General features: G+C 61.6%; 51 protein-coding genes and 1 pseudogene (2 of these 52 running past the window's edge). 25 read left to right on the top strand and 27 right to left on the bottom strand.

The genetic code is table 11. From position 1 onward, the window contains the following. On the bottom strand, positions 1–178 hold the start of the coding sequence (locus tag M2400_RS10920; protein WP_177047126.1) for a response regulator. It extends 533 nt beyond the left edge of the window; the window shows 178 of its 711 coding nt (coding positions 1–178); the start codon lies at positions 176–178; its stop codon lies beyond the left edge, outside the window. Between the two features lie 162 nt (positions 179–340). On the opposite strand from M2400_RS10920, the gene M2400_RS10925 reads away from it, so the two are divergent. The 6 genes and pseudogenes from M2400_RS10925 (at position 341) to M2400_RS10950 (ending at position 5,184) form a co-directional block, all read left to right on the top strand. Beyond that, complete coding sequence (locus tag M2400_RS10925; protein ID WP_259196261.1) at positions 341–1,129, top strand: VacJ family lipoprotein; 789 nt, start codon at positions 341–343, stop codon at positions 1,127–1,129. Continuing rightward, positions 1,119–1,397 carry a hypothetical protein gene (locus M2400_RS10930; protein ID WP_177047130.1) on the top strand — a complete coding sequence of 93 codons (279 nt, stop codon included), beginning with the start codon at positions 1,119–1,121 and terminating at the stop codon, positions 1,395–1,397. Before M2400_RS10925 ends, M2400_RS10930 begins: the two co-directional genes overlap by 11 nt. A 121-nt stretch (positions 1,398–1,518) precedes the next feature. Then, positions 1,519–1,725, top strand: coding sequence for a hypothetical protein (locus M2400_RS10935; protein ID WP_259196257.1), 207 nt, complete (start codon positions 1,519–1,521; stop codon positions 1,723–1,725). 105 nt (positions 1,726–1,830) lie between these two features. Beyond that, positions 1,831–3,729, top strand: coding sequence for an alkaline phosphatase D family protein (locus tag M2400_RS10940; RefSeq protein ID WP_259196256.1), 1,899 nt, complete (start codon positions 1,831–1,833; stop codon positions 3,727–3,729). Between the two features lie 159 nt (positions 3,730–3,888). After that, a pseudogene (locus tag M2400_RS10945) lies at positions 3,889–3,990 on the top strand (Fis family transcriptional regulator); the annotation flags it as partial. A gap of 180 nt (positions 3,991–4,170) precedes the next feature. Beyond that, complete coding sequence (locus tag M2400_RS10950) at positions 4,171–5,184, top strand: diguanylate cyclase domain-containing protein (RefSeq protein ID WP_177121245.1); 1,014 nt, start codon at positions 4,171–4,173, stop codon at positions 5,182–5,184. Between the two features lie 3 nt (positions 5,185–5,187). Here M2400_RS10950 and M2400_RS10955 read toward each other — a convergent pair whose 3' ends face one another. Next, a complete protein-coding gene (locus M2400_RS10955) occupies positions 5,188–6,216 on the bottom strand; it encodes an amino acid ABC transporter substrate-binding protein (RefSeq protein WP_177121246.1) in 1,029 nt (342 codons plus the stop codon). A 145-nt stretch (positions 6,217–6,361) separates the two neighbouring features. On the opposite strand from M2400_RS10955, the gene M2400_RS10960 reads away from it, so the two are divergent. The 6 genes from M2400_RS10960 (at position 6,362) to M2400_RS10985 (ending at position 14,540) form a co-directional block, all read left to right on the top strand. Continuing rightward, a complete protein-coding gene (locus tag M2400_RS10960) occupies positions 6,362–7,255 on the top strand; it encodes a LysR substrate-binding domain-containing protein (RefSeq protein WP_259196255.1) in 894 nt (297 codons plus the stop codon). An 89-nt stretch (positions 7,256–7,344) separates the two neighbouring features. Beyond that, entirely contained in the window at positions 7,345–8,607 is a 1,263-nt protein-coding gene (locus M2400_RS10965) for an aspartate aminotransferase family protein (protein WP_259196254.1), read from the top strand. Positions 8,608–8,733: 126 nt separating this feature from the next. After that, positions 8,734–9,183, top strand: a complete 450-nt coding sequence (locus M2400_RS10970) for a helix-turn-helix domain-containing protein (RefSeq protein ID WP_259196253.1) — start codon at positions 8,734–8,736, stop codon at positions 9,181–9,183. Then, complete coding sequence (locus tag M2400_RS10975) at positions 9,180–10,457, top strand: type II toxin-antitoxin system HipA family toxin (RefSeq protein ID WP_259196252.1); 1,278 nt, start codon at positions 9,180–9,182, stop codon at positions 10,455–10,457. Before M2400_RS10970 ends, M2400_RS10975 begins: the two co-directional genes overlap by 4 nt. 214 nt (positions 10,458–10,671) lie before the next feature. Continuing rightward, entirely contained in the window at positions 10,672–12,009 is a 1,338-nt protein-coding gene (locus M2400_RS10980) for a carbohydrate porin (protein ID WP_259196251.1), read from the top strand. Positions 12,010–12,122: 113 nt separating this feature from the next. Next, positions 12,123–14,540, top strand: coding sequence for a glucose/quinate/shikimate family membrane-bound PQQ-dependent dehydrogenase (locus tag M2400_RS10985; protein ID WP_177047155.1), 2,418 nt, complete (start codon positions 12,123–12,125; stop codon positions 14,538–14,540). A 61-nt stretch (positions 14,541–14,601) separates the two neighbouring features. Here M2400_RS10985 and M2400_RS10990 read toward each other — a convergent pair whose 3' ends face one another. From M2400_RS10990 to M2400_RS11030, 9 genes are all read right to left on the bottom strand, one after another. Next, positions 14,602–16,938 carry a bifunctional diguanylate cyclase/phosphodiesterase gene (locus M2400_RS10990; RefSeq protein ID WP_259196247.1) on the bottom strand — a complete coding sequence of 779 codons (2,337 nt, stop codon included), beginning with the start codon at positions 16,936–16,938 and terminating at the stop codon, positions 14,602–14,604. Positions 16,939–17,135: 197 nt separating this feature from the next. Next, positions 17,136–18,308, bottom strand: coding sequence for a PotD/PotF family extracellular solute-binding protein (locus tag M2400_RS10995; protein WP_177129182.1), 1,173 nt, complete (start codon positions 18,306–18,308; stop codon positions 17,136–17,138). Beyond that, positions 18,305–19,279, bottom strand: coding sequence for a GTP-binding protein (locus M2400_RS11000; protein ID WP_259196244.1), 975 nt, complete (start codon positions 19,277–19,279; stop codon positions 18,305–18,307). The genes M2400_RS10995 and M2400_RS11000 overlap by 4 nt, the downstream gene beginning before the upstream one ends. An 85-nt stretch (positions 19,280–19,364) precedes the next feature. Continuing rightward, the gene (locus M2400_RS11005) at positions 19,365–19,658 is read right to left on the bottom strand and encodes a hypothetical protein (RefSeq protein ID WP_177121254.1); all 294 of its coding nucleotides are present in this window, start codon (positions 19,656–19,658) and stop codon (positions 19,365–19,367) included. A 13-nt stretch (positions 19,659–19,671) separates the two neighbouring features. Next, positions 19,672–20,421: an SDR family NAD(P)-dependent oxidoreductase gene (locus M2400_RS11010; RefSeq protein ID WP_177114849.1), complete on the bottom strand. Its 750-nt coding sequence runs from the start codon at positions 20,419–20,421 to the stop codon at positions 19,672–19,674. A 143-nt stretch (positions 20,422–20,564) separates the two neighbouring features. Beyond that, positions 20,565–21,326 (bottom strand): SDR family NAD(P)-dependent oxidoreductase, encoded by a 762-nt coding sequence (locus M2400_RS11015; protein WP_088424088.1) that lies wholly within the window; start codon positions 21,324–21,326, stop codon positions 20,565–20,567. A 12-nt stretch (positions 21,327–21,338) separates the two neighbouring features. Then, positions 21,339–22,679, bottom strand: a complete 1,341-nt coding sequence (locus M2400_RS11020) for an MFS transporter (protein WP_177047167.1) — start codon at positions 22,677–22,679, stop codon at positions 21,339–21,341. Between the two features lie 42 nt (positions 22,680–22,721). Then, on the bottom strand, positions 22,722–23,600 hold the full coding sequence (locus tag M2400_RS11025) for a polysaccharide deacetylase (protein WP_003210406.1): 879 nt from the start codon (positions 23,598–23,600) through the stop codon (positions 22,722–22,724). Positions 23,601–23,611: 11 nt separating this feature from the next. Continuing rightward, positions 23,612–24,955 (bottom strand): amidase, encoded by a 1,344-nt coding sequence (locus M2400_RS11030; protein WP_259196239.1) that lies wholly within the window; start codon positions 24,953–24,955, stop codon positions 23,612–23,614. 335 nt (positions 24,956–25,290) lie between these two features. On the opposite strand from M2400_RS11030, the gene M2400_RS11035 reads away from it, so the two are divergent. The 6 genes from M2400_RS11035 to cmoB all read left to right on the top strand — a co-directional run bounded on the left by M2400_RS11035 (position 25,291) and on the right by cmoB (position 31,779). Further along, positions 25,291–26,280, top strand: a complete 990-nt coding sequence (locus M2400_RS11035) for a GntR family transcriptional regulator (protein WP_177047273.1) — start codon at positions 25,291–25,293, stop codon at positions 26,278–26,280. 92 nt (positions 26,281–26,372) lie between these two features. After that, entirely contained in the window at positions 26,373–28,793 is a 2,421-nt protein-coding gene (lon, locus tag M2400_RS11040) for an endopeptidase La (protein WP_010176923.1), read from the top strand. A 202-nt stretch (positions 28,794–28,995) separates the two neighbouring features. Beyond that, on the top strand, positions 28,996–29,388 hold the full coding sequence (locus M2400_RS11045; protein ID WP_177047170.1) for a protease inhibitor I42 family protein: 393 nt from the start codon (positions 28,996–28,998) through the stop codon (positions 29,386–29,388). 1 nt (position 29,389) lies between these two features. Beyond that, positions 29,390–30,046: a lysoplasmalogenase gene (locus tag M2400_RS11050; RefSeq protein WP_177075390.1), complete on the top strand. Its 657-nt coding sequence runs from the start codon at positions 29,390–29,392 to the stop codon at positions 30,044–30,046. Between the two features lie 36 nt (positions 30,047–30,082). Further along, a complete protein-coding gene (gene cmoA, locus M2400_RS11055; protein ID WP_259196236.1) occupies positions 30,083–30,826 on the top strand; it encodes a carboxy-S-adenosyl-L-methionine synthase CmoA in 744 nt (247 codons plus the stop codon). Continuing rightward, positions 30,823–31,779, top strand: a complete 957-nt coding sequence (gene cmoB / locus M2400_RS11060; RefSeq protein ID WP_177129192.1) for a tRNA 5-methoxyuridine(34)/uridine 5-oxyacetic acid(34) synthase CmoB — start codon at positions 30,823–30,825, stop codon at positions 31,777–31,779. The genes cmoA and cmoB overlap by 4 nt, the downstream gene beginning before the upstream one ends. 155 nt (positions 31,780–31,934) lie before the next feature. Here the strand turns inward: cmoB and tadA are convergent, their stop codons facing one another. From tadA to lptF, 10 genes are all read right to left on the bottom strand, one after another. Beyond that, on the bottom strand, positions 31,935–32,432 hold the full coding sequence (tadA, locus tag M2400_RS11065; protein WP_177121259.1) for a tRNA adenosine(34) deaminase TadA: 498 nt from the start codon (positions 32,430–32,432) through the stop codon (positions 31,935–31,937). Further along, positions 32,432–33,811 carry a multicopper oxidase family protein gene (locus M2400_RS11070; RefSeq protein WP_259196229.1) on the bottom strand — a complete coding sequence of 460 codons (1,380 nt, stop codon included), beginning with the start codon at positions 33,809–33,811 and terminating at the stop codon, positions 32,432–32,434. The genes tadA and M2400_RS11070 overlap by 1 nt, the downstream gene beginning before the upstream one ends. A 226-nt stretch (positions 33,812–34,037) precedes the next feature. Then, positions 34,038–34,781 carry a pyridoxine 5'-phosphate synthase gene (gene pdxJ, locus M2400_RS11075; RefSeq protein ID WP_177047182.1) on the bottom strand — a complete coding sequence of 248 codons (744 nt, stop codon included), beginning with the start codon at positions 34,779–34,781 and terminating at the stop codon, positions 34,038–34,040. Positions 34,782–34,833: 52 nt separating this feature from the next. Further along, positions 34,834–35,523, bottom strand: a complete 690-nt coding sequence (gene recO / locus M2400_RS11080; RefSeq protein ID WP_093201548.1) for a DNA repair protein RecO — start codon at positions 35,521–35,523, stop codon at positions 34,834–34,836. 227 nt (positions 35,524–35,750) lie between these two features. Next, the gene (era, locus tag M2400_RS11085) at positions 35,751–36,653 is read right to left on the bottom strand and encodes a GTPase Era (RefSeq protein ID WP_003210432.1); all 903 of its coding nucleotides are present in this window, start codon (positions 36,651–36,653) and stop codon (positions 35,751–35,753) included. Then, complete coding sequence (gene rnc, locus M2400_RS11090; RefSeq protein WP_003210434.1) at positions 36,646–37,335, bottom strand: ribonuclease III; 690 nt, start codon at positions 37,333–37,335, stop codon at positions 36,646–36,648. Before rnc ends, era begins: the two co-directional genes overlap by 8 nt. 147 nt (positions 37,336–37,482) lie before the next feature. After that, positions 37,483–38,337, bottom strand: coding sequence for a signal peptidase I (gene lepB / locus M2400_RS11095; RefSeq protein WP_177047184.1), 855 nt, complete (start codon positions 38,335–38,337; stop codon positions 37,483–37,485). Between the two features lie 5 nt (positions 38,338–38,342). Continuing rightward, positions 38,343–40,142 (bottom strand): translation elongation factor 4, encoded by a 1,800-nt coding sequence (gene lepA / locus M2400_RS11100; protein ID WP_169378422.1) that lies wholly within the window; start codon positions 40,140–40,142, stop codon positions 38,343–38,345. A gap of 152 nt (positions 40,143–40,294) precedes the next feature. Then, positions 40,295–41,374 (bottom strand): LPS export ABC transporter permease LptG, encoded by a 1,080-nt coding sequence (gene lptG / locus M2400_RS11105; RefSeq protein WP_177047186.1) that lies wholly within the window; start codon positions 41,372–41,374, stop codon positions 40,295–40,297. Further along, positions 41,367–42,485: an LPS export ABC transporter permease LptF gene (gene lptF, locus M2400_RS11110; protein ID WP_177047188.1), complete on the bottom strand. Its 1,119-nt coding sequence runs from the start codon at positions 42,483–42,485 to the stop codon at positions 41,367–41,369. Before lptF ends, lptG begins: the two co-directional genes overlap by 8 nt. A 282-nt stretch (positions 42,486–42,767) precedes the next feature. Between lptF and M2400_RS11115 the strand changes: the two genes are divergently transcribed. From M2400_RS11115 to rlmF, 5 genes are all read left to right on the top strand, one after another. Further along, positions 42,768–44,258 (top strand): leucyl aminopeptidase, encoded by a 1,491-nt coding sequence (locus tag M2400_RS11115; RefSeq protein WP_259196222.1) that lies wholly within the window; start codon positions 42,768–42,770, stop codon positions 44,256–44,258. 182 nt (positions 44,259–44,440) lie between these two features. After that, positions 44,441–44,869, top strand: a complete 429-nt coding sequence (locus M2400_RS11120) for a DNA polymerase III subunit chi (RefSeq protein WP_177047192.1) — start codon at positions 44,441–44,443, stop codon at positions 44,867–44,869. 7 nt (positions 44,870–44,876) lie between these two features. Further along, positions 44,877–45,281 carry a DNA polymerase III subunit chi gene (locus M2400_RS11125; RefSeq protein ID WP_177047275.1) on the top strand — a complete coding sequence of 135 codons (405 nt, stop codon included), beginning with the start codon at positions 44,877–44,879 and terminating at the stop codon, positions 45,279–45,281. A 173-nt stretch (positions 45,282–45,454) separates the two neighbouring features. After that, on the top strand, positions 45,455–48,301 hold the full coding sequence (locus M2400_RS11130) for a valine--tRNA ligase (protein WP_259196218.1): 2,847 nt from the start codon (positions 45,455–45,457) through the stop codon (positions 48,299–48,301). Positions 48,302–48,549: 248 nt separating this feature from the next. Further along, a complete protein-coding gene (gene rlmF / locus M2400_RS11135) occupies positions 48,550–49,569 on the top strand; it encodes a 23S rRNA (adenine(1618)-N(6))-methyltransferase RlmF (RefSeq protein ID WP_177047203.1) in 1,020 nt (339 codons plus the stop codon). A gap of 173 nt (positions 49,570–49,742) precedes the next feature. Here the strand turns inward: rlmF and M2400_RS11140 are convergent, their stop codons facing one another. Further along, a complete protein-coding gene (locus M2400_RS11140) occupies positions 49,743–50,024 on the bottom strand; it encodes an HU family DNA-binding protein (RefSeq protein WP_003212743.1) in 282 nt (93 codons plus the stop codon). Positions 50,025–50,421: 397 nt separating this feature from the next. On the opposite strand from M2400_RS11140, the gene yejK reads away from it, so the two are divergent. Continuing rightward, complete coding sequence (yejK, locus tag M2400_RS11145) at positions 50,422–51,426, top strand: nucleoid-associated protein YejK (RefSeq protein WP_010176940.1); 1,005 nt, start codon at positions 50,422–50,424, stop codon at positions 51,424–51,426. Then, entirely contained in the window at positions 51,426–51,776 is a 351-nt protein-coding gene (locus M2400_RS11150) for a glutaredoxin family protein (RefSeq protein WP_003212747.1), read from the top strand. Before yejK ends, M2400_RS11150 begins: the two co-directional genes overlap by 1 nt. A 197-nt stretch (positions 51,777–51,973) precedes the next feature. Here the strand turns inward: M2400_RS11150 and M2400_RS11155 are convergent, their stop codons facing one another. From M2400_RS11155 to M2400_RS11175, 5 genes are all read right to left on the bottom strand, one after another. Further along, on the bottom strand, positions 51,974–54,214 hold the full coding sequence (locus tag M2400_RS11155; RefSeq protein WP_177129198.1) for a TonB-dependent receptor: 2,241 nt from the start codon (positions 54,212–54,214) through the stop codon (positions 51,974–51,976). A 272-nt stretch (positions 54,215–54,486) separates the two neighbouring features. Continuing rightward, positions 54,487–55,476 (bottom strand): FecR family protein, encoded by a 990-nt coding sequence (locus M2400_RS11160; RefSeq protein WP_259196216.1) that lies wholly within the window; start codon positions 55,474–55,476, stop codon positions 54,487–54,489. Beyond that, positions 55,473–56,033 carry an RNA polymerase sigma factor gene (locus M2400_RS11165; RefSeq protein ID WP_177075376.1) on the bottom strand — a complete coding sequence of 187 codons (561 nt, stop codon included), beginning with the start codon at positions 56,031–56,033 and terminating at the stop codon, positions 55,473–55,475. Before M2400_RS11165 ends, M2400_RS11160 begins: the two co-directional genes overlap by 4 nt. Before the next feature lie 10 nt (positions 56,034–56,043). After that, the gene (locus M2400_RS11170) at positions 56,044–56,370 is read right to left on the bottom strand and encodes a DUF3325 domain-containing protein (RefSeq protein ID WP_259196214.1); all 327 of its coding nucleotides are present in this window, start codon (positions 56,368–56,370) and stop codon (positions 56,044–56,046) included. After that, positions 56,371–57,671, bottom strand: the 3' portion of a protein-coding gene (locus M2400_RS11175; RefSeq protein WP_259196212.1) for a PepSY domain-containing protein. The gene runs 274 nt beyond the window's last position; the window shows 1,301 of its 1,575 coding nt (coding positions 275–1,575); the start codon falls outside the window, past its right edge; the stop codon is at positions 56,371–56,373. It abuts the gene before it with no gap.

Raw genomic sequence — 57,671 nt, forward strand, 5'->3', positions numbered from 1 at the left:
CGTTATCCCCGGGCAACATCAGGTCAAGAATGATCAGGTCGGCGGGCTGTCGCTCCATGGCCGCCCACAGGTCGGCGCCATGGGCGGCGGTTTCGACCGTGTAGCCATGTTGCACAAAAAATTTCTTCAGCAGCACGAGGACTTCGAGGTCATCGTCCACGATTAAAAGAGTACTCACCGGCGGGTATCACTAGGGCTTGTCGACACGCCATCTAAAACCATTCGGCGCGGCCCGTCATATATTTCAATCGTGCAACAAAGCGTCATCCCCGCAATAAAGCAGACATCTTTGCGCAAGCGGCGAATGCCAGCATCCGTCTCCCTTTTCCGGAGACTGCTTATGCGCTCGCTGACGTATCCCCAGCACCTGGCTCGCCAGGCCGTGCTGCTGTTGACCGTGTCTTACCTGACAGGCTGCGCGACACCGGCCGCCGAAGGGCCCGTCACCCGTTGTGCACAGGTGACTTATCCGGTGTACGACCCGGCCGAGCCGGTCAACCGCGGGGTATTCGCTTTCAACCGCGCCGTGGATGAATACGCCCTCACACCGGTAGCGCGTGGCTATAAACACCTGCCGGATTTTTTCCAGCAGGCTGTACATAACTTCGCCAGCAACTTCAGCGAACCCAAGGTGTTTATCAACGACCTGTTGCAGGGTAACCCTCGGCGCTCGGTCAATACCCTGGGGCGTTTTGCGGTGAATACCACCGTGGGGCTGGTGGGCCTGATCGATGTCTCGGACCCGCTGGGCATCCCCCGGCATACCGCCGATTTCGGGCAGACCTTCGGGGTGTGGGGGATCGGCAACGGACCGATTGTGGAATTGCCCCTGCTGGGCACGGGCAACAGCCGCGATGCCGTGGGCAAAGTGCTGAACTTTGTGGTCGCACCACTGGGGGACAGCGACACGGTACAAACCCTCGGCACCGTGAGCCTGGTGGGAGGCACCATCGATACCCGCGCTTCCCTGCTGCCGCTGACCGACACCTTGCAGCGACTGCCGGATTACTACAGCGCATTACGTAACGTGGTGGCCGAACATCGCGCCGCGTACGTAGAGGAAGGCAACGAAGGCGCCACCACGCCCGGGCCGGACCGTTGCGCGACGGGGGCCGCTGATGACTTCTGAGGGCGGCTCACTGCTGCTGCGCCATCACGTCCGAAAGCGCGGGGTCGGTACGTTGCTCTGTCGGGAAACACGCCTGCATCTTTCCAGCGACCAGGGTCGGCTGGTGCTCAGTCGCTATGTCGAACATTACAGCCCCCACGGTGTGCGCTGGGTCGAGCGCCAGCACAGTGTGGCCCTGGCCGATGTAATGCGCTGGCTGATTACCCAAGGGGAAACCTGCGACGCAGCCTGGGAACCCCATCAGGCGGCGGGCCGAACAACGTCATAATTTGACGCGAGACGTTTATAGCCGTGAAAACCGGCCCTGGATATCGTCCCGATCGCCGTGATGCCCCAGGCTTATCAAGGGGCACACTGATATCTTTCGTGCGATAAAAGGAAAATATTCAATGATTAACGCTCTGAGCAGCTCTATCGGGCAATGGCGCAGTTTCCCTTCCGAGCAGGATGAACCGGCACAGGTCCGTAAAAAACGTAGCCTCGAACATACCCTTGCCGAACAGCACGCTACCGACCCCAACGGTGTGCAATCCAGCAACCGCTCAAGGAACAACTCGGGCGGCCTGGACAACCTGGGCGGTGGCCGACTGCCTTAACCTTGAAAACAAGTGCAACGCCTGGCGTTGCACTTCGCCCTTAACAAAACGCTGACATCCACTGCGTTACCCTTTCCCCCCCTTGTCCAGAAAGCCGCTGCCCTGATGCCTGAATCTGCTCCCCTGCCCGCTGTCATCGCTGGCCCGCTGCTGCGACGCCTGGAACCTCAGCGTCTGGTGCTGTGGCTGGTGGCAAGCCGGGAGCTGGCGTTGACCCTTCGGCTCATGCCTTCTACGCAGGAGGCACTCGACATCGACCTGGACGCGACGCGTTGCCAGGTTATCCCCGTGGGCCGCAACGCGTTTATTCATCTGATTGACGTCGCACTCGACAGCGCCTTGCCCCAGGACATCACCATCGGCTATGACCTGCTGATCGACAACGCCGGCATTGCCCAGTGGGCACCTCACCTGGTGTATGGTCGCGGGCAAACCCCGAACTTCGTCCTGCACAGCCGGATCCACCAGTTGGTACACGGCTCCTGCCGCAAACCCCACCACAGCGCCGACGAAGGTTTGCTGTGCGTCGATCGGCTGCTGGCGGAGTCGAGCACCATCGCCGAGCGCCCGGCCCTGTTGATGATGAGTGGCGACCAGGTCTACGCCGATGACGTAGCGGGCCCCATGCTGCGGGCCATTCACGCGCTGATTGCCCGTCTGGGCCTGTTCGATGAACAGCTGGAGGGTGCCGTCGTCGACAACAGCGCCGCGCTCTATGAGCATGCCGCCAGCTACTACCATCGCGCCGACCTGCTGCCCGCACTGGAAAGCAACGAGACCTTGCGCGAGCGGTTTTTCGGTGGTGTGAAGAAGCCGATTTTTACCAGCAGCAGTGCCGACAACCACCTGGTGACCTTCGCGGAAGTCATGGCAATGTACCTGCTGGCCTGGTCGCCCACGCCGTGGACGCTGATCAGCCCGCAACCGCCGCGATTGAGCACCGAAGAACAGGCACGCTACGCACGCGAGCAAGTGCAGATCGACAAGTTTCGTAACGGCCTGGACGGCGTGGCGAGGGTATTCGCCCACCTTTCCTGCCTGATGATCTTCGATGATCACGACATCACCGACGACTGGAACCTCAGCGCCCAATGGGAAGAGACCGCCTACGGCCACTCGTTCTCCAAGCGCATCATCGGCAACGCATTGCTGGCCTACATGCTGTGCCAGGGCTGGGGCAACAACCCGGATGCGTTTGGTGCCCTGCTGGACAAAACCCTGGCGCTCACCACACAGGCCCGCGACAACCCTCTGGATGCCTGCGCCCAGGATGCACTGGTGAACGAGCTGCTGCAGTTCCAGCAATGGCATTACGTGCTGCCCACCACCCCCGCGCTGGTGGTGATCGACACCCGCACCCGGCGCTGGCGCAGTGAGTTCAACCTCAAGCAACCGTCCGGCCTGCTGGACTGGGAAGCCTTGAGCGAACTGCAACAGGAACTGCTGGACCACCCCAGCGCGATCATCGTTTCCCCCGCGCCTATCTTTGGCGTCAAGCTGATCGAGACCGTGCAGAAAGCCTTCAGTTGGTGTGGCTACCCGCTGCTGGTGGACGCGGAAAACTGGATGGCCCATCGCGGTGCGGCGCAGGTGATCCTCAACATCTTTCGCCACTCCCGTACCCCGGGCAACTACGTGATCCTGTCGGGGGACGTGCACTACTCGTTCGTCTACGAAGTGCTGATCCGCCACCGCAACGCGGGCCCGAAAATCTGGCAGATCACCAGCAGCGGTATCAAGAACGAATTCCCCCCGCGCCTGCTGGAATGGTTCGACCGCCTCAATCGCTGGCTCTACTCGCCCCGCTCACCGCTGAACTGGCTCACCCGTCGCCGGCCCATGCAGGTGGTGCCACATATTCCGGAACACGCAGAAGCGGGTGAACGGTTGTGGAACTCCGCGGGGATTGGGCAGGTGTTTTTTAACCGGCAAGGGCAGCCTGAGGCGATTTATCAGCACAATGCCGATGGGGCGCCAAAGACGAGGATGGTGGCGCCGAAGTAAGCCTTCCTACTCAAGCCAAACAACCTTCCCATGTGATTTCCAGAAGCTGCTTAACACGCAGTTTCTCATGCCATTTTTGGCAATATTTCAGCCTCCACCGTTTACAGAACAACGTGCGACGCTCTGACCGGTTTTTGCAAAAAAGCCCCTTTAATCGCAGGCATGACACTCGCCACCCTTGCAAGCGCTGCACGAGCATTGGGGCAGCGGGTTGAGGTGCGCCTTGTGCCGGATCCGGATGCAACGCCGGCAATGATTTAAAGCTGGCCAGGCGTAGAACCAAAGGCTAAACCACACAAAATTAGTGGCTATCTGCCACGCACCACCTAGACCAAAGCCCCCCTTCTAAGCGCCAAAGCGCCGTTGTAAAGTAATGTCAGCCACGGAGTATCGGCGTCAACTTTGACTGGCCTAAAAGCCAGTCCACGCAGGGAGTGCGCAATGGACGATACATCCGCCAGCGGGCCGTCAAGGAACGAGTTTTGCGACCTTAACGCTGACATGCTGCATGCCGTCATGGAGCTGGTCAGCGACGGGATCTGGGACTGGAACGCCAACACCGGGTTCGTCTATCGCAACCCCGGCTGGTACGAAATGCTCGGTTACGCCCATCATTCCCTCGAAAACAGCGTATTCACCTGGGAAAGCGTGATTCACCCCGAGGACTATCCGAATGTGATGGTGCTGTTTGATAACTACATCAACCGTCGCTCCACTCACTATCAGGCCGAGTATCGCTGCCGCAAGAAAGATGGCTCCTACCTGTGGATCGAAGACCGTGGCTACGTGATCGCACGTAACGACGACGGCTCAGTGGCACGCATGATCGGTGCCCACCGCAGCATCCAGGCGCGCAAACAGTCCATCGAACAGCTGGAACGACGCAATCAATCCCTAGAAGCCCTGGTGGCCGAGCGCACGCGCGAGCTGTCGCGGGTCAATCAACAACTGCAGTTGCAACTGGAGGAAAACCGCTCCCTGGCCGAACGCGATACTTTGACCTGCGTGGCCAATCGTTACCGCCTGGAGCGCGCCCTGCTGGAAGAGTGCGATCGAGCCCAACGGTTTCGCCTGCCGCTGTCGCTGATTGCCATGGATATTGACGACTTCAAGCCCATCAACGACCAGCTCGGCCACGCCGTAGGCGATGAAACCCTGGTGCGGGTGGTGGAATGCCTGGAAGCCTGCCTGAGCCCCGGCGACTTGCTGGCTCGCTGGGGCGGCGATGAGTTCATGGTGATCGCCCCAAAAAGCACGTTGGAAACCGCCCGGGCACTGGCCGAACGGATGCGCACCGCGCTCAAGGAACTGCCCGCCGTGGGCAGCTTCAAGGTGACGTTGAGCCTGGGTGTGGTAGAGCGGCGCAACGATGAGTCACCCACAAGCCTGATGGCCAGGGCCGATCAGGCGTTGTATCGCTCCAAGGCGGCAGGTAAAGACACCGTGTCGTCGTGAGCCTCAGCGCACCGGCGGCGCGTACTGGATCCCGCCGTTGCTCCACAGGGCATTCAGCCCGCGCTTGATCTTCAGCACACTGCCCTGGCCGATGTTGCGCTCGAACACTTCGCTGTAGTTGCCCACTTGCTTGACGATCTGCACCACCCAGTCCTTGCGCAGCTTCAGGTCCTTGCCGTAGTCACCGTCAGCCCCGAGCAGGCGGGCGACGTCCGGGTTTTTGCTGGACTTGGCCTGCTCTTCGACGTTCTGCGAGGTGATGCCCATTTCTTCGGCGTTGAGCATGGCGAACAGGGTCCATTTGACGATGCTGAACCACTCGTCATCGCCCTTGCGTACCAGCGGGCCCAGGGGCTCCTTGGAAATCACTTCCGGCAACACCACGAACTCATCCGGATGCGCCATCTTGATTCGCTGGGCATAAAGGCCCGACTGGTCGGTGGTGAGCACGTCGCAGCGGCCGGCTTCGAGGCCCTTGGCACTTTCGTCGGCGGTGTCGAAGGTGATCGGTGTGTACTTCAGGCCGTTGGAGCGGAAGTAGTCAGAGACGTTCAGCTCGGTGGTGGTACCGGCCTGGATGCAGATGGTCGCACCGTCCAGGTCCTTGGCGCTTTTGACGCCGAGTTTGGTGTTCACCAGAAAACCGATGCCGTCGTAGTAGGTCACGCCGGTGAACACCATGCCCATGCCGGCGTCGCGGGAACTGGTCCAGGTGGTGTTGCGGGAAATCAGGTCGATCTCGCCGGACTGCAGGGCGGTGAAACGCTCCTTGGCGGTCAACTGGCTGAACTTCACTTTCGATGCATCACCGAACAGTGCCGCCGCGACGGCGTGGCACACGTCCACATCGATGCCAGTCATCTTGCCATTGGCGTCCGGCACGCCAAAACCCGGCAAGCCGTCGCTGACTCCACACTGGATAAAACCTTTCTTCTGGATCGCGTCCAGGGTCGCCCCTGCGTGTGCGCTCCCGGCCAGCCCCAATACGGCGGCGGCAGTGAATGCCGCCAACGTGGATTTCATGTTCTTCATGCAAGGCGCTCCCTGTCGGTCTTTATTATTCGGCGCCAAAAACCCGCGCCGGTTTATAGTGTTGCCGGTCAGTATCAACGGCTTTACACCTTGGCCACAAACGACGTTTAGGCAAAGGCTCCTTCCGATTTGGAATGAACTCATCATGATTTCAAAACGCTTGACCCCTTCGATGACTGCCTTGCAGTGCTTCGAAGCCGCCGCTCGCCACCTGAGTTTCACCCGCGCCGCCGAAGAGCTGCACCTGACCCAGAGTGCGGTGAGCAAGCAGGTGGCGCAGCTGGAAGAAATGCTCTGCCACCCGTTGTTCCAGCGGGTTCGCCAGCGTCTGTACCTGTCGCCAGCGGGCTCGCTGTACCTGGAAGAAGTGCGCAAGATCCTCAATCAGGTGGATATTTCCAGCCGCTACATCCTGACCTACGGTGGCGAAACCGAAGTGCTGCGCATCGCCACCCAGCCGACCTTCGGTGACCGCTGGCTGGTGCCCAAGCTCAAGGATTTTGCCGCGCGCCATCCCAACATCCACCTGGACGTGCGCAACGAACTGGAACCGTTCGACGTGCTGCAGGCCAAGGCGGATATCGCGTTTTTCTTCGGCCAGGGATCGTGGCCGGGGGCAGCCTGCATCGAGTTGTTTCGCGAAGCCGTGGTGCCGGTGTGCGCCCCGGGGTTTGTCGCCGCTGGCAGCGACGCCTCGTCCCGCCACACCTTGCTGCAATGCACCTCCCGCCCCGAAGCCTGGCACGAGTGGTTTCTGGAACAGGGCCTGCACTCGCAAAACAGCTACCACGGCCCGCGCTTCGACACGTTCTACATGTGCATTCGCGCAGCCCAATCGGGGTATGGCGTGGCGTTGGTGCCCAAATACCTGGTGGCTGAGGAACTGGCGAACGGCAGCCTGATGATCCCCTGGGACTACACGATGCCCAGCGCCGGCGCGCACTTTATCGCCCATGCCGAACATGCCGGAGATATCCCGAAAGTGAAGGCATTCTTGAGCTGGATGGTGGAGTACACAACAACACATCCCGACTTTTAATAATGACCCGGCGACTTTATTTCGTTTGCGGGACAGGGCGGCTCACGGCTTAGATAAAAGGACGCACCCTATTCTAGAGTCCCGGATTTATGAGCCGCGAAACCATCAGCCAGTCGATTTCCACCGTCCATCCCATCAGCCTCAGCCATGGCAAAAACGCAGAAGTCTGGGACACCACCGGCAAACGCTACATCGACTTCATCGGCGGCATCGGCGTGCTCAACCTGGGCCACTGCAACCCTCGTGTGGTCGAGGCGATTCGCGAACAGGCGACCAAACTCACCCACTACGCCTTCAACGCGGTGCCTCATGCGCCCTACATCGAACTGATGGACCGTCTCACCGCGTTCATTCCGGTGGATTACCCGGTCAGCGGCATGCTCACCAACAGCGGGGCGGAAGCCGCGGAAAACGCCTTGAAAATCGTCCGGGGTGCCACTGGCCGCACAGCGGTCATTGCCTTTGACGGCGGGTTTCACGGCCGCACGCTGGCCACCTTGAACCTCAATGGCAAGGTCGCGCCCTACAAGCAAAAAGTCGGCGTACTGCCGGGTCCGGTGTTCCACCTGCCGTTCCCCAGCCGCGACAACGGCGTTACCTGCGGCGAAGCGCTGAAGGCGATGGACCGCCTGTTCAGCGTGGAAATCGACGTCAACGACGTGGCTTGTTTCATCATCGAACCGGTGCAGGGCGAAGGTGGTTTTCTGACCCTGGACGTGGAGTTCGCCCAGGCCCTGCGCCGCTTCTGCGACGAGAAGAACATCCTGCTGATTGCCGATGAAATCCAGTCCGGCTTCGGTCGTACCGGCCAGCGGTTTGCCTTCTCGCGCCTGGGCATCGAGCCGGACCTGATCCTGCTGGGCAAAAGCATCGCTGGCGGCGTACCGCTGGGCGCGGTGGTCGGGCGCAAATCGCTGCTCGACAACCTGCCCAAAGGCGGCTTGGGCGGCACGTACTCCGGCAACCCGATTGCCTGCGCGGCGGCGCTCGCCACCCTGGATGAAATGACTGACGAACACCTGCACAGTTGGGGCGCGCAGCAGGAAGAAGCCATCGTCAGCCGTTATGAATCGTGGCGTTCGAAAAAGCTCTCGCCGTATCTCGGCCGCTTGACCGGCGTGGGCGCCATGCGCGGCATCGAACTGGCCAACGCTGACGGCAGCCCGGCGCCACAACAACTCACTCAACTGCTGGCCCTGGCCCGCGACGCGGGTTTGCTGCTGATGCCCAGTGGCAAATCGCGGCACATCATCCGCCTGCTGGCACCGTTGACCATTGAGGCAGTGGTGCTGGAGGAAGGGCTGGATATTCTTGAGGGGTGTTTGGTGAAGCTGGGCCAGGTTAGCCACTAGCATCATAAGTGCAATTATTCTGGCCATATACCGACCAAAGAGCCAAAATAATTGCACACCAATCACTCATACGAAGTGCTATTATTCCTGCATCTTTTATTTTAAAACGCCGGAATAATTGCACTAATGGCTAAAAAAACCGCTCCCCTGCTCCCCATGACCCAGCAATTACTGGCGGACTTGGGCGAGCGCCTGCGATTGGCGCGCTTGCGGCGCAAGCTCACTGCCAAGCAAGTGGCAGAGCGTGCCGGTATGTCATTGATGACTCTGCGCGCGCTGGAACGAGGTTCTACGGGCGTGACCATCGGTGCCTACCTGTCTGTACTGCAAGTGCTCGGACTCGAGCAGGACATAGCCTCAATCGCCGACACCGATACAGTAGGACGCCAGCTGCAAGACTCCGCGCTCACAAACAAAAAGCGCGAAGCCACCAAGCCTCGCATGAAGAAAGCGGCTCAAATTGCCTCTGCCAGCACCGCCCCGCCGGCCTCGTTTCAAACGCAACCGGCCTCGAAACTTTCGGCCCTGATCATTAATCCCCTCAGCCCGTCCCGTGATGAGTTATCCAAGCCATGAGCAGGATTTTCGTTTATGCCGACTGGGATGGGCTCAATCACTCCCGGCGCCTTGGCGTACTGCATGCGCGCCAAGGCGGTGCCAGTGAGTTGTTTGAGTTTGAATACGACCCTGAGGCGCTGGCTGATCCGCAGTTGGGCCTGACTCAACTTGACCCGCGCATAGCCTTGTTCGAAGGCCCGCAGTTCCCCCCGCAAGGTCGCGACACCTTCGGCGTATTCGCCGACTCCAGCCCCGACCGATGGGGACGCATGCTGATGAAGCGTCGGCTGGAACGCGATAAACGAGCCGCAAGAGTTGCGCCCCACACGCGGCTTCTGGAGTCAGACTTCCTGTTGGGTGTACACGATACCTTCCGCGTCGGCGCACTGCGTTTCAAGCGGGATGAAAACGGGCCCTTTCTGGACAATCAGGACAGTCTGGCGGCGCCACCGCTGATCAAACTGCGGGAGTTGGAGGCCGCCAGCCGCGCCCTGGAAAACGATACCGACAATACCGCTGCCGAAGGCAGCGACTGGCTGCGGATGTTGATTGCTCCCGGCGGCTCACTGGGTGGCGCACGCCCTAAAGCCAGCGTGGTGGACACCGACGGGCATCTCTGGATTGCCAAGTTTCCGAGCCTGCGCGATGAGCACGATGTAGGCGCCTGGGAATACATCACAGGGTCCCTCGCCGAGGGCTGCGGACTGCGCGTCGCCCCCATGGATGCAGAACGCTACGCCAGCGAACATCACTGCTTCAGGGTAAAACGCTTTGATCGGAGCGCTCTGGGGCGACGTGTACATTTTGCCTCTGCCATGACCTTGACTGGCCATACCGACGGTGACGATGCCTCAACGGGTGTCAGCTATCTGGAGCTGGCACGGGTGTTGATGACCCAAGGCGCCGAGACGCAAGCGGACTTACGCGAGCTGTGGTGTCGAATCCTGTTTAACGTATTGGTCTCCAACACCGATGATCACTTGCGCAACCACGGTTTCCTGCTGGAGCCTGGCCGCGGGTGGCGACTCTCTCCTGCCTACGATATGAATCCAGACCGTTATGGCCATGGCCTGAAACTCAACATCAGCGAACATGACAACGCTCTGGATCTGGATTTGGTGCGATCGGTCGCCGGATTCTTCAGGGTGCCGCTCCGGGAGGCCGATACGCTTATCGAACGTTTCAAGGGTGTCGTCAATCAGTGGTCAACGCTGGCCAATGCAGTGGGCATCTCAAGACGTGAGCAGGAGGAAATGAGCCCCGCCTTCAAGTTGTCCACAGGCACGCAATGACCCCGCGACGCCACTATTACCAAATCCGAAAGAATCCATCTTCCGTTTAGCCCTTTCTCTCCCCGCGCCGGGGCATTATCCTTGTCAGCAACAAACTGAAACGTTTCATCACTCCATCAAACCACCGACCGCCCGTGTTCAACGCCTTTGTGCGAACGCGCCAGGCCGCTGTTTGCGTTTCAAAACCATAAAATATTAAGACCCCATTTTGCCTATGCCTGCTTTCCCAAACCTGCGCTTGTGCGCTGCGCTGCTGCCTTTCGGTCTGGCCACCTGTGCCCAGGCCGCCCCTGCCTTTGACGCTGAATCACCGTGGATGCTGGGTGATTTCGGCGGCACCCGGACAGCGCTGTCTCAACAAGGCTACGACTTCAAGTTCGACTACACCGGCGAGATGGGCAGCAACCTGCATGGCGGCTCAGACCACGACCGCACGGCGCGCTACAGCGACCAATTCGGCCTGGGCACGCACCTGGATCTGCAGAAGATCCTCGGCTGGCACGACGCAGAGTTCCAACTGACGGTGACCGAGCGCAGCGGCAATAACATCACCAATGACCGGATCAACGATCCGCGCGTGGGTGGGTTCACTTCGTCCCAGGAAGTCTGGGGCCGTGGCCAGACCTGGCGCCTGACGCAGATGTGGTACCAACAGAAATTCTTTGACCAGAAGCTCGACATCAAGGCCGGGCGTTTCGGCGAAGGCGAAGACTTCAACAGCTTCCCCTGCGACTTCCAGAACCTGGCGTTCTGCGGTTCGCAGGTCGGCAACTGGGTGGGCAGCATCTGGTACAACTGGCCGGTGAGCCAGTGGGCGTTGCGAGTCAAATACCACCTCACACCCGAGCTTTACGCTCAGATCGGGGCTTATGAACAGAACCCGTCCAACCTGGATCGCGGCAATGGTTTCAAGCTCAGTGGCAGCGGCACCCAAGGCACCCTGCTCCCGGTCGAACTGGTGTGGACGCCCACCCTCAACGGCCTGCCTGGCGAATACCGCGCCGGTTACTACTACAGCAGCGCCAAGGCCAGCGATGTCTACAAAGACCGCAACGACCAGCCTGCAGCGCTCAGCGGCGAGGCCTATCGCAGCGCCTCCAGCAAACACGGGGTGTGGCTAGGCGTGCAACAGCAAGTCACCAGCCTGGCCAGCGACCACTCCCGCGGCTTGAGCCTGTTCGCCAACGGCACGATGCACGACAAGAAAACCAACGCTGTGGATAACTACGTGCAGGCCGGCATGGTCTACAAGGGCCTGTTCGACGCCCGCGCCAAAGACGACATCGGCTTTGCCGTGGCCCGGGTGCACGTCAACCCGGCCTACCGCAAGAACGCCGAGGCGAGCAACCAGGCCCGCGCCGTGTACGACTTCGACGACCCGTCCTACACGCCGATTCAACACACCGAATACAGCGCCGAACTCTATTACGGCGTGCACGTCACCAACTGGCTGACGGTGCGCCCGAACCTGCAATACATCCGTCATCCCGGGGCCGTGGCCCAGGTGGATGACGCGCTGATCGGCGGGATCAAGCTGCAAAGTTCGTTCTGACGCCACAACTAATTTCTGTAGGAAACGAATTACCCCTGAACCATGCCTGCGCCGGAACGTCATCTACAGTGAACTGTGCGCAATCAATTCAAAACGTAACGGAGAACCACACTATGAGCACTGATGGTGCTTCAAGTCCAAGTCGCCTGCTGCCCAGGCTACTGGGGATCTTGCTGCTGATAATGGGCCTGGCCTTGTTGGCCGGGGGGATCAAGCTGAGCATGCTCGGCGGGTCGCTGTATTACCTGCTGGCCGGTCTCGGCATCACCGTCACAGGCCTGTTGCTGCTGGCGACACGCCGCGCGGCGCTGGGCTTGTACGCACTGGTGCTGTTTGCCAGCACCGTCTGGGCGCTGTGGGAAGTCGGCCTGGACTGGTGGCAGTTGGTGCCGCGCCTGGCCCTGCTGTTCGCCCTCGGCATTGTCATGCTGCTCCCGTGGTTCCGCCGTCCGTTGCTGCGTGGCCAAGCCGCGCCGCTGGGCACTGGCGCCCTGAGCGTCGCTGTGGTGCTGGCCGGTGCTGCTGCGCTGGCCAGCCAGTTCACCGACCCGGGTGCACTGGTCAAGAAAGGCCAACTGGACCGCGATGCGGTGCCGGGCATGGCCAGCGCCGCGCCGGCCCAGGCCGATGGTGACTGGAACTCCTACGGCCGTTCGGCCTTCGGTGATCGCTACTCGCCATTGGCGCAGATCACCCCGGAAAACGCCCACAAGCTGGTGCCAGCCTGGACGTACCGTACCGGCGACATCCCTGGCCCAGGCGATCCCGGTGAAACCACCGCGGAAAACACCCCGCTGAAGGTCAACGGCATGCTCTACGTGTGCACGCCCCACAGCCAGGTGATTGCCCTGGACCCGGACACCGGCAAGGAAATCTGGCGTTTCGACCCGAAGATCAGCAGCGAAGGGGCTGCCAACTTCAAGGGTTGGGCCCACATGACCTGCCGTGGCGTGTCGTATCACGATGACGCCGTGTATGCCTCCGAGCAGAGCCCGACTGGCAGCGCCAGCCCGGCCGCCGCGCCGAATGCCTGCCCGAAACGCATCTTCGTACCGACCGCCGACACCCGTCTGATCGCCCTGAACGCCGACACCGGCAAGATGTGCGAAGACTTCGGTGACAAAGGCCAGATCGACCTGCGTGCCAACATCGGCACCTTCGCCCCAGGCGGCTACTACTCCACCTCGCCACCGGCCGTCACCAAGAACCTGGTGGTGATCGGCGGTCACGTGACCGACAACGTCTCCACCGACGAGCCTAGCGGCGTGATCCGCGCGTTCGACGTGCACACCGGCAAGCTGGTGTGGAACTGGGACAGCGGCAACCCGGACGACACCACCCCGTTGGCCGAGGGCAAGACCTACACCCGCAACTCGCCAAACATGTGGTCGATGTTCGCGGTGGACGAAAAACTCGGCATGCTCTACCTGCCGATGGGTAACCAGATGCCCGACCAGTACGGCGGCGACCGGACTCCGGACTCCGAGAAGTACAGCGCCGGCCTCACCGCCCTGGACATCGACAGTGGCCACGTGAAGTGGACCTTCCAGTTCACTCACCATGACCTGTGGGACATGGACGTGGGCGGCCAGCCTTCGCTGATCGACATCAAGACCGCTGACGGCGTGAAGCAAGCGGTAATGGCGTCGACCAAGCAGGGCAGCATCTACACTCTGGACCGCACCAACGGTCAGCCAGTGGTGCCGATCAACGAAATCCCTGTACCGCAAGGCGCAGTGGCCGGCGATCACACCGCACCGACCCAACCGAAATCCGATCTGAACTTCATGCCACCGCCCCTCAAGGAGCGTGACATGTGGGGCGTGACGCCGTTCGACCAGATGCTGTGCCGGATCGATTTCAAATCCATGCGCTACGACGGTCCGTTCACCCCGCCATCGCTGCAAGGCTCGATCGTTTACCCGGGTAACTTCGGCGTGTTCGACTGGGGTGGCATTTCCGTCGACCCGGTGCGCCAGATTGCCTTCGTGAACCCGAGCTACATGGCGTTCAAATCGAAACTGATCCCGGCCGCCGACATCGCCAAGCAAGGCCCACGGGTCAGCGAAACCGAAGGCGTGCAGCCGAACAAAGGCGCGCCGTACGGGGTGATCCTCGAAGCCATGCTGTCGCCACTGGGCCTGCCGTGCCAGGCGCCGGCGTGGGGTTATGTGGCCGCGGTCGACCTGACCAACCACCAGACCATCTGGATGCACAAAAACGGCACCGTGCGTGACAGCTCGCCGGTTCCGATTCCACTGACCATGGGCGTGCCAAGCCTGGGCGGCACGTTCACCACCGCCGGTGGCGTGTCCTTCCTCAGCGGTACGCTCGACCAGTACCTGCGTGCCTATGACGTGAAAAACGGCAAGCAGTTGTGGGAAGGCCGCCTGCCAGCAGGCGCGCAGACCACACCGATGACCTACACCGGCAAGGACGGCAAGCAGTACGTGCTGGTCATGGCCGGCGGTCATGGTTCCCTGGGCACCAAGCAGGGTGACTATGTGATGGCGTTCAAACTGCCGGATTAAGTCATACCGGCGGCAAGAAAAAGGCGGCTACCTCATGGGTAGCCGCCTTTTTTTGTGCCGCCTACACCGGCAGGCGTTCGCGGCGCATCCACATTTCGAAGGCCATGGCATTCAACGGCCGGCTGATCAGGTAGCCCTGGGCCGTGTCGCACTTCCAGAGCTTGAGCAGCTTGAGGCTCGGCTCGAACTCCACCCCTTCGGCCACCACCTTGAGCCCCAGGTTGTGGCTCATCTCAATGGTGGAGCGCACGATCACCCCGTCGCCGGAGGTGCTGTCGAGGTTGCGCACAAACGACTGGTCGATCTTCAGTTCCTGCACCGGCAGGCGTTGCAGTTGCGCCAGGGATGAATAGCCGGTACCGAAGTCGTCCACCGACAGGCTGATGCCACAGCCGCGCAGTTGCTCCAGCACGCTGAGGGCCTGGGCCGGGTTGTGCATGATCGCGCTTTCGGTGATTTCGAAAATCAGTTGCCGAGCCGATACGCGGTAATGCGCCAGCAACTCGGTCACCCGCAGGGCCAGGCCGTCATCGGCCAGGTCGTCCACCGAGATGTTCACCGACAACTGCACCTGCAGTCCGCGCACTTCCCATTCGGCCAATTGCCGGATGGCTTCTTCGATCACCCACTGGGTCAGGCTGCCCATGCTGCCGGTGCGCTCGGCCAGGGGAATGAACTCGGCGGGCGATACCAGCCCGAGGGTCGGATGCTGCCAACGCAACAGCGCTTCGGCCTGGCGTACATGGCCGTGGGTCAGGTCGAGCTTGGGTTGATAACACAGGTACAGCTCGCCCTCTGCCGCCGCCCGGCGCAGGTCGCGGATCAGGCTGATCTGGCGTTGGTGGGCAAGGTCGCGGTCCTGTTGGTAGATCTGCAAATAGCCCGGCAGCGCCGCCGCATCGTGACGGGCAATCGCGGCGCGGCTGATCAGCTCTTCAACCTGCTGGCCGTCGGCCGGGTAAGCGGCGATGCCGATGCTCACTTCGTGGCGCAGTTCATCGCCGCCAATGCGCTGGGGTTCGGTCAGCAGCCCATACAAACGGTCGGCCAGGGCCACCACGCGGTCGATCTCGGTGTTTTCCAGCAGCAGCAGGAACTCACTGCCGGTGATACGTGCGGCGGTGTCGCTGGCTGACAGGCTCGACAGCAGGCAGCGGCTGGCTTCGCGGAGCATTTCTTCCACGCCTTCCGGGCCATAACCCTCGTTGATCACCCGGTAGTTTTCAATGCCCAGGTACAGCAACACCACGGGGCGGCCAGCACTGATGGCGCTGCCCAGACGCTCCATGGCCAGCGCGCGGTTGGGCAAGCCGGTGAGCGGGTCATGCAGCGCGTTGTGGGCCAGTTGCCGCTCGCGCACGGCGATCCCGGTTTGCATGGCGTTGAAGGCCTGTGCCAGCAGGCCGAATTCATCGTGGCTGCGAACCCGCACCGGCGTGCGGTAGTCACCGGCACCGATACGTTCGGCCGCCTGCACCAGCGCGTTGAGCGGGCGCGATACCCGCCGTGCCAAAAACAATGCGCCCGCCAGGGACACCAGCAGCACCACCAGGGCGATCGCGAGAAACTGCCGGTCCAGCGGCGCGAAGGATTCAAGGGCGTGGTCCAGCGGGCTTTGCAGCAGCACCCGCACTTCACCGCCGTCTGCGGTGTTGCCCAGGGGCAGCACCTGGCTGAGATAACGCTGGCCGTGAAACAGGTTCAGTTGTGCCACGGGGTTGATATACGGGGCCTGCAAGTCACTGGCAATCGAGGCCTGGAAGGCCTCGGGCTGGGTGCTGAACAATTCGCCGGGCTGACCGCGCTGCACGCTGATGAACGACACCTCAAGGTTGCTCATGGAGCGCAATTCACTGGCAAACACTTCATCCATGGGAAAGCCCATGGCGACGCGGGCAATCGGTGCGGGGTCGACAACCTCCTGCTGCACCAGCAGAAACGGCCGGCCATCGAGGGCCACGATCAACATTTGCAGGCCACTGCGCCGGGCCTGGCGCAGGGCATCGTTGTAGGGAAAGGCCTGGCCGGGGGTCAGCGCCTGTAACGTGCTGACCATCACCTGGCCGTCGAGGCCCAGCACAAACACTTCACTGGACGTCAGGCCGGTGCCGTGCCTGCGCAAGGCGGCGAGAATCACGGCGGGCTCGCCCTCGGCGACGGCCTGGCGAAACGGCAAGTCCGCCGTCAGCCAGTTCAGGCCGTATTGCAGGCGCCGGCCACGCAGGTCGAGCAAACGCTCGAACACCTGGCTGCCGGTTTCCAGTTGCACCTGGGCCTGGTTTTCCACGGCGCGATTGGTGGCGGTCTTCACCGCGAAATACACCGCGGCCACCACCACCAGCAACAGCAGCGCCAGCACCCCGGCGATCCGGGTTTGAAACGTATGGCGCCACCTCATTTTGGTGCCCTCTGGCAGCGCTCGCCTCCTCCAGCCGAAACGTTCCTTCGTCATACGCGTCCCTCGCGACAGCTGACCTGGCGTCAAATAAATGTCTTTTCAACAAGGACATTCGAATTATCCAGATTAGCTGTGCAAGAGAAGAAGTGCACCCAATAAATACGGGAACCTGCCCGTCATTAATTTGGCGACGAGCCTCAACTCCGTGCCCGCATGAAGTCCCCCCAACGCCGCACGAGGTAGTTGTGCTCGTCCATCACCGAGTTCCACACCGCGATATGCCCCATGCGTTGCTCATAGGACCCACCGTCACGCACTTCGCCCACATCGATCAGCGGCAAGCCATCGCTGCCCAGCAGCTCTTCCCGGGCGGGCAGGCCGGCGTACCAGTAATCCCATTCGGCGCTGCTCAGGTGATCGCGGCTGCGGGCCGGGTTGCCGATGTAATAACCCTGGCGCGCCATCACCGCGCCGGGCCAGCCGGACAGCCACCAGTTGAGGTAGGCATAGGCCGCGTCCAGCACCGGGCCCTTGGCATGGCGCGACAACGACAACCCGCCAAACCAGGCGCGATAGCCTTCACGGGGCACCGCCAGGCGGTATTTGACCCCGGCCCGATGCAGGCGCATCAGGGTCGGTGACCACAAACTCTGGATGTCGATGCTCGGGCTGAGCATCAGTTGCGCCGCTTCTTCGTCATCGGACCAGAACGCCGCGAAATGCCCTTCCTTCTGCTTGCGCACCAGGATATCCGCCAGCACATCGATCTCTTCGATGCTCATGTTGCCGATGTCCTTGAAGCTCGCCAGCCCCGCGCCCTGCACCGCCAGCGCCGCGTCGAGGGCACCGATGGCGGCGTCGCTTTGCAGCGCGGTACGCGCGCCCCAGGCCGGGTCCAGCAGCCAGCCCCAGCTCTCGTTGGCGCGGTTGAACCCTTCAGGCAAGCGCTCCGGGCGGTAGGCAAAACTGTCGGCGTTGTGAGTCAGAGGCAGCATGCTGATGCGTTCGGTGACGGTGCTGCCCAGGCTGCCGTCGTGCTGCACGAACAAGCGCTCGCTGGGCACACTGCCGCTGCCCAGGCGGTCGTTGGCCGACAGGCGTCCACGCTTGGGCAGGTCGTTGATCTCGTGCCACAACGCAATGCGCCGGGTGTCGATCGGCTGGATCGCCCGCGCCGGCCACACGAAGTCGACGTTGTGAAACCACTGGTCGTAGAGGTCGTAGCTGTCGGGCTGCATCACCGCGATGCGCTGGGCCTGCTCGACGTCGTGCACCTGGTACACCAGGCGAATGCCCAACTCCTGTTCGGCGCGCACACGCAAGGATTCAAGCAAGGTAACCGAGGTGCCGAGGACACGAAGCGTGATCATGCCGCGAACCTTCTGGAGAACACTTCAAAGGAGCGGCGCAGCAACGCCGGGTCGAGCCCGCGCAGGATAAACACCAGGCGCGATTGCCGGTCGGTACCCGGCCAGGCAGGCAGGTGAACCGGGGCATGCAGGCAGTGCTGCACGCCATGAATGACGATGGGAGCCAAACTTGCGTTCACGTTGAGCAATCCTTTGACGCGAAGAATACGTTCGCCGTGGCATCTTAACAGCATCGATAACCAGACCCCGAAGCCCACCCAATCCAGCGGCTGGTCGAAGGTCAGGCAGCAGACCTGCGCCGCGCCGTGGTTGGCGGCGGTGGTTTGATGGAGTTTCCAGCGGCTGACTTCCGCCGCAGGTTCCGCACTGCGCAAACCTTCGCCGAGCAGCAGTTGTTCACCGCTGTCGATATCGCAGGTGTTGAGGATCGGCGTGCCGGCGTTCAGTGCCTGCAAGTGCGCGCGCAGCGAGTCGCAGTCTTCGACGAGGTCGGTCTTGCTCAACAGCAGGCGATCGGCGGCGGCCACTTGCGCCAGCCATTCGGGGTGCAGGCGTTCTTGCAAGACGGCGTGGCTGGCGTCCACCAGCGTCACCACCAGGCCGATATGAAAGCGCCCGCGCAGTTGCACGTCGTTGTTCAAGGTGGCGAGGATCGGCGCAGGGTCGGCCAGGCCGGTGGTTTCCAGGATCACCCGCTTGAAGGCCGGGATCTCTCCGCGCTCGCGACGCTGCAACAGGCCGAGCAAGGCGTCTTTCAACTCGCCGCGAATCGAACAGCAGACGCAACCGCTGGGCAGCAGCACGGTGTCCGGCGCGACTTCCTCCACCAACAGATGGTCGATGCCGACGTCGCCGAATTCATTGATCAGCAACGCCGTGTCGCCGAGGCTTTCGCCTTGCAGCAGGCGCTTGAGCAAGGTGGTCTTGCCGCTGCCGAGGAAGCCGGTGATGACGTTTAGAGCGATGCTCATATTTCTACCTCAATGATGCCCCTGCAGGAGCCCGGCTTGCCGGCGATGGCGATATGAAGGGCGCCATCGCCGGCAAGCCGGGCTCCTACAGCTCCAGATGATCCAGCAGACGCGGGTCCAACGGGTCCAGCGGTCGACCGAGCATGGCCTCTGCCGCCCGCCACAATTGATCCAGGCCGCTGGCCAATTCCTGTTTGCCGGTGGCGCCCAGCAGCAGATAGGACGCGCCCTGGAAGTCTTCGACCTTGAGCCGGAACACCGCCAGCACCTGATTGATCGCGGCGATCCGGCGCAGGCGTTCGCGGCGGCGCGGCAACTCATCGCCCAAGGGATCGCTCCAGTGCAGCTCTTCGCCCAGCAGGCCGCAGAGTCCGCACATGCTTATTGCCCGCTCATGGCATGACATCGCCGGAATTCGGGCCCAGCGTCTGGCCCACGAACAGATTGCCGCCGGGCTCACTGGCCAGCAGCACGGCGGTGGGCGCCACTTCGTCCGCCAGGCCGAAACGGCCCAGGGGCAACTCGGCGGCCTTGGCGCGTTTCCAGGTGTCGCTGATGCCGCCTACCAACGGTGTCTCAATCGGCCCGGGTGCGATGGCGTTGACCAACACATTGTCCTTGGCTACCTCCAGCGCCAGGGACTTTGTGAAACCAATGACGCCGGCCTTGGCCGCAGCATAGTGCGTCAGCTCGGCGCCGCCCTTGATCCCCAGCTGCGAGGCGACGTTGATGATCCGGCCCCAGCGCTGGGCGATCATGTGGGGCAACGCTCGCTGGCTGGCGACGAAGACGCTGGTGAGATCGACGCGCAGCATGTCGTTCCACAGGTCGATGGTCAGGTCGACGCAACGGGCCTGGGTCAGCATGCCGGCGTTGTTGACCAGAATGTCGATGCCGCCGTAGTGGGCAACGCAGGCATCGACGCTGGCCTGGGCGCCGTCGACGGTGCCGACGTCGGCCACGCATTCGAGGACTTCGGCGCCGAGGTTGCGGCAGGTGATCGCGGTTTCGGCGAGGGTTGCGGCGTCGCGGTCGGCCAATAGCAGGCGCGCGCCTTCGACGGCGTAGGCGCGGGCGATGGCGGCGCCGATGCCGCTGCCGGCTCCGGTGATCACGGCGCGGCGGTTAGCGAGTTGGGGCATTGTTATTCCTCCACGGGTCGAGTGTTACCTGTGGGAGCTGGCTTGCCTGCGATGGCGTCACCTCGGTGCATCTGAAGGACCGAGTTGTCTGTATCGCAGGCAAGCCAGCTCCCACACTTGATTGCATCAGGCTTAAAACCGCATCAATCCGGCCAGCGCACGGTCAGCCCACCATCAATCACGATGCTTTGCCCGGTCAGGTAGCTCGATTCCTCGCTGGTCAAAAACCGCACCAGGGACGCCACTTCATCCGCCCGCCCGACCCGGCCCAGCGGGATCGCCCGCGCGGCTTTCGCCAGCCCTTCCGGCCCCAGGGAGTTCTTCGCGTCCAGCGACTGCGGCGTCTCGATCAACCCAGGAATCACCGCATTGCAGCGTATCCCCAGCGGCGCCAACTCCACCGCCAGCGACCGGCACAACCCCGGCACACCGGCCTTGGCCGCCGCGTAATGTGCGTGCTCCTGCCAGCCATACACGCCACCGGCAATCGACGAAATCGCCACCAACGCCCCGCCTTCATGCATGTGCCGGGTCGCCGCCCGGAAGGTGCGCATCACCCCGGTCAGGTCGACGTTGAGCATCTCGTTCCACAGTTCGTCGGTCATCTCCAGCAACGGTGCACGCCTTAACAACCCAGCGTTGGCCACCGCGTAATCGAGGCGACCAAAATGCTGGATCGCCTGGGCCGCCAGGTTGTCCACCGACGCGGTGTCACCCACGTCCAGCGGCAACATCAGGCATTCACCACCGGCCTCTTCCACCAGCGCGACGGTGTGATGCGGGTCGTGAGGATCGGCCGGGTAATACCCGCCCACCACCGCCACGCCGCTGCGGGCATACGCCACCGCGAGGGCCTGGCCGATGCCGCTGGCGGCACCGGTAATCAAGGCAACTTTACGACTCATCACATCAACTCCTTACTGGACAGTTTCCGGACGCACATGGCGTGCGGCAAACATCAATGCGCCGGACAGGAAGCACGGCAGCGCGCCGAACCACAGGGCAGCGGTCTGCCAGTCGCTGCCGGCAGACAGCACCTGGGTCGCGCCAAACCCGGCGACCACCGCACCAATCGGCCCCATCGCATGAATGATCGCGCCACCGGTGGCACGGATGCTGGTGGGAAAACTTTCACTGATGAAAAACAGCGCCGCCGAGTACGGCCCGATCAGGAAGAACAGGCCCAGGCTGTACAGCCCGACCACCATCGCCATGTTGCTCGGGCCAAACAGCATCCCGGCAAACGACAGCCCGCCGAGCATCCAGCCCAGGCCGATCACGTTGCGGCGGCCGATCTTGTCGCCCATCCAGCCGTGGCTGAGGTAGCCGCAGTAACCCACCAGGTTCGACAGCACGAGGATGATCAGCGAGTTCTCGAACGAGATGTGGTGCACGCTGACGATCACCGATGTGCCCAGCACGCTGAACACCTGGATGGCCGCCCAGTTGAGCAACAGCGCGGCGCCGATCACCAATGTTGCACGACGGGCCGGGCCACGGAATGCAGCCTTGAGGCCGGCCTTGCTGTGTTCGTCATAGTCCACGCCGTAGGTCACGGCGACGTTTTGCGCTTCTTTCACCGCGCCGCTTTTACGCAGCTCGCTGATGCGCTGGTGAATCTGGAACTGCGGGCTCTCCTTGAGCTTGCGCGCCATCACCGCGATGACAATCGCCGGGATCGCCGCAAACACGAAACAGCCCTGCCAGCCGATCACCGGCAACAACAGCGCGGTCAACCCGGCCGCGATCAACGCGCCCACCGGCCAGCCGCCCTGCACCAGGCTGTAGATAAAGCCACGGCGCTTGGCCAGTTTCGGATCATCGGACGCGGCGTACAGCTCGCTCAGATAGGTTGCGTTGACGGTTTCCTCGGCATAACCCAGGCCGCCCAGCGAACGGATCAGAATCAGCGACGACTTGCCCCACGCGCCGCCAATGGCGGTCAGCGCCGAGCAGATCGCTGAACCGGCCACGGTGAAAATAATCCCCTTGCGCCGACCCAGCTTGTCCACGATCGGACCGATGGCCAGCGCTACCACGGCGGTGCCGACCGCCACCCATGTCGCAATCTCCGCTTGCTCCACTTCACCCCAGTTAAAGTGCCGCCCGATTTCCGGCAGCAGGGTGCCGAACAGGATGAAGTCATACACCGCAAACACCCAGGCGAAAAACGCGATCCAGGTGGCGAAACGCACTTCCTTGGGCGTCAGTTGCCGGGGTTTCCAGCCAGTCAGATCAAGCTTGTTGTAGATAGACATGAATCGCGCCTCGGGAGGTTGGCCAGGGGTTGGTTACAGGTATCAGGTACGCGGTTGGCGGCGGATAAAGTCATCGGCGATTTCGTCGAAGGTGACGAAGCGCACGCCGGCATGGCTCTGGATGTGTTCGATCAGGCGCTCAAGCATCAGCAGCACTTGCGGGCGGCCGGACACGTCGGGGTGGATGGTCATGGTGAACACTGCGTGTTCGTGCTCGCGGTAGACCCAGTCGAACTGGTCGCGCCACATTTCTTCCAGGTGACGCGGGTTGACGAAGCCGTGGCTGTTGGGGGCTTTCTTGATGAACATCATCGGCGGCAGGTCGTCGAGGTACCAGTTGGCCGGGATCTCCACCAGGTCGGTTTCTTCGCCGCGCACCAGGGGTTTCATCCAGGTGTCGGGGTGCTGGCTGTAGTCGATCTTGGTCCAGGTGTCGCCCTTGCGCACGTAGTACGGGTGGAAGTCGTTGTGCATCAGGCTGTGGTCGTACTTGATGCCTTTTTTCAGCAGCAGTTCGTTGGTGACCTTGCTGAATTCCCACCAGGGCGCGACGTAGCCGGTGGGGCGTTTGCCGGTGACCTGGGTGATCAGTTCGATGGACTTGTCGAGGACGATTTCTTCCTGCTCGGCGGTCATCGCGATAGGGTTTTCGTGGCTGTAGCCGTGCACGCCGATTTCGTGGCCGGCATCGGCCACGGCCTTCATCTGCTCGGGGAAGGTTTCCATCGAGTGCCCGGGAATAAACCAGGTGGTGCGCAGGCCGTAGCGTTCGAACAGTTTCAACAGGCGCGGCGCACCGATTTCACCGGCGAACAGGCCACGGGAAATGTCGTCCGGGGAGTCTTCGCCGCCATAGGAACCGAGCCAGCCGGCGACCGCGTCAACGTCGACGCCAAATGCACAGAGAATGTCTTTAGCCATGATGTGTCTCCTTAAAAAGTGAGGGCTGTTTCAACCGACAGGGCAGCCCGAAGCAGGCGCGCGTCTTCACCGCTGGGGGCGCTGAGCAGCAGACCGGTAGGCAGGCCCAGGGCATCGCGGCCGCTGGGCAGGCTGACGCCAGGCATGTCCAGCAGGCTGCCGGGCATGGTCAGGCGCAGGGTGGCGAGGTTGGTGCTGACGAACAGTTGATCGTCGGCTTCCAGTGGCGCCAGGGCCGGGGCTACGTGGGCCACGGTGGGGGTGATGAGGATCGCGCCGTCGAGCTCGTCCACAAGCTGCTGTTGCAGGCGGCGGCGGGCGTCGTACAGCGCCAGCAGTTGGCTGGCCGGCAGTGTGCGGGCGGCTTCAAGTCGACGGCGTACGCGGGGGTCGAGTTGCTCGGCGTCGGGGCTGTCGAGCAGGGATTCGTGGAGTGCAAACGCTTCGAAAGAGCCGAGCCAGCCCTGATGCTGGATCAGGTCGAGGGTGCCCTGGAAGGTCTTCGACGGGCGCACGTCAATCAGTGCGCCTGCGGCTTTTAATTGGTCGACACAACGCTGCAGGTTGTCGCGCACCGCGGGCTCGACCCGGGCGTCTTGCAGCACACTCTGTTCAACCCAAAAACGCTGGCCATGGAGGCTGCGGGCCTGGCGTGGCTGGCGCTGGTCGCGACCATTGAGCAGGTCATCGATGGCCAGTGCATCGCGCACGCTGCGGGTCAGCGGGCCGAGGCTGTCGAGGGTATGGGCCAGCGGGAATACGCCGTCGCGGCTGTAGCGCCGGCAACTGCTGCGATAACCGACCACGCCATTCAACGCGGCGGGAATGCGGATGGAGCCGGCCGTGTCGGTGCCCATGGCGATGGGCACGATACCGGCAGCCACGGCGACCGCCGAGCCCGAGGATGAGCCGCCGGGAATCCGTGGCTGATCGATACTGCTCGGGTTGTGCGGCGTGCCGAAATGCGGGTTCAGGCCGAGGCCCGAATACGCCAGCTCGCTGAGGTTGGTCTTGCCCACGCTGACCATGCCGGCGCGGCACAACAGGCCAACACTCGGCGCATCCAGCAATGCGGCCGGCGCGTTGCCGCGATAGGCGGCACCCGCCGTGGTGATGCTGCCGGCCACGTCGAACAAATCTTTCCAGGCCAGGGGCACGCCATCGAACACACTCAAAGGCTGACCGGCACGCCAACGGGCAGCGGACGCTTCGGCCTCACGCCGGGCGCGCTCGGCGGTCAGGGAAATGAATACGCTGGGAACCATGCTCGCTTGAACAAGAGCCTGCTCAAGGGCCTGCACCGGGTCGCTGCGACCGCTGGCGAAATCCTCGGCCAGTGAAGTGGCGTCTGACATGGGAATGACCTTTAAAAACGTACATATTAATAAAATGTACATTTTACAAAGGCAGCTTTCGTGCCAGTCTTGTGGGAAGAGTGTTTGGCGGATCCGGCACTTTGGATCAGACCCACGGGATAGATAGGTTTTTAACATCAAAAGAAATAGCCGTTGATGCTTGGCGTTCGTCCACAATGAAATAATGTATCTTTTATTAATAAGTACATTTTGGTGCAGAAAAGTAACATTCACTCCCTGAAGGCCCCAAAAAAGTGCCACCGACGTGGCGCAGAGTGACAGGCGCAACTATGAGAGAATCCCCGGCCACCGACCCGTTTGCTCCAGAGAACCCGATGAAAGCAGTGTCAGCCTCGGCTTCCCGTTACGCGATGATTCACCAGGTTTTGCGCGATGCCATTACCCACGGCACCGCCCGCCATGGCCTGGTGTTGCTGGAAGCGCCGCTGGCCGAGCTGTTCGGCACCAGTCGGGTACCGGTGCGCAAGGCCCTGAACCTGTTGCATGACGAAGGGCTGATTTGCCGCTTCGATGGCCGGGGTTACCTGATCAATCCCGATGGCCTGGACATGGAGCCGCTACGCCTGCCCCTGAGCCACGCGCACCTGGGCCTCAACGGTGAGGATGAACTGGTGGACACCCGGCCGCTGGGGGAGCGCATCGTCGAGGAGATCGGCGCAGCACTGTCTACCTGCATCGCCTTCGGCCATTACCGCCTCGACGAACAGGCTGCCGCCGAGCACTACAACGTCAGCCGCGCGGTGGTGCGTGAAGCGCTGATGCGCCTGCGAGACCGTGGCCTGGTGGAAAAGGAACCCTATTCCCAATGGCTGGCCGGGCCGCTGACCGCCCGGGAAGTCACCGAAGACTACGAACTGCGCGCCTGCCTGGAGCCCGAAGCCCTGCGCCAGAGCGCGCCGAACCTCGATCGCGACCTGCTGCAAGCCATGCTGCAACGGGTGCTAGATGCACAGGACAGCGCCCATTGCAGCCTGGAGGAGATCGAGCAGATCGAGGAAGACCTGCACCAGCACTGCCTCGCGGGCCTGCAAAACCGCAAGATCGCCGCGCTGATCCGCCAGGGGCAGAGCCCGATGATCATCAGCCGGATTTTCTACCGGCTGCTGGGTATCGGCGCCGACCCGGCGATGCTGGCCGAGCACCGGCTGATCCTGGAGTTGCTGCTGCACGGCGCCTTCGACGCCGCCGCGCTGAACCTGCGCGAGCACCTGCAACGGGCCCGGCAGCGGATGTTGCAACGGTTGAAGGTGCTGTCGGTGCTGCCTGAGCAGCCTTTACCGGCCTACCTGCACAAACTCAGCTGAATTCATGCAATTTGTTGCTAACTACCCTCGCCCATTGAAACCACTGCCGACCCGCCCCATCTAACCTGCATACTTCCTTATGCAGGTGCCCCATGAGCGACCAGCAAGAATTCCCGGACATCGACCTCGACGACTACGCCGATCCGGAAAACGCTGAACACACTTCCGCCAACACAGGCTTGGCGCTGCCGGGGCAAAACCTGCCCGACAAGGTCTACATCATCCCGATCCACAACCGGCCGTTCTTCCCGGCGCAGGTGTTGCCGGTAATCGTCAATGAAGAGCCGTGGGCCGAAACCCTGGAACTGGTGAGCAAATCCGAGCACCACTCCCTTGCCCTGTTCTTCATGGAAACCCCGCCTGAAGACCCGCGCCATTTCGACACCTCCAGCCTGCCGCTGTACGGCACCCTGGTGAAGGTGCACCACGCCAGCCGTGAAAACGGCAAACTGCAATTCGTCGCCCAGGGCCTGACCCGCGTGCGGATCAAGACCTGGCTCAAGCACCACCGCCCACCGTACCTGGTGGAAGTCGAATACCCACACCAGCCGACCCAGCCGACCGACGAGGTCAAGGCCTACGGCATGGCGCTGATCAATGCGATCAAGGAACTGCTGCCGCTCAACCCGCTGTACAGCGAAGAGCTGAAGAACTACCTCAACCGCTTCAGCCCCAACGACCCGTCGCCGCTGACCGACTTCGCCGCCGCCCTCACCTCGGCCACCGGCACCGAGCTGCAGCAAGTGCTCGACTGTGTACCCATGCTCAAGCGCATGGAAAAAGTCCTGCCGATGCTGCGCAAGGAAGTCGAAGTCGCGCGCCTGCAAAAAGAAATCTCCGCCGAAGTGAACCGCAAGATCGGCGAGCACCAGCGCGAGTTCTTCCTCAAGGAACAGCTCAAGGTCATCCAGCAAGAGCTGGGGCTGACCAAGGACGATCGCAGCGCCGACGTCGAACAGTTCGAACAACGCCTGGTGGACAAGGTACTGCCGACCCAGGCGCAGAAACGCATCACCGAAGAAATGAACAAGCTGTCGATCCTGGAAACCGGTTCGCCGGAGTACGCGGTCACCCGCAACTACCTGGACTGGGCCACCTCGGTGCCATGGGGCGTGTATGGCGAGGACAAACTCGACCTCAAGCACGCCCGCAAAGTGCTCGACAAACACCACGCCGGCCTGGACGACATCAAGAGCCGCATCCTCGAATTCCTCGCAGTGGGCGCCTACAAAGGCGAAGTCGCCGGCTCCATCGTGTTGCTGGTAGGCCCGCCGGGCGTGGGCAAGACCAGCGTGGGCAAGTCGATTGCCGAGTCCCTCGGTCGGCCGTTCTACCGCTTCAGTGTCGGCGGCATGCGTGACGAAGCCGAGATCAAGGGCCATCGCCGCACCTACATCGGCGCCATGCCGGGCAAGCTGGTGCAAGCGCTTAAAGATGTGGAAGTGATGAACCCGGTGATCATGCTCGACGAGATCGACAAGATGGGCCAGAGCTACCAGGGCGACCCGGCTTCGGCCCTGCTCGAAACCCTGGACCCGGAACAGAACGTCGAATTCCTCGACCACTACCTGGACCTGCGCCTGGACCTGTCCAAAGTGCTGTTCGTGTGCACCGCCAACACCCTGGATTCAATCCCCGGCCCGCTGCTGGACCGGATGGAAGTGATTCGCCTGTCGGGCTATATCACCGAAGAAAAAGTCGCGATTGCCAAGCGCCACCTGTGGCCCAAGCAGTTGGAAAAAGCCGGTGTGTCGAAAAACAGCCTGTCCATCAGCGACGGCGCCCTGCGCGCCCTGATCGATGGCTACGCCCGGGAAGCCGGTGTGCGCCAGCTGGAAAAACAGCTGGGCAAACTGGTGCGCAAGGCGGTGGTCAAGCTGCTGGATGAGCCGGACTCGGTGATCAAGATCGGCAACAAGGACCTGGAAGCTTCACTGGGCATGCCGGTGTTCCGTAACGAGCAGGTACTGTCGGGCACCGGTGTGATCACCGGCCTTGCCTGGACCAGCATGGGCGGCGCGACCTTGCCGATCGAGGCGACGCGCATTCACACGCTCAACCGTGGCTTCAAGCTCACCGGGCAATTGGGTGATGTGATGAAGGAATCGGCCGAGATTGCCTACAGCTACATCAGCTCGAATCTGAAATCGTTTGGCGGTGACCCGAAATTCTTCGACGAAGCCTTCGTGCACCTGCACGTGCCGGAAGGCGCCACACCCAAAGACGGCCCGAGCGCCGGGGTGACCATGGCCAGTGCATTGCTGTCGCTGGCACGTAACCAGCCGCCGAAAAAAGGCGTGGCCATGACCGGTGAACTGACGTTGACCGGGCATGTGCTGCCGATTGGCGGGGTGCGCGAGAAAGTGATTGCGGCGCGGCGCCAGAAGATTCACGAGCTGATTTTGCCGGAGCCTAATCGCGGGAGTTTTGAGGAATTGCCGGAGTACCTGAAGGAAGGCATGACGGTGCACTTTGCCAAACGCTTTGCGGATGTGGCGAAGGTGTTGTTCTGATAATTATGTAGTGCCTGAGCTGGCGCCATAGCGGGCAAGCCCGGCTCCCACAGGGATCGGTGTTGTTAATGACAACGCGGTCAAATGTGGGAGCGGGCTTGCCCGCGATAGCGCCAGCCCTATCAACACAACTTCCTCGCTTGTCACACCTTGTCTCATCTTCGGTTATGCTCGCCCTTCGTCGCCAAACAACGGAGCCCCCATGACCGCTGCCCGCCTGCTTCTCCCCCTGAGCCTTTGCCTGCTCGCCGCCTGTGCCAGTGCGCCGAAGCAAAACGTCACCGTGGAAAAACAGAGCGCTTGCCCGCTGCAACTCAAGACCGGGCAAAACCTGATCCTGACCCTGCCCAGCAACCCCACCACCGGTTACCGCTGGGCCATCCAGGACTCGGCCGGCGGCGTGCTGCGCAGCCTGAGCCCCGAGGTCTACAGCAACACCGAAGACACCGGCGTGATCGGCAGTGGCGGTCAATCCACCTGGCGCTTCCAGGCCTTCAATGCGGGCCAGGGCCGTTTGCGCCTCACCTCACAACAGCCCTGGGAGCCGGAAGCTGAACCGGCCGAAACCTTCGACTGCGCCATTACGGTGAACTGATATGCCATGGATGATCCTTGCGTTGATGGGGGCGGTAACCTTTATCTACGGCCTGAGCACCCACGCCACCCTGCTCTGCCTGTTGGTAAAGCCGTTGCCGGTGCTGGCGCTGTTGGGCTGGCTGCATGATGCGCCGCCCACCGACTATCGACGCTGGATCAGCCTGGGGCTGATTTTTTCCCTGGTGGGCGATGTGCTGCTGGCCTGGCCCGGCGATTTGTTCATCTTCGGCCTGGGTGCGTTTTTATTCGCGCACCTGGCATACCTGAAAGCCTACTTGAGCGACTGCCGTCGCCCGGCGATCTTGCCGCTGGTATTGGCGCTGGTAGTGGGCGCGATCTTGCTGAGCATTCTGATTTCCCACGGCCTGGGCCCGTTGCTGGTGCCGGTGGTGGTTTATGCGCTGGTGATCAGCGCGATGTTGTGGCGAGCGCTGGCGCGATTGGGCAGCGGCGTGCCCAAGCGCTCGGCGTACCTGGCGGCGGCAGGCGCGGCGTCGTTCGTGTTTTCCGACACGCTGATCGGCATCAATCGGTTTGTGGTGGCGTTTGAGGCCGCGCCGTATTTACTGATCGTCAGCTATTGGCTGGGGCAGTGGGGCATTACCGCGTCGGCGTTCCATCAGACAACCCGCGCATCCGAGGAGCAAGTTGGCTAAAATGCCGGGCTTTCCCCCTTCGTCGCCGGAACAGCCGTGAGCAAAGAACCCGATCGCCTATTCGCCCAGCCCCTGCCCCAGGTGCCGGACTTCGCCTTCAACGAAGACGTGGTGCGGGTTTTCCCGGACATGATCAAGCGCTCGGTGCCCGGTTACCCGACCATCGTCGAAAACCTCGGCGTGCTCGCGGCGCAGTTTGCCCAACCCAATAGCGTGCTCTACGACCTCGGCTCGTCCCTCGGCGCCGTGACCCAGGCCCTGCGCCGTCACGTGCGCACCGACGGCTGCCGGGTAATCGCTGTGGATAACTCGGCGGCGATGGTCGAGCGTTGCCGCGAATACCTCAACGGCCAGGACTCGATGTTCCAGGAGTTGCTGCCGGTGGAAGTGATCGAGGGCGATATCCTCGCGCTGCAATTCCAGCCGGCTTCGGTGGTGGCGCTGAACTTCACCCTGCAATTTATCGCACCCCAACAGCGCCTGGCCTTGCTCTCGCGCATTCGCCAGTCGCTGCTGCCGGGCGGCGCGCTGATCCTTTCGGAAAAGCTGCGCTTCAATGATTCGCAAGAACACGCGCTGCTCACTGATTTGCACATCGCCTTCAAACGCGCCAACGGCTACAGCGAACTGGAAATCGCCCAGAAACGCAGCGCCATCGAAAACGTCATGAAGCCCGACAGCCTCGAAGAACACCGCGAACGCCTGCTGGCGGCCGGGTTCTCGAAAGTCGTGCCGTGGTTCCAGTGTCTTAACTTTGCCTCGTTGATTGCCTTGCCATGATTGATCTGTCTCCCCTCGCCCGCCATCTGGTCGGCACTCCCCTGGCCGTATGGGCCCAGGGCCTGCAAGCGCAACTCGATGCGAAGATGGAAAAGGGTCACGGCGACCTGGAGCGCTGGCAAAGTGCGCTGGATGCGCTGCCGAAGATCATGCCCAGTGAAATCGACCTGCTGAACGGCCTGGTGCTCGACACCGATTGCGACGACGAAACCCGCGCGCAAATGCGCACCGCGCTGATGGGCCTGTGCCCGTGGCGCAAGGGCCCGTTCGACCTGTTCGGCGTGCATGTAGACACCGAATGGCGCTCGGACTGGAAATGGTCGCGGGTCGCGCCGCACCTGGACCTCAAGGGCAAGCGCATCCTCGATGTGGGCTGCGGCAACGGCTATTACATGTGGCGCATGCTCGGCGCCGGGGCAGACAGCGTGATTGGCGTCGACCCGAACTGGCTGTTCTTCTGCCAGTTCCAGGCGGTGCAGCGCTACCTGTCGACGCCTAAGGCCTGGCACCTGCCGTTCCCGTTTGAAGACCTGCCGCCGAATATGGAAGGCTTCGACACCGTGTTTTCCATGGGCGTGTTCTACCACCGCCGTTCGCCGATCGAGCATTTGCTGGCGCTGAAGGATTGCCTGGTCAAGGGCGGTGAACTGGTGCTGGAGACGTTGGTGGTTGAAGGCGATCAGCAGCAAGTGCTGGTGCCGGAAGATCGCTACGCGCAGATGCGCAACGTGTGGTTCCTGCCGTCGGTGCCGGCGCTGATGCTGTGGCTGCGCCGCGCCGGCTTCAGTGATGTGCGTTGCGTGGATGTGAGCGTGACCACCATTGAGGAACAGCGCGGGACGGAGTGGATGAAGTACCAGTCCCTGAGCGATTTCCTGGACCCTGAGGATCACAGCAAGACCGTTGAAGGGCTGCCGGCGCCGATGCGGGCCGTCATCGTCGCCAGGAAGTAACCCACAAATCTCCCTGGAAAAATGGAGATCAAATGTGGGAGCTGGCTTGCCTGCGATCCCATCACCTCGGTTCGGCTGATACACCGAGGTGCCTGCATCGCAGGCAAGCCAGCTCCCACATTGATCGGGTTACCACATTGAATCTTCAGGGTTGATTAGAGTGTTGGCTTGGCGCGGCGAGCCTTGAAGAACTCACTCAACACCGTCCCGCACTCTTCGGCCAACACCCCGCCTTCATACAGCACCCGATGATTGAGAAAACCCTGGGTAAAAAACTGCCCCTGGCTTTGCACGATCCCGGCCTTTGGCTCCAGCGCGCCGTACACCACCCGGGCAATCCGAGAATGCACGATCAGCCCGGCGCACATGCTGCACGGTTCCAGCGTTACATACAGCGTACTGCCCGGCAGCCGGTAATTGCTCACCGCCTGGGCGGCCGCGCGAATCGCGACCATCTCTGCATGCGCACTCGGATCGTTGCCGCTGATGGGGCAGTTGAAACCCCGCCCGATAATCTCGCCATCCTGCACCAGCACCGCGCCCACCGGCACTTCACCCAGCGCCGCGCCTTGGGCCGCCAGGGCCAGCGCTTCACGCATGAAGTCCTGGTCGCGGCTGCGATCGATAATCGCCGTGGGGCGAAACTGGCGCATCACGCCACCTCGATGGCGGCCATCAGGCCGGTTTCCATGTGGTCGATCACATGGCAGTGGAACATCCAGACACCCGGGTTATCCGCCACCAGCGCCACGCGGGCACGTTCGTTCTTGCCCAGCAGGTAGGTGTCGGTGAAGTACGGAATCACCTTGTGGCGGTTCGAGGCGATGACCTTGAAACTCATGCCGTGCAGGTGGATCGGGTGTTGGTACTGGGTCATGTTCTTCAATTCGAATATGTAGCTCTTGCCCTTTGCAAGCTTGGCAATCGGGCGGTCGGCGCAGGTCTTGTCGGTGATGTCCCAGGCCTGGCCGTTGATTTGCCACAGGCTCGGCGGCTTATTGTCCACGTTCACCGAGACCGATCCAACCCATTCGAAATTGAAGTTGAGTTTCTCGGCATTGGCCAGGTCCGGCTCGGCAATCGGGTTGGCCGGCAGCGCGGGTGGCCATTCGGTCGCCGTGTCGGTGCTGGCCACCGAGCGGAAGGTACCCAGGCGCACCGGGCCGTTGCGGATCGACAATTCTTCACCGGCAGGCGGCGCCTTGATCGCCAGGCAAATGCGCATGCCCGGGCCCAGCCAGTATTCCTTGCCCAACGGGCGCGGCTCGATGGGGTTGCCGTCCAGGGCATAGATCTGCGCTTCAACGTCGGGGATGTTGATGCGGTAGGTCAGGGTGTTATCGAGGTTGAGCAGGCGCACCCGGGTGAGCTGCCCGGCCGGCAAATCGATCACCGCCTGGGATACGCCGTTGATGGTCGACAGGCGTCCGGCAGTGCCGCCCCGGGCTGCTTCGCGGGGAATGCTGAAGGCGACAAAGGCGCCTTCTTCGTCCACGTGCCAGCTTTTCAGGCTCAGGGTGCGTTCGTGTTTGAAACCGGTGGGTTCGCGTTCTTCGATGATCAGCGGGCCCACCAGGCCACGGCCCAGCTCTTCGCTGCTGTTCACATGAGGGTGATACCAGTAGCTGCCGGCATCGGGCACGCGGAATTTGTAGTCGAAGTATTCGCCCGGCAGTACCGGCAGTTGCGAGACGTAGGGCACGCCGTCCATTTCCAGCGGCAGGCGAATGCCGTGCCAGTGGATGGTGGTGGCAACCGGCAAGTGGTTGATAAACCGCACCCGCAGCCATTCACCCTGACGCACCCGCAATTCAGTGCCCGGCGCCGACGGGCCGAAGGCCCAGGCTTGGGTCTTGTGCCCCGGCACCAGTTCCACGTCCAGCGGTGCGGCGATCAACTGGTAATCGTGCCCCGCCTCGGCCTCGGCGACTTTACCCAGCCAATAGCGGTAGGCGCCACCGGCACCGACGCCCACCACCGCGAGACCGGCAAGACCACCCAGGATTTGTCGACGGGAAAACGATTGGGACACAACAACCTCACGTATCTGCAGCGGGTCCGAGCCCCGCAAAGGGCAGATACCATACACCGGCATCACCTAAACAGTAAGGGTTCGCATTGCCACATGTGGGAGCGGCCTTAGTGTGGGAGCTGGCTTGCCTGCGATGGCATCACCTCGGTGCAACTGAAATACCGAGGTGATGCCATCGCGGGCAAGCCCGGCTCCCACACAAGTCACACATTGGATCGTTGTTATTTCAGGCCTTGGCGGCGGCCAGAATCAAGGCTTTCATCTCGGCGACCGCACCTTTGAACCCGACGAACAGCGCATGAGCCACCAGCGCGTGGCCGATGTTCAGCTCGTTGATGCCCTTGATCGCGGCCACCGCTTCGACGTTGTGATAGTGCAGGCCGTGGCCGGCGTTGACGATCAGGCCTTCGGCCAGGCCGCAGTTGACGCCGTCGATGATGCGCTGCAATTCGTCGGCGACTTCGGTCGGCGTGGTCGCGTCGGCGTAACGGCCGGTGTGCAGTTCGATGGCCGGGGCACCCACACGGCGCGAAGCTTCGATCTGGCGCTCGTCGGCGTCGATGAACAGCGAGACTTCACTGCCGATCTTCGACAGACGCTCCACGGCCGCCTTGATCCGCGCTTCCTGGCCGGCCACATCGAGGCCGCCTTCGGTGGTCAGTTCCTGGCGGGTTTCCGGCACCAGGCAGATATGCGCCGGGCGGATGCGCTCGGCGAACGCCATCATCTCTTCGGTGACGCCCATTTCGAAGTTCATGCGGGTTTGCAGCACGTCCTTGAGCAGCAACACGTCGCGCTCCTGGATGTGGCGGCGGTCTTCGCGCAGGTGCACGGTGATGCCGTCGGCGCCCGCTTCTTCGGCGTCCAGCGCGGCCTTGACCGGGTCCGGGTAACGGGTGCCCCGGGCCTGGCGCAGGGTGGCTACGTGGTCGATGTTCACGCCGAGAAGAATGCGATTGCTGGTGGTCACGAAAAGCGCTCCTGAAGAGGGAAGGAATCGCTGCACAGCATACACGGGGATGTCAGGGCTTTCGAAACAACTCGCGGCTGACCAATGGCCGTCCGCCCAAATGCACGGCCAGTGCCTGGCGCATCAGCCGCTTGGCAGCAGACAACGCGCCGGGGGCGGTCCAGTCGGCTTCGCTCATGGCCAGCAGCTCGGTGCCCTGGAACAGACCGGGTTGCAGCAGGTAGACGCGCTCCAGGCCCGCGTCGACTTGCAGGCGGTACATGCCGTCGGCGGCGATGGGGTCGCCGTGCAAGTCGTTGCTCAATTCGAAGCCGTAGCCGAGATCGTCCAGCAGGCGCCATTCGAACGCGCGCAGCAGCGGTTCCAGGGGGCGGCCTTCGGCGAGGGCGAGCAAGGTGGCGGCGTAGTGATCGAAGACGCCGGGGTGCGGGTCTTCGGCGGGGAGCAGGCGAATCAGCAATTCGTTGAGGTAGAGGCCGCTGAACAGCGCCTCACCGTTGAGCCAGTTGGAGGCGCCGGCGGCTTCCATGCGGCCGACGTTCTTCAGCTCACCACGTCCACGAAACTCCACTTCCAGGGCCACAAAGGGGCGGGCCAGGGTGCCGGCCTTGCCGCGTGCGCTGCGCAATACTGCGCGCAGGCGGCCTTGGGGCGTGAGGAAGTCCACCAGGGCGCTGGTCTCGCGGTAGGCGCGGCTGTGCAAGACGTAGGCGGGTTGGCCGGTGGGTGGGGTTTGAGACATGGGAGTAAGAGTCTCTAAAGAGAAGCCAATGTGACAAAGCGCATTTGTGGCGAGGGAGCTTGCTGTGGCGAGGGAGCTTGCTCCCGCTGGGCTGCGAAGCAGCCCTAAAACCGGGCACCGCGTTTTAGCTGATGGGCCCAGGCCACTGGATTGGGGACGCTTCGCGCCCCAGCGGGAGCAAGCCCCCTCGCCACAACAAGCCCCTCTTCCACAAATCCGGCCGGGGCTTACAGGTCGCCGTAACCCAACGAACGCAACGCACGCTCATCATCGGACCAACCACCCTTAACCTTCACCCACAGGTTGAGCATGATCTTGGAATCAAACAGCAATTCCATGTCCTTGCGCGCTTCGGTGCCGATGCGCTTGATGCGCTCGCCCTTGTCACCAATGATGATTTTCTTCTGGCCGTCACGCTCAACCAGGATCAGCGCATGGATATGCAGGGTCTTGCCCTGCTGCTTGAACTCTTCGATTTCGACGGTGATCTGGTACGGCAGCTCGGCACCCATCTGGCGCATGATTTTCTCGCGTACCAGTTCGGCGGCGAGGAAACGGCTGCTGCGGTCGGTGATCTGGTCTTCCGGGAAGAAGTGCTCGTTCTCCGGCAGGTAGCCGGCGATCACACGCTCCAGGGCTTCGAGGTTGTGCCCGTGCTGGGCCGAGATCGGCATGATCTGGGCGTTCGGCAGTTGTTCCTGCAGCCAGCTCAGGTGCGGCATCAGCTCGGCTTTGTCTTCGATACGGTCGGTCTTGTTCAACGCGACGATCAATGGGCCGGTGACGTACTGCACACGCTCCAGAACCATCTGGTCTTCGTCGGTCCACTTGGTGCGGTCGACCACGAAGATCACCACGTCGACGTCTTTCAACGCCGCCGAAGCGGTTTTGTTCATGTAGCGGTTAAGGGCCTTTTCGCCGCCTTTGTGCATGCCCGGGGTGTCGACGTAGACAGCCTGAACGGCGCCTTCGGTCTTGATGCCCAGCATGTTGTGGCGGGTGGTCTGAGGCTTGCGCGAGGTGATCGCCAGCTTCTGTCCCAGGATGTGGTTCAGCAACGTGGACTTGCCCACGTTGGGACGGCCGACGATGGCAACATAGCCACAGCGCGTTGCGGTTGAATCAGTCATGGCCATTCTCCACGCCCAGGGCAATCAGTGCTGCAGCGGCCGCTACCTGTTCGGCAATACGACGGCTCACACCCTGACCTCGGCTTTTTTCATTCAGTAAGGTGATTTCACATTCGACGAAGAAGACTCGGCAATGCGGCTCACCCTGGATATCCACCACTTCGTAACGCGGCAGGTCGCAACCACGGGACTGCAGGAATTCCTGCAGGCGGGTCTTGGGATCTTTGTTGGTGTCAACCAGCGTCAGGCTTTCGATCTCGGTGGAAAGCCAGGCGACGACGCGCTCTTTGGCCGCTTCCATGCCCGCATCGAGGTAGATCGCGCCAATCAGCGCTTCAAGGGCGTCGGCCAGGATCGACTCGCGACGGAAACCGCCACTCTTCAACTCGCCGGAGCCCAGGCGCAGGTAATCACCCAAGTCGAAACCACGGGCCAGTACGGCCAGGGTCTCACCTTTCACCAGGCGCGCACGCAAGCGCGACAACTGGCCTTCGCGGGCCAGCGGGAAGCGATTGAACAGGGCTTCACCGGCAACGAAATTGAGGATGGCATCACCGAGGAATTCCAGGCGCTCGTTGTTACGCCCGGCAAAACTGCGGTGTGTAAGGGCAAGGATCATCAATTCCTGATCCTTGAAGGTGTAGCCGAGCTGACGCTCGAGACGGCTTAGAGAAACGCTCACGGTTTACCCACATTCAGTTCGAGGCACCGGTGGCCTGCGACGATTAACGCTGTGTTCAAATTCAAATCCTGGTGGTTGCTGCATGGAGCCGGACTTTGTCCAAGCCCCAGAAAAGCATTCGGCGCTGTGTTCACAGCGCCGCATGGATTACTTGATCAGCCCGACCCGCGAGAAGTTCGGCAGGTGGCTGAGCTTGGGTTCCGGCCAACTCATCCAGACCGCAAAGGCCTTGCCGACGATATTCTGGTCGGGGACCATGCCCAGCAGGTCCTTGGGAATATTGGGGTCATCCCAGTAACGGCTGTCATTGGAGTTGTCGCGGTTGTCGCCCATCATGAAGTAGTGCCCGGCAGGCACTGTCCACTGGTTGTCAGGCGGCGAACGGTAGCGGCTCATTTCCTTGCGGATTTCGTGCTCTACCGCCCCGAGCTTCTCCTGGTACAGCTCGGCGCTGCCCAGGGTGTTCGGCTCGGAACCGATCAGTTTTTCTGCCACCGACTCGCCATTGACGAACAGGCGCTTGTCGCTGGTGTAGCGAATCACGTCGCCCGGCAGGCCCACTACACGCTTGATGTAGTTGACGTTCGGGTCGCTTGGGTAGCGAAACACCATCACATCGCCGCGCTGCGGGTCACCGACCTCGATCACCTTCTTGTCGATCACCGGCAAGCGAATCCCGTAGGAAAACTTGTTCACCAGGATGAAGTCGCCCACGTCCAGGGTAGGTTTCATCGAGCCCGAAGGGATCTGAAACGGTTCCACCAGAAACGAACGCAGCACCAGCACGATGAACAACACCGGGAAGAACGACTTGCCGTATTCAACCAGCATCGGCTCTTTGTTCAGTTTCTCGACCACCGCCACATCGGGCTGGCTGACGCTGCCCTGATAGGACGCGATGGCTGCCCGGCGACGCGGGGCGAAGAACACCAGATCGAGCAACGCCAATAGACCGCAAACGGCAACGGCGATGACCAGCAACAGCGGGAAATTTAGTGACATAGGACCTAACTATCCAACCTGAGCACCGCAAGGAAGGCTTCTTGTGGAATTTCCACGTTGCCCACTTGCTTCATGCGTTTTTTACCGGCCTTTTGCTTCTCGAGCAGCTTGCGCTTACGGCTGACGTCGCCGCCATAGCATTTGGCCAGTACGTTCTTTCTGAGTGCCTTGACGGAGGTCCGTGCAATGATCTGCCCGCCAATGGCGGCCTGGATCGCGACGTCGAACATCTGGCGCGGAATCAGTTCTTTCATCTTTTCGGTCAACTGGCGACCTTTGTAGTGCGCGTTGTCCTTGTGCACGATCAGCGCCAGGGCATCTACCTTGTCGCCGTTGATCAGCACATCCAGCTTCACCAGATTAGCTGATTGGTAACGGTCAAAATGGTAATCCAGCGAAGCATAGCCGCGGCTGGTGGATTTGAGACGGTCGAAGAAGTCCAGGACCACTTCGTTCATCGGCAAATCGTAGGTCACTTGCACCTGGGTACCGAGGAACAGCATGTCGTGCTGTACGCCACGCTTTTCGATACACAGGGTAATGACGTTGCCCAGGTGCTCTTGCGGCACAAGAATATTGGCCCGCACGATCGGTTCGCGCATGTCTTCGATGGAAGACAGATCCGGGAGCTTGGACGGGTTGTCGACGTAAATCGTTTCACCGGTTTTCAGCGCCAGCTCAAAAATAACCGTCGGCGCGGTGGTGATCAGGTCCAGGTCGTATTCGCGCTCGAGGCGCTCCTGGATGATTTCCATGTGCAACATGCCCAGGAAACCACAGCGGAAGCCGAAGCCCAGGGCGTCGGAGCTTTCCGGGGTGTACTGCAACGACGAGTCGTTGAGGGTCAGCTTCTGCAGGGCTTCGCGGAAATCCTCGAAGTCGTCGGAGCTGACCGGGAACAGGCCGGCGTAAACCTGCGGCTGGATGCGTTTGAAGCCCGGCAGCACGTCGACGTCAGGGGTGGAACTCAAGGTCAGGGTGTCACCCACCGGTGCACCGTGGATGTCCTTGATACCGGCGATGATGAAGCCCACTTCACCGGCTTTCAGATCAACGGTTGCGGTGTGCTTGGGGTTGAACACACCGACGCTGTCCACCAGGTGGATCTTGCCGGTGGATTTGACCAGGATCTTGTCGCCCTTCTTCACACGGCCGTGGCGCACGCGTACCAGGGACACAACGCCCAGGTAGTTGTCGAACCAGGAGTCGATGATCAACGCTTGCAGCGGATCTTCGTAGTTGCCGGTGGGGGCTGGAATGGTCTTGACCAGGCGCTCGAGCACTTCGTCGACGCCCAGGCCGGTCTTGGCGCTGCACTCGACGGCGTCGGTGGCGTCAATGCCGATGATCTTCTCGATCTCTTCCTTGACGCGGTCCGGATCGGCCTGCGGCAGGTCGATCTTGTTCAGCACCGGCATCACTTCCAGGCCTTGCTCGATGGCGGTGTAGCAGTTGGCGACGGACTGGGCTTCAACGCCCTGGCCCGCGTCCACTACCAGCAACGCACCTTCACAGGCCGCAAGCGAACGGCTGACTTCATAGGTGAAGTCGACGTGGCCCGGGGTGTCAATGAAGTTGAGCTGGTACTTGATACCGTCTTTGGCGGTGTAATACAGAGTAACGCTGTGGGCCTTGATGGTGATCCCGCGCTCGCGCTCGAGGTCCATGGAGTCCAGCACCTGGGCTTCCATTTCACGCTCGGCAAGGCCGCCGCACATCTGGATGAATCGATCGGCCAGCGTCGACTTGCCATGGTCAATGTGGGCGATGATGGAGAAATTGCGGATATGACTCAAATCACTCACGGATCAACACTCAAAAAGGCTGCAGGCAGACTGCCCGCTGAAAAATAGCCGGGAATTGTACCTGATGCGCAGACCAGACGTCATCCATGGTGACCAAGAACAAAAATGCCCCGATCGTTCGAGCGGGGCATTTTTTGTTCATAAGCGCGGGTTCAACCGGCCCGACGCAACAGCCAGAAGCCGGCCACGGCGCAGATAGCGGTCGGCACCAGCACCGCAAACAGCGGCGAGAAGCCGAATACCAGGCTGGATGGCCCCAGCAGGTCCTGGGCAATACGGAAGGTGAAGCCCACCAATACGCCAGTAAACACGCGCTGGCCCAGGGTTACCGAGCGCAGCGGGCCGAAGATGAACGAGATCGCCATCAGCACCAGCGCGGCGGTCACCACCGGCTGCAACACCTTGACCCAAAACGCCAGCCAGTAGCGGCCATTGTTCAAGCCCTGGTCCTTGAGGTAGTGGATGTAACCCCACAAACCGGAGATAGGCAGGCTTTCCGGGATCATCACCACGGTGTTCAGCAATTCTGGCTTGAGGGAAATATCCCACTGTTCCGTCGGCACATTGATCACTTCGGTGCTCGACGCCGCGCCTTTGCCGATGTCACGGAAGTAGGTGGTGCTTACTTCGCTCAGTTGCCACTTTTCGTCGGCGTACTGCGCACGTTTGGCGAAGCTGGACGACAACAGGTGACGTTCTTTATCGAAGTGATAGCGCGTGACACCGATCAACAGGCCGCCCGGTTGCACGGCGTTGATGTGGATGAATTCCTCACCCTGGCGGTGCCACAAGCCGTGCTTGGAGCTCTGCGCATCACCCGAGCCCTGGGCCAGGGCACGATTGGCCTGGGCCGTGGATTCGGCCGGAGGCGCTACGTATTCGCCGATCAGCACGCTGACTACCATCAGCAACAGCATAGGCTTCATGACCGCCCATACGATTCGGCCGATGGAAACACCCGCCGCACGCATGATGGTCAGTTCGCTGTTGCTGGCCAGGCTGCCCAGGCCGATCAGGCAGCCGATCAGGGCGGCCATCGGCATCATGTCGTAGAGGCGACGGGGCGCGGTCAGCGCCACATAGCTCAGGACGTTGGTCACGGTGTAGGTGTCGCTGACATTGCCCACTTCATCAATGAAGGCGAACAACGAGGCCAAACCCAGAATAATGCCCAGTACCGCAAGGATTGCGACCAGGACGCTGCTACCAATGTAGCGGTCGAGCTTAACCACGAGCCAGCTCCTTCATGCTGCGACGACTCTGCATCTTCAAGCGCAACGGTTCCCAATAAAGCAGGCCCAGGCCAATCGCCAGGAAAATCCCGTGGACCCACCACAACCCGAGGGTCGGCGACAGCTTGCCCTTCTCCAGGGAGCCGCGGGCGGAAATCAGGATGGTCAGGTAGGCCATATAAAGCAGGATCGCCGGCAACAGCTTGAGGAAACGGCCCTGGCGCGGGTTGACCCGGGACAGCGGCACAGCCATCAAGGTCACGATAAACACCAGCAGCGGCAGGGAAATCCGCCATTGCAGCTCGGCGATCGAGCGCAGTTCCTTGCTGCCGAGCAGGTCTGGCGTCGGGATGGCGTCACGGTCGGTGACCTCGTCGCTGACATCCGGCCGGGCCAGCATCACGCCGTATGTGTCGTACTTGATCGCACGGTAATCGGCCTGGCCGGGGCTGCCGTCATAGCGATAGCCGTCCTCCAGAATCAGGTAGCGGCTGCCGTCCGGGCGCACTTCCTGGCGCCCCTTGTCGGCCACCAGGATCGAAATGCCACGGTCTTTCTGGTTCTGGCCGAGGTTTTTCTGGGAGATGAACACACCGCCCAGGTTGGCACGGTCATCCGACAGTTGTTCGGTATAAGTCACCCGAGTGCCGTCGTTGAGCGCCTGGAAGCGGCCCGGCTCCAGGGTGTCGAATTCGGTCATGGCGTCCTGTTTGTTGAGCACCAGCTGGAACTGCAAGGCTCCCTGGGGCGCCAGGCTCAGGCTCAGCCAGGCCACGACCAGCGCGATGCCGGTGGCCGGGACCATGGTCATGGCCAGCAGGCGTTGCTGGCTCATGCCGGTGGCCGACAGCACGGTCATTTCGCTTTCGAGGTACAAGCGGCCATAAGCCAGCAGAATCCCGAGAAACAGGCCCAATGGCAGGATCAGCTGCAAAAAGCCTGGCAGGCGAAAGCCCATGATCAGGAACAGCGAGCCCGGATCCAGGGCGCCCGAGGCAGCCTGGGCGAGGTATTTGACGAAACGACCACTCATGATGATGACCAGCAATACCGCACTCACGGCACTCAGGGTCAACAGGACTTCGCGGGACAGATAACGGAAGACGATCAAACCAGACACTCCAGGGTTGTCAGGCTAAGGCGGCCAAACAAGCAAGCATAGCGAGTCGACCCATTGCTGCAGGCCGGCTAAAAAGATGGCGCATTATCCTGTGATTGACCGCACCTGTCACGGAGCTTGCTCATACGCGTGCACAAAGCTGCCCGCAAGGGTTGTCAGGCTCGGCCGGCGAGGTTCAAACTGCGGCCTTTGTCGCGGGCGGCCTACAGGCTGCCAAGCTTACAAGCCGGAGTACAGACTCCTGGCTCACTGACCTTTATAAGGGACCCGAAAATGGAACTGGTTGTAAAAAGCGTTAGCCCCGAAACGTTGAAAACCGCCACCCTCGTGGTCGCTGTCGGCGAAGGCCGCAAGCTGGGCGTTGCCGCCAAGCAACTGGACGAACTGAGCGGCGGCGCCATCAGCGCGGTCCTCAAGCGCGGTGACCTAGCCGGCAAAGTGGGCCAGAGCCTGCTGCTGCAAAGCCTGCCGAACCTTAAAGCCGACCGCGTATTGCTGGTGGGCGTGGGCAAGGACGCCGAACTGGGCGACCGTCCGTTCCGCAAGATCATCACCGGCATCCTCAACACCCTCAAGGGCCTGGGCGGTACCGACGCAGCCCTGGCGCTGGACGAAATCGTGGTCAAGGGCCGCGACAGCTACGGCAAGACCCGTCTGCTGGCCGAAAGCCTGCTGGATGGCGAATACGTCTTCGACCAGTTCAAGAGCACCAAAGCCGAACCCCGCGCCCTGAAGAAAGTCACCCTGCTGACCATCAAGGCCGCCCAGGCTGAAGTCGAACGCGCCGTGACCCACGCCCAGGCCATTGCCGGCGGCATGGCGTTCACCCGTGACCTGGGCAACCTGCCACCGAACATCTGCCACCCCACCTACCTGGGCGAGCAAGCCAAGGCGCTGGGCAAGGAATTCAAGGGCCTGAAAGTCGAAGTCCTAGATGAGAAGAAGATCAAGGAACTGGGCATGGGCTCGTTCTATGCCGTGGGCCAGGGCAGCGACCAGCCGCCACGCCTGATCGTGATGCAATACAACGGCGGCAAGAAGTCCGAGAAGCCATTTGCCCTGGTCGGCAAAGGCATCACCTTCGACACCGGCGGCATCAGCCTCAAGCCGGGCCTGGGCATGGACGAGATGAAGTACGACATGGGCGGCGCCGCCAGCGTGTTCGGCACCCTGCGTGCCGTGCTGGAACTCAAGCTGCCGATCAACCTGGTGTGCATCCTGGCGTGTGCCGAGAACATGCCGAGCGGCGGCGCGACCCGTCCGGGCGACATCGTCACCACCCTCAGCGGCCAGACCGTCGAAATCCTCAACACCGACGCCGAAGGCCGCCTGGTGCTGTGCGACGCCCTGACCTACGCCGAACGCTTCAAGCCGCAAGCCGTGATCGACATCGCCACCCTGACCGGTGCCTGCGTGGTTGCCTTGGGCGCCCACACTTCAGGCCTTTTGGGCAACAACGACGAACTGATCGGCCAACTGCTCAGCGCCGGCAAGGCGGCTGATGACCGCGCCTGGCAACTGCCGTTGTTCGACGAGTACCAGGAACAGCTGGACAGCCCGTTCGCCGACATCGCCAACATTGGCGGCCCGAAAGCCGGCACCATCACCGCAGCCTGCTTCCTGTCGCGTTTTGCCAAGAACTTCAACTGGGCCCACCTGGACATCGCCGGCACTGCCTGGACCAGCGGCGGCAAGGACAAGGGCGCCACTGGCCGTCCGGTTCCGTTGCTGACCCAGTACCTGCTGGACCGCGCCAAAGCCTGAAAATGACGATCCCGGGGCGGCGATTCCAACGCCGTCCCGACCCGTAGCAGCTGTCGAGCTTCAGCGAGGCTGCGTCAGCGGTGTACCTGATACACCGCAACGCAGCCTCGCTGAAGCTCGACAGCTGCTACGGGGTTTTCGTGAGGGTCGATCAGACAGTATTTACACATGCAGGCCCCCCAATGACCCAAGTCGACTTCTATATATTGCCCAGCGCCGATCCTTCCGCGCGTCTGGACTTTGCCTGCAAGCTCACCGAAAAAGCCTGGCGCATGGGCCATCGCATCTACCTGCATTGCAGCGACGCCGCCCAGCGTGACGACCTCGACGCCCGCCTGTGGCGCTTCAAGGGCGAAAGCTTCGTGCCCCACGGCCCCGCCGAATCAGAGCCGCAAGGCCTGGTGGTGTTGGGTTTGGGCGACAGCTGTGGCGATCACACCGACCTGCTGGTCAACCTCGACCTGAAAGTACCGGCCTTCGCCAAAGGCTTCGCCCGTGTGGCGGAAGTGGTGGTGGAAGATCCGGCTATTCGTCAGGCCGCGCGGGAGAGTTTCCGCTTCTACCGCGAACAGGGCTATTCTCTGCAAGATCACCGGCTACAACGACTTTGAGCACATGATGGACACTCCAAACCCGCTAAAAGACTCTGACCACCTGCTGGACGACCTTGAGTCGATCCGCAAGCTGCTCGGTGATGATGAGCTGCAACCGCCGCTGCTGACCGATGCGGTCAACGGTGACGTACAGATTCCCTTGCTGTTCGATATGGTCGGTGGCAAGCCTGTTGCCCCGGAACCGGTCGAAACGCCCGTTGCGCCAGCCGCGCAGGCTCCGGCCGTTGCCGTACCTGCCGCCGAAAAAGCCCCCGACGCCCTGCTGCTGCACCTGGACAACGAACTGCGCGCCGCCGCGCAACTGATCATGCAAGACGTGATCGACGATTTTGCCCCGCATATCGAAACCGAGATCAAGCGCCGGCTGGATGCGCGCATGGAGCGGTTGTTGAGCCAGTATCAGAACTGAGTTCGAACCCAAATCCCTGTGGGAGCTGGCTTGCCTGCGATAGTGGTTTTTCAGTCAACCTCATCAGTGACTGCTACACCGCAATCGCAGGCAAGCCAGCTCCCACATTTGCCCTATCCCCCGTTATACTTGTCGGCTTTCCTGAATTAATGCCAACTAGGGTCCCGCCGCGCATGGATAAGACCTACCAGCCGCACGCTATTGAAACTTCCTGGTACCAGACCTGGGAGTCCGAGAATTATTTCGCTCCGCAAGGCGCGGGCGATTCCTACACCATCATGATTCCGCCACCGAACGTCACTGGCAGCCTGCACATGGGCCATGGCTTCAACAACGCGATCATGGACGCCCTGATCCGTTTCCGCCGCATGCAGGGTCGCAACACCCTGTGGCAGCCGGGCACCGACCACGCCGGTATCGCCACCCAGATGCTGGTGGAACGCCAACTGGAAGCCACCGGCCAGAACCGTCACGACCTGGGCCGCGAGAAATTCCTCGAGAAAATCTGGGAATGGAAGGATCAGTCCGGCGGCAACATCAGCCGTCAGATCCGTCGCCTGGGTTCGTCCGTCGACTGGAGCCGCGAGCGCTTCACCATGGACGACGGCCTGTCGGAAGCCGTGAAAGAAGCCTTCGTGCGCCTGCATGAAGACGGCCTGATCTACCGCGGCAAGCGCCTGGTCAACTGGGACACCAAGCTGCACACGGCGATTTCCGACCTTGAAGTGGAAAACCACGACGAGAAAGGTTTCCTGTGGAACCTCAAGTATCCGCTGGCTGACGGCGCGAAGACCGCCGAAGGCAATGACTACCTGATCGTCGCCACCACTCGTCCGGAAACCATGCTCGGCGACGCCGCCGTCGCGGTTAACCCGAACGACGAGCGTTACCAGGCGCTGATCGGCAAGTTCGTCGAGCTGCCGCTGGTTGGCCGTCGCATCCCGATCATCGCGGACGACTACTGCGATCCTGAATTCGGCACCGGCTGCGTGAAAATCACCCCGGCCCACGATTTCAACGACTATGAAGTCGGCAAGCGCCACAACCTGCCGCTGCTGAACATTTTCGACAAGAACGCCGCCGTGCTGCCGGCCTGCCAGGTGTTCAACCTCGACGGCACGCTGAATGAGAGCATCGACGGCAAGATCCCGGCCGAATACGCCGGCCTCGACCGTTTTGAAGCGCGCAAGCAGATCGTTGCCGCCTTCGACGCTGCCGGCCTGCTGGTCAGTGTCGACGACCACGGCCTGAAAGTGCCGAAAGGCGACCGTTCCGGCACCATCATCGAGCCTTGGCTGACCGACCAGTGGTACGTGTCGACCAAACCTCTGGCTGAGCCGGCGATTGCTGCGGTGGAAGACGGCCGTATCGCCTTCGTGCCGAAACAGTACGAAAACATGTATTTCTCGTGGATGCGTGACATCCAGGATTGGTGCATCAGCCGTCAGCTGTGGTGGGGCCACCGGATTCCGGCCTGGTACGACGAGTCGGGCAAGGTCTACGTTGGCCGCGATGAAGCCGAAGTGCGTGCCAAGCACAACCTCGGCCCGGACGTGGCGCTGCAACAGGACAACGACGTACTGGACACCTGGTTCAGCTCGGGCCTGTGGACGTTCTCCACCTTGGGCTGGCCGGAAAAAACCGAGTTCCTCGAGAAATTCCACCCGACTGACGTGCTGGTGACCGGCTTCGACATCATTTTCTTCTGGGTCGCCCGGATGATCATGCTCACCATGCATTTGGTGAAAAACGAAGACGGCACCCCGCAAGTACCGTTCAAGACCGTGTACGTGCACGGCCTGGTACGTGATGGCCAGGGCCAGAAGATGTCCAAGTCCAAAGGCAACGTCCTGGACCCGCTGGACATCATCGACGGCATCGACCTGGAAACCCTGGTGCAGAAACGCACCTCGGGCCTGATGCAGCCGAAACTCGCGAAGAAGATCGAGAAGCAGACCCGCGACGAATTTGCCGACGGCATCGCCAGCTACGGCACCGACGCCCTGCGCTTCACTTTCTGCTCGCTGGCATCCACCGGTCGCGACATCAAGTTCGACATGGGCCGCGTCGAAGGCTATCGCAACTTCTGCAACAAGATCTGGAACGCCGCGCGCTACGTGCTGGATAAAGGCGAAGACTGCGGCCAGAACGGCGAGGCCATCGAGCTGTCCCTGGCGGACCGCTGGATCATCTCCCAGTTGCAGCGCACCGAAGCCGAAGTGACCCGTCAACTCGACCAGTTCCGCTTCGACCTCGCGGCGCAGGCCTTGTACGAGTTCATCTGGAACCAGTATTGCGACTGGTACCTGGAACTCTCCAAGCCCGTGCTGTGGGACGAGAACGCGCCGATCGAACGTCAGCGCGGCACCCGTCACACCCTGGTGCGCGTACTGGAAGTGGCGCTGCGCCTGGCGCACCCGTTCATGCCGTTCATCACCGAAGAAATCTGGCAGCGCCTCGCGCCGCTGGCCGGCAAAGACGGCAAGACCATCATGCTGCAACCTTGGCCGGTGGCCAACGAAGCGCGCATTGATGAGGCCGCCGAAAGCGATATCGAATGGCTCAAGACCCTGATGCTCGGCACGCGCAACATCCGCGCCGAGATGAACATCGGGCCGGGCAAGCCACTGGCGGTATTCGTGAAGAACACCAGCGCCGAAGATCAGCGTCGTCTCACCGAGAACGACGCCTTGCTGAAGAAGCTGGCGAAGCTGGAGTCGATCACCGTATTGGCCGCTGGCGCCGAAGCACCGCTGTCTGCTACCGCTCTGGTGGGCGAGATGGAAGTGCTGGTGCCGATGGCCGGCCTGATCGACAAAGGTGCCGAGTTGGCGCGTTTGGACAAGGAAATCCTGCGTCTGCAAGGCGAAGTGCAGCGGGTGGGCGGCAAGCTGTCCAACGCCGCGTTCGTCGACAAGGCGCCGGCCGAAGTCATCGAGAAAGAGCGCGCCAAGCTGGCCGAGGCTGAACAGGCCTTGGGCAAGCTGGCCGAGCAACACGCACGGATTTCCAGCCTTTAAGGGGCAGCCCGTGTGAAAAAAGAGACCTTCGGGTCTCTTTTTTTTGGCCCGCAGAACACTGCTATTTCTCTTTGGAAACCCGATCAATGTGGGAGCTGGCTTGCCTGCGATGGCATCACCTCGGTCTGGCAGATGCACCGAGTCGCCTGCATCGCAGGCAAGCCAGCTCCCACATTTGACCGAGTTCGACCAAGGAATGTGTGACAATACCCGCCACTTTTGAAACAACCCCAGAATCGACGCAGCCCATGACCGCCCCCAGCACACCCAAAGCACCGCGCAAGAAGCCCAAATCCACCACGCCGGCCAAGCCTGTCGTGCCCCGGAAAGAAGCCACCTTGCACCCGCGTAACCGCCACCAGGGCCGTTACGACTTCCAGGCGCTGATCAAGACCACGCCGGAACTGGCGCAATTCGTGATCATCAACCCGTACGGCAAGGAAAGCATCGACTTCGCCAGCCCCGACGCGGTGCGGGTGTTCAACCGGGCGTTGCTCAAGGCGTTCTACGGCATCAATCACTGGGACATCCCCGCTGATTACCTGTGCCCACCGGTACCAGGCCGCGCCGATTACGTGCACTTCCTCGCCGACCTGCTGGCCAGCGTCAACGAGGGCGTGATCCCGCGTGGTGCGCCGGTGAAGGTGCTGGACATCGGCATGGGCGCCAACTGCGTCTACCCGTTGATCGGTTACAGCGAGTACCGCTGGAATTTCCTCGGTTCGGAAGTCGACCCCACCGCCGTGGCCGCCGCCAAGGCGATCGTGCAGTCCAACGGACTGAACAAGGCCATCCAGCTGCGCCAGCAAACCAATCCCAAGCAGATCCTGCTGGGCCTGCTGGAGCCTGGCGAGCGTTTTGACCTGACCATGTGCAACCCGCCCTTCCACGCCTCGATGGATGAAGCGACCAAGGGCAGCGAGCGCAAATGGCGTGCATTGGGCAAGGCGGATCCGAAACGCAAGTTGCCGGTGCTGAACTTCGGTGGCCAGTCGGCGGAATTGTGGTGTGAAGGCGGTGAAGCGCGGTTTGTGACGCAACTGATCGCTGAAAGCGCGCATTTCCAGCATAAAGTGCTGTGGTTCAGCACCCTGGTGTCGAAGGCGTCGAACTTGCCGGCGATCCAGACTGCGCTGAAAAAGGCCGGTGTACTGGAAAGCCAGGTGGTGGAGATGTCCCAGGGCCAGAAGCAGAGCCGCTTCGTCGCCTGGACCTTCCAGACCCCGAGCGAGCAACAGGTGTGGCGCCAGCGCTGGGCGCGCGACTAACCCTGTGGCGAGGGAGCTTGCTCCCGTTGGAGTGCGCAGCGCTCCCAGAATCTTGGGGCAGCTGTGCAACCCAACGGGAGCAAGCTCCCTCGCCACAGAAAGCACCGCATAAATCGCAGGCAACAAAAAACCGCGCCCGGATCACTCCGGAGCGCGGTTTTTTTTGCTGCGTCTTACTTGTTAACAGCGTCGGTCAGGCCTTTGGCCACAACCAGCTTGATAACTTTCTTGGCAGCGATTTCGATGGCAGCGCCAGTCGAAGGGTTACGGCCAGTACGGGCAGGACGCTCGGTCACTTTCAGTTTGCCAACGCCTGGCAGAGTGATTTCGCCGCCGTTTTCCAGCTGATCAGCAACGATCTGGCTCAGTTGGTCCAGCAGAGCACGCACGGTAGTTTTCGGTGCGTCTACAGCTTCAGCCAGATCAGCGATCAGTTGGTCTTTAGTAATAGCCATTGTGGTGTTCCTTCCCTATCAAATTCATTTGGATTGCAGAGTGCAGTGTCAGCCATCGAGCCCTGCCATCAAGGCCTGGCACCCAAGGGCTATAACCACGAAGATCGGGGTTATAGATACCTGAAACCGGGTTTGGTTCGACCTGACAAATGCTGAATGCACGCTTAACGCCCAGACTGCGCGTAAGACGGGGCAAAACTAGCACAGAGACGGGGAAATATCCGCCTCAACATACCCATTTGGTCAGCTTTATCGCTCTAAACCGTGAAAAAAAGGCATATGGCCTGTCGGAGAGCACCCAAAACGCCCTTCGAACAGCGCCATCCCCAGCGGGTGCGGTACACTGGCGACTTTTTCCGGGAGCCCCACCACTCCCCTTCAACCAGCCGAGAAGCCCATGCCGATCCGTCATTGCATCGTCCACCTGATCGACAAAAAACCCGACGGCACACCCGCAGTTCTCCACGCCCGCGACTCCGAGCTTGCCGAGTCGGCGGCGATCGAGAACATGCTCGCCGACCTCAACGAGAGCTATAACGCCAAACAAGGCAAGGCCTGGGGCTTTTTCCATGCCGAGTCCGGCGCGCACCCGTTCAGCGGCTGGTTGAAGGAATATTTCGACGGCGGCAAGGATTTCACCGCCTTCAGCCGCATTGCCGTGGAGCACCTGCAAAAGCTGATGGAGGAGTCCAACCTCTCCACCGGCGGCCACGTGCTGTTTGCCCACTATCAACAAGGCATGACCGATTACCTGGCCATCGCCCTGCTGCACCACAGTGAAGGCGTGGCCGTGACCGACCAGTTGGACGTGACCCCGTCCCGCCACCTGGACCTGGGCCAATTGCACCTGGCCGCGCGGATCAACGTCTCCGAGTGGCAGAACAACAAGCAATCCAAGCAGTACATCTCGTTTATCAAGGGCAAGAACGGCAAGAAGGTCTCGGAGTACTTCCGCGACTTTATCGGCTGCCAGGAAGGCGTCGACGGCCCGGGCGAGACCCGCACCCTGCTCAAGGCTTTCAGTGACTTTGTGGAAAGCGAAGACCTGCCGGACGAATCCGCCCGCGAAAAAACCAAAACCCTGGTGGACTACGCCAGCAGCCAGGCCAAGCTCGGCGAACCGATGGGCCTGGAAGAGCTGTCGGGGCTGATCGACGAAGAGCGGCCAAAAGCCTTCTACGACCACATCCGCAACAAGGACTACGGCCTGTCGCCGGAAATTCCGGCGGATAAACGCACCCTGAACCAGTTCCGCCGCTTCACCGGGCGCGCCGAAGGCCTGTCCATCAGCTTTGAAGCGCACCTGCTGGGCGACAAGATCGAGTACGACGAAGCCGCTGGCACCTTGATCATCAAGGGCCTGCCAACCCAGTTGACCGACCAGCTCAAGCGTCGCAACTGATGCTGGGCGGGGTTCTGAAGAAAGTCCTGCTGGTGTTGCTGGTGGTGGTGGTTTTCCAGAACTGGGGCAAGATCGAGCGGTTGTTCAACCCCTCCCAGGTGGTGCCAGAGCAGACACGCGCAGCGGCGCGCGTGGTGCTGTATTCCACCGAGTGGTGCGGCTACTGCAAGCAGATCCGGCGCTTCCTGGACTCGAAAGGGATTCCCTACCAGGCGTTTGATATCGAGAAAGACGCCCAGGCGCGCAAGGCGTATGAGGCACTGGGCGGCGGCGGGATTCCGTTTGTGGATGTGAACGGCACGCTGATTCGGGACTACAACCCGGAAGCGATCATGGCGGCCTTGAAGTAACGCAGTTTGTGCGGTCTTACATCAGAACCTGTGGCGAGGGAGCTTGCTCCCGCTGGGCTGCGCAGCAGCCCCAAAACAGGTGCCTGAATTCCTCCAGGTTGAACCCGATTGTCAGGTTTAGGGCCGCTTCGCGCCCCAGCGGGAGCAAGCTCCCTCGCCACACGTCATTTGTCAGCTATTGATAGGCGTACGGAGCCCTAGAAGTTGGCCTCCAGGGAAACCATCGCCGTACGCTCCTCACCCACGTTGTAATACGCCGAACTGCCCGCCAGGCCATTCACCGGCGCCGAGTTGAACGACACGGTGCGCGCCGAACTCAAGTATTCCTTATCAAACACGTTGAGCATCGAGAAGCGCAGCGCGGCCGACTTGAAGACCTTTTTGTCCACCGGCAGGTAAATACCAGCGTTGAGGTCGAACACCGTGCGCCCGGAAATTTTCTCGTTGTTGGTCAAGTCGCCGTAGAAGGCACCCACGTACTTGCCGGCAATGTTGCCGTAGTAGCGCTTGTCGTCATACCCGAACACCAGGTTGAACATGTTTTCCGGCACGTTGGCCAGTTGGTTGCCCTTGGTCGGCAACAGCACGTTCTTGCTGACAAAGTCGTCTTGCTGCTCGGACTTGGTGTACGTGTACGACGCGTAGTAGTTGAAGTTGTACGGCAGCAGGCCGCTGAACTCCAGCTCCAGGCCTTTGTTGGTCACGTCACCGACGTTGGCCATCACGTAGTCACCGTTCAAGTCGGTGGTCGACAGCTGACGGTCCTTGAAGGTGATGTAGAACAGGGTGGCGCTCAGGGCCATCTTCTCTTCGGTGTAGCGCCAGCCCAGTTCCTGGTTCCAGCTCAGCTCGGGGTTCAGGTTGAGGGAATCACCCTTGTTGTACAGCACGTAGTTCTGCGGTGTGCGCATGTTGCGGGTGACGTTGTAGAACGCCTGGTTGCTCTCGTCGACCTGGTACTTGGCACTGAAGTTCGGCAGGAACTGATGGTAGCGGGCGTTACGTTTTTCCGGTGTGTCGTACAGGCTGCCGAGGTTGTCGCCGTCACGCTCGACGTACTGGTACGCCAGGCCGCCGACGAAACTCAGGTCTGGCGTGGCTTGCCAGCTGTCCTGCACCCACAGCTTCTGGGCCGGGGTCACGGTGTATTGATGACGCCCCTGGACGGTCTTGCCGTTCTTGTCGACCACCTGGCCGCCGCTGTTGTAATCGCCCCAGACGTCGTCCGGTGCCCCCTCGCTATTGATGCCGATATACGGCTGGGTCTGGCGCTGGCGAGCGCGCTCGTACCAGTAGCCGTAGTCCAGGCTGTGCTCCTCGTTGATGTCCCATTTCATTTTGACGGTGACGCCAGGGCGCCAGGTCTCGGTCCATGAAGGGCGGTAGTAGTTGGCCGACTTGAGGTTGCTCAGGTCGTAGTTGCCGCCCTTGTCGGACCTCGGCCCCAGGTTGGTGGCGGTCTGGCCGCTGAAGCTGCCGCCGTTGCCCCAGTAGTAGTAAGGCGCAACCGTCAGGGCCAGGTCATCCCGCAGGCGCCAGCGCTGGGTGAAGGTGGTCATGACACTTTCGAATGGGTTGCGGTTGAGCTTGTAGGAAGACGACAGCAAGCCGTTCTTGTAGACCGGGGTTTCCGCGTAATCCAGACGGCGACCCTGTTGCTGGAACTGGCTCTTGCTCAGGGTGTTGTAGTTGTAGTTTTCCTGGGTGTTGTACTTCATGGTGAAGTTGCTGGTATTGCCGTTGTCGTCTTCGAACAGCGTGCTCCACTCCACCTTGTCGCCGCGCAGGGTGCCCTTGCCGCGCCACTTGTCGCCTTCGGTGTGAGAGGCCGAGACCCAGGTCTTGAAACCGCCGAGTTCGCCGGTGTTGATCCGCGCGAACGACTTGCGCAGGTTGTTCGAACCGATGGACTGCTTGACGAACAAGCCCGGCTCTTTGGTCGGCCGGATGGTGACCATGCCGATGTTGCCGCCGCTGGAACCGATGTGCGGGCCGTCCGCTTCGGAGGAGCCCTGGGTGACAAACACTTCGCCGACGTTTTCCGGGTCGCCCAACTGGTTGGCGTACACGCCGTAGCTGCCGGAGTCGTTGATCGGCACGCCGTCCATGGAAACCCCGACCTGGTCGGAGTTCATGCCGCGCATGGTGAAGCTGGTGCCGCTCATTCCGCTGGCGTCATCGTTCGAAACGTTGATGCCCGGCGTGTATTTGAGCTTGTCGATGGCGTTGGCCGTCGGGGACATTTCGTCCATGGCTTCCTTGGTCACGGTGGACCGGGCCTTGGCACTTTCTTCCTGAATCATGTGGCCAGTGCCCAGGGTACGTTCGCCGGCAACGTGTACCGAACCGACGTCCTGGGAGTCGTCTGCCAGAACCAGCGGCGCAAAGCCGCCCAGGCCCGATGCTAAAAGCAGGGCATAGAGTTTGTTGTAGGTCACGAGTAGATCCCTTACATGCATCTATCTGTTGTTATCGGGGAGGTATTGGCGGGTTGGGCTGGGTGAACAGCGCCGCCAATCTTCCTGACCACCTGCTCAGGAATCCGAGGATCATCCGTGCATCACGTAACGATTTGGTTACAGGTTTTGATGATTGCGATGAAGGTTAAATGAAAGGTCCGCAAACACGGATGTGCCAAGGCATGGGGATTTGAAGGGAAAGCGGTGCAAGTAATGACAGCGCTACGCCGTTGCAGCGTAGCGCTCTGTATCTAGCGCAATACGATCATCCGACCGAGCAGCGAGTGTTGTTCAAACCCCAAAACCGCCTGCAGGGCATTGAGCACCGCCTGGGGATCCTTGCTCGGAAAACTGCCGCTGACGCGCCGGGTGCCAAGGTCTTCGTTGAGCAGCAGAATGCGCCCGGGGTAGTAACGACCGAGGTCTTTCACCACATCGGCCAGGGGCGCCTTGTAGTAGTTGAGCCAGCCATCACGCCAAGCCAGGCGCGACTCGCTGTCGACCGCGTGCAGCTCATCGGCGACACCGTCGGCGTAGGCCACTTGCTGGCCCGCCGTCAGAATCTGTTGTTGGCCATGTTTGGACGGCGTGACACCGACCCGCCCGGACAACACCGTCACTTGGGCGCCCGCCGGTTGCAGGCGCACTTCAAATTGCGTGCCCAGCACCCGCGCTTCACCGCTGCCGGCCTCGACCACGAAGGACTCGCCGGTGTGGGTCACGCTGAAAAAGCCGGCGCCACGGCGCAGCTGGATATGACGCTCGCCATGTTTGAAATCCACCGCGATGGCGCTGTCGGCGTCCAGGGTGACCTGGCTTTGATCAGCCAGGGTGACGGTCTTCACTTCGCCCGGTGCGGTGATGTAATCGGCGCCGAAGTCATCAACCCAACGCGACGGCTGCCAACCGGCTCCCATCGAAATCATCACTAGCAAGCAGGCGGCCATGGCCAGCGCACCGGACCAGCGCCGCACACTGGAGCGCTTCGAGGTGTTCATCGCATTCAAGTAGCCCTGCAATGCCTGCGAGTCCTCATCGGCCAGCTTTCTCGCGGGCACTTCACTCAATTCCCACAGTACCTGGGCTTGGGCGTAGGCCTCGACATGTGCCGGGTCGGCCCGCAGCCAACGGCTGAAGGTGGCCTGGTCGCCACTGCTGGGCTGGTCGTGCAACAGACTCAGCCAGGCCAGTGCGGCCTGTTCCTGGTCGGGCGTCGGGGTGACGCTGGCAGTGGAATTCACGGTGCTTTCCTTGGCGATGGTTCACGAAGGCTGGCCTTGCAGGCTTCGAGGGCACGCATCATATGTTTTTCCACGGCACTTTGGGACAGCCCCATGGCCTTGGCGATTTGTGCGTACTTGCGGCCATGGATGCGGTTGAGCAGGAAAATCTGCCGGGTGCGCTCCGGCAGGCTGCGCAACGCCGCTTCGACATGGCGCAAGTCATTGCCCGCCTCCAGCGCGGCCTGGGGCTCGGAGCCCTGGTTGTCCTGCTGTTCCGGCAGCCAGCCCTCATTGCTGCGCACCCGGGCGCCTTCGCTGCGCAGGTGGTCGATGGCGATATTGCCGGCACAGCGCAGCAGGTAGGTGCTGAGTTCCTCGACCTGCACCAAGGGCCGGCGCCAGAAGCGCAGGAACAAATCCTGCACCAGGTCCGCCGCCGTCGCACGGCAACCCACGCGACGGCTGACCAACGCTTCCATCTGCGAACGCTGGGACAGGAACACCTGCAGAAAATGCGCCCGTCCGCCTGCCGCGTCGGCGTGCTGTTCGTTGGATTCGGGGGGCGTGGTGATCATCAAGGATGGCTCAAAGGGTGGCGAAGGCCGCAACCGGGCTGGCCAGCAGGCCGACGCCCGCCAGGATCAAGGCCAGCCTTGGCCGATACGGCAACAGCAACACCAGCAGCAACCCGCTGAGCATCAGTACCGCGCACCACTCCACCAGGCCCTGGCTCAAGCCGGTGGCGAGCACCGCCGGCCAGATCGAAACGATCAGCAGCAGCCAGCCGCCCACGCGCAAACCCAGGCGCCGACGGGGCGAAGGTTTACTGTGCAGCAGCTCGCCATGGTGACGGTCCATGGACAGGCACAACGCGGTAAACCCTGCGTAACACAGCAGCAGCGCCAGGAGCATTCAGTTCACCTCGCCCTTGAGGGTCAATGGCCGGGCACGTTCGGCCTTGGGCTGGGCGGCGCGGCGGTGCCGCATTTTCCAGGCCGCCCAGGCGAGGAACACGCCGCTGCCCAGGCAGGTCAGGTCGAAGCCGGCCATGGTCCAATCGCCGTTGGCCAGGGACACACCCAAGTGCTGGTTCGTGGTCAGCGCGTTGAGTATCGGCACGCCGATAAACAGCAGCGCGCCCACGCCCAATTGTTCAACCCAACCGCGACGGCCAGGGCGCACGATGGCATGCAGCACGCTCACGCCCCAGGCGATAAAGAAAGCGTTCACTTCCCAGTCCGACCGCCCGGCAAAGCTCACAGGCAGTAAACGGTTGGCCCAGAAAAATAGAGCGATGGCGATCATCAAGCCGGACATGCTGGCGACGTTCAGCACTTCCACCAGCCGCAGTTCAAACGGCATCACCCCGGTTTTGGTGTGTTTGAGCTGACGCTTGCCCAGCCACATCACCAGCCCGGTGCCGATCATCGCCGTGCCCGCCAGGCCGCAGATGAAATACAACCAGCGCAACACCGGACCGGCAAAATGACCCATGTGCAAGCCGTAGAAGCTGCCACCAATGGCTGCCGGCAAGGATTGCTCGCCGCTGACCCGCAACAGCTCGCCGGTGGTGCCGTTGAATGAGACGGTGCTGCCAAAGTCATGCACCACGCGATCCGACCCGGCGCGGAACACATTGACCGAGGCATTCACATCGCTTGGGTTATTCACCACCAGCCGCCCGACATGCCCACCGGCCCACTGCTCGCGCGCTTGCTCGTACATCGGGCCCAACGGCAACAACTGCCCCGGCTGGCCAAGGGCCGGCGCGTTGTCGGTGGCCGGAAACACATCATTGAAGAACGCCCGGGTGTCGTTGCCGTAGGAAGCGAGGATGCTCGCGGGCATCACCATGCTCATGAAAATCACCAGGCTGCTGTAGGTGATCATCAAGTGGAACGGCAGCACCAGCACACCGACCGCGTTATGCCCGTCGAGCCAGGAGCGCTGGCCCTTGCGCGGGCGGAAGGTGAAGAAGTCCTTGAAGATTTTCTTGTGGGTGATGATCCCGGTGATCAACGCCACGAACATCACCATCGCGGCGATGGTCGACAACCAGCGGCCCCACGGATACGGCATTTGCAACTGGAAGTGGAAACGGTAGAAGAATTCGCCGCCCATGCTTTCCCGGGCCTGCACGGGCTGGCCGCTGACCGGGTCGAGGACTTTCTGGATGAAGTTACCGCGCTTGCCGGGGTCGACCTTGTCTTGCC

Origin of the sequence: Pseudomonas sp. BIGb0558 (assembly GCF_024807515.1) — a bacterium.
Taxonomy (GTDB): Bacteria; Pseudomonadota; Gammaproteobacteria; order Pseudomonadales; family Pseudomonadaceae; genus Aquipseudomonas; species Aquipseudomonas yamanorum_A.

Bases quoted from the DNA above. Each gene is read 5' to 3' on its own strand.
- M2400_RS11015 (WP_088424088.1), bottom strand. From the start codon at position 21,326: ATGAGTCGTAAAGTTGCCTTGATTACCGGTGCCGCCAGCGGCATCGGC.
- M2400_RS10980 (WP_259196251.1), top strand. From the start codon at position 10,672: ATGCCTGCTTTCCCAAACCTGCGCTTGTGCGCTGCGCTGCTGCCTTTC.
- M2400_RS11050 (WP_177075390.1), top strand. From the start codon at position 29,390: ATGCCATGGATGATCCTTGCGTTGATGGGGGCGGTAACCTTTATCTAC.
- M2400_RS11170 (WP_259196214.1), bottom strand. From the start codon at position 56,370: ATGCTCCTGGCGCTGCTGCTGTGTTACGCAGGGTTTACCGCGTTGTGC.
- M2400_RS11150 (WP_003212747.1), top strand. From the start codon at position 51,426: ATGCTGGGCGGGGTTCTGAAGAAAGTCCTGCTGGTGTTGCTGGTGGTG.
- cmoB (WP_177129192.1), top strand. From the start codon at position 30,823: ATGATTGATCTGTCTCCCCTCGCCCGCCATCTGGTCGGCACTCCCCTG.
- M2400_RS10990 (WP_259196247.1), bottom strand. From the start codon at position 16,938: ATGAGGTGGCGCCATACGTTTCAAACCCGGATCGCCGGGGTGCTGGCG.
- M2400_RS10970 (WP_259196253.1), top strand. From the start codon at position 8,734: ATGGCTAAAAAAACCGCTCCCCTGCTCCCCATGACCCAGCAATTACTG.
- M2400_RS10935 (WP_259196257.1), top strand. From the start codon at position 1,519: ATGATTAACGCTCTGAGCAGCTCTATCGGGCAATGGCGCAGTTTCCCT.
- M2400_RS11030 (WP_259196239.1), bottom strand. From the start codon at position 24,955: ATGTCAGACGCCACTTCACTGGCCGAGGATTTCGCCAGCGGTCGCAGC.
- M2400_RS10925 (WP_259196261.1), top strand. From the start codon at position 341: ATGCGCTCGCTGACGTATCCCCAGCACCTGGCTCGCCAGGCCGTGCTG.
- M2400_RS11165 (WP_177075376.1), bottom strand. From the start codon at position 56,033: ATGATCACCACGCCCCCCGAATCCAACGAACAGCACGCCGACGCGGCA.
- M2400_RS11000 (WP_259196244.1), bottom strand. From the start codon at position 19,279: ATGAGCATCGCTCTAAACGTCATCACCGGCTTCCTCGGCAGCGGCAAG.
- M2400_RS10960 (WP_259196255.1), top strand. From the start codon at position 6,362: ATGATTTCAAAACGCTTGACCCCTTCGATGACTGCCTTGCAGTGCTTC.
- recO (WP_093201548.1), bottom strand. From the start codon at position 35,523: ATGTCTCAAACCCCACCCACCGGCCAACCCGCCTACGTCTTGCACAGC.
- M2400_RS11020 (WP_177047167.1), bottom strand. From the start codon at position 22,679: ATGTCTATCTACAACAAGCTTGATCTGACTGGCTGGAAACCCCGGCAA.
- M2400_RS11035 (WP_177047273.1), top strand. From the start codon at position 25,291: ATGAAAGCAGTGTCAGCCTCGGCTTCCCGTTACGCGATGATTCACCAG.
- M2400_RS11010 (WP_177114849.1), bottom strand. From the start codon at position 20,421: ATGCCCCAACTCGCTAACCGCCGCGCCGTGATCACCGGAGCCGGCAGC.
- M2400_RS10930 (WP_177047130.1), top strand. From the start codon at position 1,119: ATGACTTCTGAGGGCGGCTCACTGCTGCTGCGCCATCACGTCCGAAAG.
- M2400_RS10965 (WP_259196254.1), top strand. From the start codon at position 7,345: ATGAGCCGCGAAACCATCAGCCAGTCGATTTCCACCGTCCATCCCATC.
- M2400_RS10995 (WP_177129182.1), bottom strand. From the start codon at position 18,308: ATGATCACGCTTCGTGTCCTCGGCACCTCGGTTACCTTGCTTGAATCC.
- M2400_RS10950 (WP_177121245.1), top strand. From the start codon at position 4,171: ATGGACGATACATCCGCCAGCGGGCCGTCAAGGAACGAGTTTTGCGAC.
- M2400_RS11120 (WP_177047192.1), top strand. From the start codon at position 44,441: ATGACCCAAGTCGACTTCTATATATTGCCCAGCGCCGATCCTTCCGCG.
- M2400_RS11125 (WP_177047275.1), top strand. From the start codon at position 44,877: ATGGACACTCCAAACCCGCTAAAAGACTCTGACCACCTGCTGGACGAC.
- M2400_RS11025 (WP_003210406.1), bottom strand. From the start codon at position 23,600: ATGGCTAAAGACATTCTCTGTGCATTTGGCGTCGACGTTGACGCGGTC.
- yejK (WP_010176940.1), top strand. From the start codon at position 50,422: ATGCCGATCCGTCATTGCATCGTCCACCTGATCGACAAAAAACCCGAC.
- M2400_RS10985 (WP_177047155.1), top strand. From the start codon at position 12,123: ATGAGCACTGATGGTGCTTCAAGTCCAAGTCGCCTGCTGCCCAGGCTA.
- M2400_RS10940 (WP_259196256.1), top strand. From the start codon at position 1,831: ATGCCTGAATCTGCTCCCCTGCCCGCTGTCATCGCTGGCCCGCTGCTG.
- M2400_RS11130 (WP_259196218.1), top strand. From the start codon at position 45,455: ATGGATAAGACCTACCAGCCGCACGCTATTGAAACTTCCTGGTACCAG.
- M2400_RS11115 (WP_259196222.1), top strand. From the start codon at position 42,768: ATGGAACTGGTTGTAAAAAGCGTTAGCCCCGAAACGTTGAAAACCGCC.
- M2400_RS11140 (WP_003212743.1), bottom strand. From the start codon at position 50,024: ATGGCTATTACTAAAGACCAACTGATCGCTGATCTGGCTGAAGCTGTA.
- tadA (WP_177121259.1), bottom strand. From the start codon at position 32,432: ATGCGCCAGTTTCGCCCCACGGCGATTATCGATCGCAGCCGCGACCAG.
- M2400_RS11045 (WP_177047170.1), top strand. From the start codon at position 28,996: ATGACCGCTGCCCGCCTGCTTCTCCCCCTGAGCCTTTGCCTGCTCGCC.
- rlmF (WP_177047203.1), top strand. From the start codon at position 48,550: ATGACCGCCCCCAGCACACCCAAAGCACCGCGCAAGAAGCCCAAATCC.
- M2400_RS10975 (WP_259196252.1), top strand. From the start codon at position 9,180: ATGAGCAGGATTTTCGTTTATGCCGACTGGGATGGGCTCAATCACTCC.
- lon (WP_010176923.1), top strand. From the start codon at position 26,373: ATGAGCGACCAGCAAGAATTCCCGGACATCGACCTCGACGACTACGCC.
- lepB (WP_177047184.1), bottom strand. From the start codon at position 38,337: ATGTCACTAAATTTCCCGCTGTTGCTGGTCATCGCCGTTGCCGTTTGC.
- era (WP_003210432.1), bottom strand. From the start codon at position 36,653: ATGACTGATTCAACCGCAACGCGCTGTGGCTATGTTGCCATCGTCGGC.
- M2400_RS11005 (WP_177121254.1), bottom strand. From the start codon at position 19,658: ATGTGCGGACTCTGCGGCCTGCTGGGCGAAGAGCTGCACTGGAGCGAT.
- M2400_RS10955 (WP_177121246.1), bottom strand. From the start codon at position 6,216: ATGAAGAACATGAAATCCACGTTGGCGGCATTCACTGCCGCCGCCGTA.